General features: G+C 67.7%; 57 protein-coding genes (1 of these 57 cut by a window edge). 21 read left to right on the top strand and 36 right to left on the bottom strand.

All coding sequences use genetic code 11. The features are described from left to right. Together NS1_RS35735 and NS1_RS35730 are read left to right on the top strand one after the other, a co-directional pair. Nucleotides 1–880 carry the 3' portion of a CaiB/BaiF CoA transferase family protein gene (locus NS1_RS35735; protein ID WP_062991752.1) on the top strand. The gene continues 218 nt to the left of window position 1, outside the view, so only the last 880 of its 1,098 coding nucleotides appear in the window; its start codon lies beyond the left edge, outside the window; its stop codon occupies nt 878–880. Nucleotides 881–958: 78 nt separating this feature from the next. Continuing rightward, nucleotides 959–1,330: a hypothetical protein gene (locus NS1_RS35730; RefSeq protein WP_062991750.1), complete on the top strand. Its 372-nt coding sequence runs from the start codon at nt 959–961 to the stop codon at nt 1,328–1,330. On the opposite strand, the gene yczR is transcribed toward NS1_RS35730, so the two are convergent. After that, nucleotides 1,317–2,816, bottom strand: coding sequence for a MocR-like transcription factor YczR (gene yczR, locus NS1_RS35725; protein WP_062991748.1), 1,500 nt, complete (start codon nt 2,814–2,816; stop codon nt 1,317–1,319). The genes NS1_RS35730 and yczR overlap by 14 nt on opposite strands. Nucleotides 2,817–2,878: 62 nt before the next feature. Between yczR and NS1_RS35720 the strand changes: the two genes are divergently transcribed. From NS1_RS35720 to NS1_RS35710, 3 genes are all read left to right on the top strand, one after another. Continuing rightward, nucleotides 2,879–3,142, top strand: coding sequence for a hypothetical protein (locus NS1_RS35720; RefSeq protein WP_056823347.1), 264 nt, complete (start codon nt 2,879–2,881; stop codon nt 3,140–3,142). Between the two features lie 37 nt (nt 3,143–3,179). After that, on the top strand, nt 3,180–3,743 hold the full coding sequence (locus NS1_RS35715; protein ID WP_056824139.1) for a methylated-DNA--[protein]-cysteine S-methyltransferase: 564 nt from the start codon (nt 3,180–3,182) through the stop codon (nt 3,741–3,743). 174 nt (nt 3,744–3,917) lie between these two features. Then, nucleotides 3,918–4,736 (top strand): alpha/beta fold hydrolase, encoded by an 819-nt coding sequence (locus NS1_RS35710; protein ID WP_062991746.1) that lies wholly within the window; start codon nt 3,918–3,920, stop codon nt 4,734–4,736. On the opposite strand, the gene NS1_RS35705 is transcribed toward NS1_RS35710, so the two are convergent. The 3 genes from NS1_RS35705 to NS1_RS35695 all read right to left on the bottom strand — a co-directional run bounded on the left by NS1_RS35705 (nt 4,737) and on the right by NS1_RS35695 (nt 7,491). After that, a complete protein-coding gene (locus tag NS1_RS35705; protein WP_062991744.1) occupies nt 4,737–5,030 on the bottom strand; it encodes a hypothetical protein in 294 nt (97 codons plus the stop codon). It abuts the gene before it with no gap. Nucleotides 5,031–5,083: 53 nt separating this feature from the next. After that, entirely contained in the window at nt 5,084–5,965 is an 882-nt protein-coding gene (locus tag NS1_RS35700; protein WP_255284819.1) for a hypothetical protein, read from the bottom strand. Nucleotides 5,966–6,201: 236 nt separating this feature from the next. After that, on the bottom strand, nt 6,202–7,491 hold the full coding sequence (locus tag NS1_RS35695; RefSeq protein ID WP_062991741.1) for an adenylosuccinate synthase: 1,290 nt from the start codon (nt 7,489–7,491) through the stop codon (nt 6,202–6,204). Between the two features lie 265 nt (nt 7,492–7,756). Here NS1_RS35695 and NS1_RS35690 point away from each other — a divergent pair, with 265 nt between their 5' ends. From NS1_RS35690 to NS1_RS35680, 3 genes are read left to right on the top strand one after another with little or no spacing between them, the layout of a single operon-like run. After that, the gene (locus tag NS1_RS35690; protein WP_084504760.1) at nt 7,757–8,386 is read left to right on the top strand and encodes a hypothetical protein; all 630 of its coding nucleotides are present in this window, start codon (nt 7,757–7,759) and stop codon (nt 8,384–8,386) included. After that, nucleotides 8,383–9,171 carry a site-2 protease family protein gene (locus NS1_RS35685; RefSeq protein ID WP_062991737.1) on the top strand — a complete coding sequence of 263 codons (789 nt, stop codon included), beginning with the start codon at nt 8,383–8,385 and terminating at the stop codon, nt 9,169–9,171. Before NS1_RS35690 ends, NS1_RS35685 begins: the two co-directional genes overlap by 4 nt. Nucleotides 9,172–9,211: 40 nt before the next feature. After that, the gene (locus NS1_RS35680) at nt 9,212–10,066 is read left to right on the top strand and encodes a glycosyltransferase family 2 protein (protein WP_062991735.1); all 855 of its coding nucleotides are present in this window, start codon (nt 9,212–9,214) and stop codon (nt 10,064–10,066) included. A gap of 1 nt (nt 10,067) precedes the next feature. Here the strand turns inward: NS1_RS35680 and NS1_RS35675 are convergent, their stop codons facing one another. Continuing rightward, nucleotides 10,068–11,234: an FUSC family protein gene (locus NS1_RS35675; RefSeq protein ID WP_082844334.1), complete on the bottom strand. Its 1,167-nt coding sequence runs from the start codon at nt 11,232–11,234 to the stop codon at nt 10,068–10,070. 25 nt (nt 11,235–11,259) lie between these two features. Continuing rightward, nucleotides 11,260–11,694 carry a DUF3151 domain-containing protein gene (locus NS1_RS35670; protein ID WP_062991733.1) on the bottom strand — a complete coding sequence of 145 codons (435 nt, stop codon included), beginning with the start codon at nt 11,692–11,694 and terminating at the stop codon, nt 11,260–11,262. Between the two features lie 1,410 nt (nt 11,695–13,104). On the opposite strand from NS1_RS35670, the gene NS1_RS35660 reads away from it, so the two are divergent. Further along, a complete protein-coding gene (locus NS1_RS35660) occupies nt 13,105–14,592 on the top strand; it encodes an Rv0361 family membrane protein (protein WP_157125580.1) in 1,488 nt (495 codons plus the stop codon). Nucleotides 14,593–14,690: 98 nt separating this feature from the next. Next, a complete protein-coding gene (locus NS1_RS35655; RefSeq protein ID WP_062991727.1) occupies nt 14,691–15,749 on the top strand; it encodes a fused (3R)-hydroxyacyl-ACP dehydratase subunits HadA/HadB in 1,059 nt (352 codons plus the stop codon). Between the two features lie 34 nt (nt 15,750–15,783). On the opposite strand, the gene NS1_RS35650 is transcribed toward NS1_RS35655, so the two are convergent. Then, complete coding sequence (locus tag NS1_RS35650) at nt 15,784–16,461, bottom strand: alpha/beta fold hydrolase (protein ID WP_062991724.1); 678 nt, start codon at nt 16,459–16,461, stop codon at nt 15,784–15,786. Nucleotides 16,462–16,549: 88 nt separating this feature from the next. On the opposite strand from NS1_RS35650, the gene NS1_RS35645 reads away from it, so the two are divergent. Beyond that, nucleotides 16,550–17,368 (top strand): AraC family transcriptional regulator, encoded by an 819-nt coding sequence (locus NS1_RS35645; RefSeq protein ID WP_084504759.1) that lies wholly within the window; start codon nt 16,550–16,552, stop codon nt 17,366–17,368. A 13-nt stretch (nt 17,369–17,381) separates the two neighbouring features. Here NS1_RS35645 and NS1_RS35640 read toward each other — a convergent pair whose 3' ends face one another. Both NS1_RS35640 and fbaA read right to left on the bottom strand, forming a co-directional pair. Next, nucleotides 17,382–18,500 (bottom strand): BTAD domain-containing putative transcriptional regulator, encoded by a 1,119-nt coding sequence (locus NS1_RS35640; protein WP_062991722.1) that lies wholly within the window; start codon nt 18,498–18,500, stop codon nt 17,382–17,384. 30 nt (nt 18,501–18,530) lie between these two features. Beyond that, complete coding sequence (gene fbaA, locus NS1_RS35635) at nt 18,531–19,568, bottom strand: class II fructose-bisphosphate aldolase (protein WP_056823378.1); 1,038 nt, start codon at nt 19,566–19,568, stop codon at nt 18,531–18,533. A 212-nt stretch (nt 19,569–19,780) separates the two neighbouring features. On the opposite strand from fbaA, the gene NS1_RS35630 reads away from it, so the two are divergent. Next, on the top strand, nt 19,781–20,437 hold the full coding sequence (locus NS1_RS35630; RefSeq protein WP_056824144.1) for a DedA family protein: 657 nt from the start codon (nt 19,781–19,783) through the stop codon (nt 20,435–20,437). Nucleotides 20,438–20,469: 32 nt separating this feature from the next. Continuing rightward, nucleotides 20,470–21,135: a DedA family protein gene (locus tag NS1_RS35625; RefSeq protein WP_062991720.1), complete on the top strand. Its 666-nt coding sequence runs from the start codon at nt 20,470–20,472 to the stop codon at nt 21,133–21,135. A gap of 1 nt (nt 21,136) precedes the next feature. Here the strand turns inward: NS1_RS35625 and NS1_RS35620 are convergent, their stop codons facing one another. The 3 genes from NS1_RS35620 to NS1_RS35610 form a co-directional block, all read right to left on the bottom strand. Beyond that, entirely contained in the window at nt 21,137–22,264 is a 1,128-nt protein-coding gene (locus NS1_RS35620) for a glycoside hydrolase family 76 protein (RefSeq protein WP_062991762.1), read from the bottom strand. 95 nt (nt 22,265–22,359) lie between these two features. Continuing rightward, nucleotides 22,360–23,025, bottom strand: coding sequence for a TrmH family RNA methyltransferase (locus NS1_RS35615; protein ID WP_062991718.1), 666 nt, complete (start codon nt 23,023–23,025; stop codon nt 22,360–22,362). A 21-nt stretch (nt 23,026–23,046) separates the two neighbouring features. Next, on the bottom strand, nt 23,047–23,349 hold the full coding sequence (locus NS1_RS35610) for a hypothetical protein (protein WP_062991716.1): 303 nt from the start codon (nt 23,347–23,349) through the stop codon (nt 23,047–23,049). Between the two features lie 71 nt (nt 23,350–23,420). Here NS1_RS35610 and NS1_RS35605 point away from each other — a divergent pair, with 71 nt between their 5' ends. Beyond that, on the top strand, nt 23,421–23,867 hold the full coding sequence (locus tag NS1_RS35605; RefSeq protein ID WP_062991714.1) for a hypothetical protein: 447 nt from the start codon (nt 23,421–23,423) through the stop codon (nt 23,865–23,867). Here NS1_RS35605 and NS1_RS35600 read toward each other — a convergent pair. The 8 genes from NS1_RS35600 to clpB form a co-directional block, all read right to left on the bottom strand. After that, complete coding sequence (locus NS1_RS35600; RefSeq protein WP_062991712.1) at nt 23,851–24,864, bottom strand: alpha/beta fold hydrolase; 1,014 nt, start codon at nt 24,862–24,864, stop codon at nt 23,851–23,853. The two genes, NS1_RS35605 and NS1_RS35600, sit on opposite strands and share 17 nt — an antisense overlap. Nucleotides 24,865–24,960: 96 nt before the next feature. Further along, on the bottom strand, nt 24,961–25,647 hold the full coding sequence (locus NS1_RS35595; RefSeq protein WP_062991710.1) for a lysoplasmalogenase family protein: 687 nt from the start codon (nt 25,645–25,647) through the stop codon (nt 24,961–24,963). 1 nt (nt 25,648) lies between these two features. Then, on the bottom strand, nt 25,649–26,707 hold the full coding sequence (locus NS1_RS35590) for a beta-ketoacyl-ACP synthase 3 (protein WP_062991708.1): 1,059 nt from the start codon (nt 26,705–26,707) through the stop codon (nt 25,649–25,651). A 69-nt stretch (nt 26,708–26,776) separates the two neighbouring features. After that, nucleotides 26,777–27,340 carry an orotate phosphoribosyltransferase gene (gene pyrE / locus NS1_RS35585; RefSeq protein ID WP_056823404.1) on the bottom strand — a complete coding sequence of 188 codons (564 nt, stop codon included), beginning with the start codon at nt 27,338–27,340 and terminating at the stop codon, nt 26,777–26,779. A gap of 5 nt (nt 27,341–27,345) precedes the next feature. After that, nucleotides 27,346–28,152, bottom strand: a complete 807-nt coding sequence (locus tag NS1_RS35580) for an SDR family NAD(P)-dependent oxidoreductase (RefSeq protein ID WP_062991707.1) — start codon at nt 28,150–28,152, stop codon at nt 27,346–27,348. A 54-nt stretch (nt 28,153–28,206) separates the two neighbouring features. Further along, nucleotides 28,207–29,412 carry a TtfA family protein gene (locus tag NS1_RS40585; RefSeq protein ID WP_174562711.1) on the bottom strand — a complete coding sequence of 402 codons (1,206 nt, stop codon included), beginning with the start codon at nt 29,410–29,412 and terminating at the stop codon, nt 28,207–28,209. A gap of 68 nt (nt 29,413–29,480) precedes the next feature. Further along, nucleotides 29,481–30,296: a DUF5666 domain-containing protein gene (locus NS1_RS35570; RefSeq protein ID WP_056823416.1), complete on the bottom strand. Its 816-nt coding sequence runs from the start codon at nt 30,294–30,296 to the stop codon at nt 29,481–29,483. 63 nt (nt 30,297–30,359) lie between these two features. Next, entirely contained in the window at nt 30,360–32,936 is a 2,577-nt protein-coding gene (gene clpB, locus NS1_RS35565) for an ATP-dependent chaperone ClpB (RefSeq protein ID WP_062991703.1), read from the bottom strand. A gap of 212 nt (nt 32,937–33,148) precedes the next feature. Here clpB and NS1_RS35560 point away from each other — a divergent pair, with 212 nt between their 5' ends. Further along, nucleotides 33,149–34,138, top strand: a complete 990-nt coding sequence (locus NS1_RS35560; protein ID WP_062991701.1) for an NADP-dependent oxidoreductase — start codon at nt 33,149–33,151, stop codon at nt 34,136–34,138. A gap of 58 nt (nt 34,139–34,196) precedes the next feature. Here the strand turns inward: NS1_RS35560 and NS1_RS35555 are convergent, their stop codons facing one another. Genes NS1_RS35555 through NS1_RS35540 form a run of 4 tightly spaced genes read right to left on the bottom strand, consistent with a single transcriptional unit; the run spans nt 34,197 to nt 37,212 of the window. Beyond that, entirely contained in the window at nt 34,197–34,955 is a 759-nt protein-coding gene (locus NS1_RS35555; protein ID WP_062991699.1) for an ESX secretion-associated protein EspG, read from the bottom strand. 33 nt (nt 34,956–34,988) lie between these two features. Next, a complete protein-coding gene (locus NS1_RS35550) occupies nt 34,989–36,293 on the bottom strand; it encodes a hypothetical protein (protein WP_062991697.1) in 1,305 nt (434 codons plus the stop codon). A 1-nt stretch (nt 36,294) separates the two neighbouring features. After that, nucleotides 36,295–36,672 (bottom strand): hypothetical protein, encoded by a 378-nt coding sequence (locus NS1_RS35545; RefSeq protein WP_062991695.1) that lies wholly within the window; start codon nt 36,670–36,672, stop codon nt 36,295–36,297. Between the two features lie 15 nt (nt 36,673–36,687). Then, complete coding sequence (locus tag NS1_RS35540; protein ID WP_062991693.1) at nt 36,688–37,212, bottom strand: DUF3558 domain-containing protein; 525 nt, start codon at nt 37,210–37,212, stop codon at nt 36,688–36,690. Nucleotides 37,213–37,300: 88 nt separating this feature from the next. Here NS1_RS35540 and NS1_RS35535 point away from each other — a divergent pair, with 88 nt between their 5' ends. Continuing rightward, nucleotides 37,301–37,666, top strand: coding sequence for a hypothetical protein (locus NS1_RS35535; protein WP_062991691.1), 366 nt, complete (start codon nt 37,301–37,303; stop codon nt 37,664–37,666). Between the two features lie 7 nt (nt 37,667–37,673). Here NS1_RS35535 and NS1_RS35530 read toward each other — a convergent pair whose 3' ends face one another. Next, a complete protein-coding gene (locus tag NS1_RS35530; protein WP_062991689.1) occupies nt 37,674–38,303 on the bottom strand; it encodes a maleylpyruvate isomerase family mycothiol-dependent enzyme in 630 nt (209 codons plus the stop codon). 74 nt (nt 38,304–38,377) lie between these two features. On the opposite strand from NS1_RS35530, the gene NS1_RS35525 reads away from it, so the two are divergent. After that, on the top strand, nt 38,378–38,809 hold the full coding sequence (locus NS1_RS35525; protein ID WP_373864387.1) for a MarR family winged helix-turn-helix transcriptional regulator: 432 nt from the start codon (nt 38,378–38,380) through the stop codon (nt 38,807–38,809). 5 nt (nt 38,810–38,814) lie between these two features. On the opposite strand, the gene NS1_RS35520 is transcribed toward NS1_RS35525, so the two are convergent. Next, nucleotides 38,815–39,393, bottom strand: a complete 579-nt coding sequence (locus NS1_RS35520; RefSeq protein ID WP_084504761.1) for a DapH/DapD/GlmU-related protein — start codon at nt 39,391–39,393, stop codon at nt 38,815–38,817. 227 nt (nt 39,394–39,620) lie between these two features. Here NS1_RS35520 and NS1_RS35515 point away from each other — a divergent pair, with 227 nt between their 5' ends. Both NS1_RS35515 and NS1_RS35510 read left to right on the top strand, forming a co-directional pair. Continuing rightward, nucleotides 39,621–40,778: a globin domain-containing protein gene (locus NS1_RS35515; RefSeq protein ID WP_056823460.1), complete on the top strand. Its 1,158-nt coding sequence runs from the start codon at nt 39,621–39,623 to the stop codon at nt 40,776–40,778. A gap of 29 nt (nt 40,779–40,807) precedes the next feature. Beyond that, nucleotides 40,808–41,566: an FAD-binding oxidoreductase gene (locus NS1_RS35510; protein WP_062991687.1), complete on the top strand. Its 759-nt coding sequence runs from the start codon at nt 40,808–40,810 to the stop codon at nt 41,564–41,566. A gap of 36 nt (nt 41,567–41,602) precedes the next feature. Here NS1_RS35510 and NS1_RS35505 read toward each other — a convergent pair whose 3' ends face one another. The 6 genes from NS1_RS35505 to NS1_RS35480 form a co-directional block, all read right to left on the bottom strand. Further along, a complete protein-coding gene (locus NS1_RS35505) occupies nt 41,603–42,772 on the bottom strand; it encodes a globin domain-containing protein (protein WP_056823477.1) in 1,170 nt (389 codons plus the stop codon). Between the two features lie 616 nt (nt 42,773–43,388). After that, on the bottom strand, nt 43,389–43,736 hold the full coding sequence (locus NS1_RS35500) for a heat shock protein transcriptional repressor HspR (RefSeq protein ID WP_062991685.1): 348 nt from the start codon (nt 43,734–43,736) through the stop codon (nt 43,389–43,391). A 128-nt stretch (nt 43,737–43,864) separates the two neighbouring features. Beyond that, entirely contained in the window at nt 43,865–45,061 is a 1,197-nt protein-coding gene (gene dnaJ / locus NS1_RS35495) for a molecular chaperone DnaJ (protein ID WP_056823483.1), read from the bottom strand. A 24-nt stretch (nt 45,062–45,085) separates the two neighbouring features. Further along, nucleotides 45,086–45,613, bottom strand: coding sequence for a nucleotide exchange factor GrpE (gene grpE, locus NS1_RS35490; RefSeq protein ID WP_371852136.1), 528 nt, complete (start codon nt 45,611–45,613; stop codon nt 45,086–45,088). Nucleotides 45,614–45,654: 41 nt separating this feature from the next. Further along, nucleotides 45,655–47,520, bottom strand: a complete 1,866-nt coding sequence (dnaK, locus tag NS1_RS35485) for a molecular chaperone DnaK (RefSeq protein ID WP_056823486.1) — start codon at nt 47,518–47,520, stop codon at nt 45,655–45,657. Nucleotides 47,521–47,771: 251 nt separating this feature from the next. Continuing rightward, a complete protein-coding gene (locus NS1_RS35480) occupies nt 47,772–48,236 on the bottom strand; it encodes a MarR family winged helix-turn-helix transcriptional regulator (RefSeq protein WP_056823489.1) in 465 nt (154 codons plus the stop codon). 111 nt (nt 48,237–48,347) lie between these two features. Between NS1_RS35480 and NS1_RS35475 the strand changes: the two genes are divergently transcribed. Next, on the top strand, nt 48,348–50,039 hold the full coding sequence (locus tag NS1_RS35475) for an MFS transporter (protein WP_062991683.1): 1,692 nt from the start codon (nt 48,348–48,350) through the stop codon (nt 50,037–50,039). A gap of 20 nt (nt 50,040–50,059) precedes the next feature. Next, nucleotides 50,060–50,362, top strand: coding sequence for a hypothetical protein (locus NS1_RS35470; RefSeq protein WP_157125579.1), 303 nt, complete (start codon nt 50,060–50,062; stop codon nt 50,360–50,362). A 118-nt stretch (nt 50,363–50,480) separates the two neighbouring features. On the opposite strand, the gene NS1_RS40580 is transcribed toward NS1_RS35470, so the two are convergent. The 4 genes from NS1_RS40580 to NS1_RS41070 all read right to left on the bottom strand — a co-directional run. Further along, entirely contained in the window at nt 50,481–50,681 is a 201-nt protein-coding gene (locus tag NS1_RS40580) for a hypothetical protein (protein WP_131816846.1), read from the bottom strand. 73 nt (nt 50,682–50,754) lie between these two features. Beyond that, nucleotides 50,755–52,317, bottom strand: coding sequence for a dynamin family protein (locus NS1_RS35460; RefSeq protein ID WP_084504758.1), 1,563 nt, complete (start codon nt 52,315–52,317; stop codon nt 50,755–50,757). Further along, nucleotides 52,314–54,152 (bottom strand): dynamin family protein, encoded by a 1,839-nt coding sequence (locus NS1_RS35455; protein ID WP_062991677.1) that lies wholly within the window; start codon nt 54,150–54,152, stop codon nt 52,314–52,316. Before NS1_RS35455 ends, NS1_RS35460 begins: the two co-directional genes overlap by 4 nt. 17 nt (nt 54,153–54,169) lie before the next feature. Continuing rightward, nucleotides 54,170–56,173, bottom strand: a 2,004-nt coding sequence (locus NS1_RS41070; RefSeq protein ID WP_373864386.1) for a beta strand repeat-containing protein, incomplete at its 5' end; no start/stop codon positions are given.

The raw sequence follows: 56,173 nt of genomic DNA, 5'->3' as shown, positions 1-56,173 counted from the left end.
CGTCGCCAAGATCCTCGACCTGGTCGAGAAGGCCGACGTGCTGCTCGAGGGCTTCCGTCCCGGCGTCACCGAGCGCATGGGCCTCGGGCCCGATGATGTGCTGGCCCGCAACCCGCGCCTGGTGTACGGCCGGATGACCGGCTGGGGCCAGCACGGCCCGCTCGCCGATCGCGCGGGACACGACATCAACTACATCTCGCTCACCGGCGTGCTCAATGCCATCGGGCGCAAGGGCGAGCGGCCGGTACCGCCGCTGAACATGGTCGGTGACTTCGGCGGCGGCTCGATGTTCCTGGTGTTCGGCGTGCTCGCCGCGCTGGTGGAGCGGCAGAGTTCCGGCAAGGGCCAGGTGATCGACGCCGCGATGGTCGATGGGGCGCTTTCCCTTTCGCACATGATCTGGGGCATGCGCGGGGTCGGCCTGTGGTCCGACGAGCGCGGCACCAACCTGCTCGATACCGGCATGGCGTTCTACGACACCTACGAGACCTCCGACGGCAAGTACATGGCCGTCGGCGCGATCGAGCCGCAGTTCTACGCCGAGCTGCTGGCGGGGCTGGAGATCGATCCGGAAGGTCTGCCGATGCAGATCGACCCGAACGGTCAGGAGCAGCTGCGCAAGCTGTTCACCGACAAGTTCCTGACGAAGACCCGCGACGAGTGGGCCGCGATCTTCGACGGCACCGACGCCTGCACCACGCCCGTGCTGACCTTCACCGAGGCCACCGAGAACCCGCATATCGTGGCCCGTACCGGCCTGATCGAGATCGACGGTGTGGTGCAGCACGCGCCGGCGCCGCGGTTCTCGCGCACGCCGGGCGGCACGCCCACTCCCCCGCCGAATGTCGCGACACCGATCGAAACGGTCTGGGCTGACTGATTTGTCGGCCTGTCGTCGGTAAAGTTTTCCACTATCGACGACAGGCCGAGGATCCGAACCGATCGAACGCCACCGAAGGTGCTCGCCGCCCTCATCGCGGTCACCACCTTCGGCGCCGCGGTGCTGTGCTTCATCCTGGCCGAGGGATTGTTCGACACCCGTAGAGCGCAGATCGCCGAAACCCATTGCCACACCGAGGCGCCGGTGCCGGTGATGGTGACCGTGCTGAACGGTCTCGCGACCGGGCTACTGCTGGCCGCCGCGATCTCGCTGCTGTGCCTGCTGGTGCTGTTGTTCCGCTATCCGTCCGAACGCAGCGCCGTCGCGGTGCCGTTGACCGCGGTGGGTTCGGTGCTCGCGGTGCTGTTCATGTTCGGGGCGGGGTACGAGACCGTGCGCCCGGAGCCCGCGTCCACCGGGCACAACCCGTGCGCGTTCAGTAGCAGGTGAGCGGTTGGAGTGGGTCGGCGGCGCGCGGAGTGAGGGCGTCGTAGGCGGCGGCGATGGATTTGACGGCGATACGCAGGTCGGCCGCGGGATGGGTGTAGGGCAGTCGGACGAAACGTTCGAAGGCGCCTTGGACGCCGAAACGTGGTCCGGCGGCGAGTAGTACACCGTGGTTGGGGGCGGTGGCGGCCAGCGCGGTGGAGACCGGGCTCGGCAGCTGGGCCCACACCGACATACCGCCCGCGCCGACCGCGATGCGCCAGCCGGGGAGGTCTTCGGCGACAGCGTCGAGCAGAGCGGTGCGCTGGGTGCGCAGCTGTTCGCGGCGGCGCTCCAGGATCGGTTCGGCATTCTCGAGCAGGTGGACGGTGGCGAGCTGGTCCATCACCGGAGTGCCGAGGTCGACGGTGGAGCGGATGCCGAGCAGCTTGGCGATCAGGGGCTGATTGGTGCGGATCCAGCCGACGCGCAGGCCACCCCAGAACGACTTCGACGCCGAACCGATCGTGACGATCTCGGAGCCTTTCGCGAACGCGGCGACCGGCGGGGGCATCGTCGCGTCCGACAGGTTCAGTTCGCCCATCGACTCGTCGACGACGACGGTCATCCTGGTGTCACGAGCGATGGCGGCCAGTTCGGCGCGCCCTTCGGCGTTCAGCAGCAGACCGGTGGGGTTGTTGAAGTCGGGAACCAAATAGGCGAGGGTGGCCGCGGTCTGCCGCGCGGTGCTGCGCAGACCTTCGAGATCCCAACCGGCGTCGGGGAATTCGGGTCGGAGCGGGATCGGGATGGGGCGGGCGCCGACATCGCGAATGGCCTCGATGGCGTTCGGGTAGGACGGGTGCTCGATCAGCACTCGCGCGCCCGGCGAGGCGAGCACGTTGAGGAGCAGCCGAAGTCCGTGTTGCGCACCGAGAGTCACCAGGATCTGTTCCGGTTCCGTCGGCAGACCACGGGCGGTGTAGCGGCGGGCCAGCGCTTCGCGCAGCGCGAGAATGCCCACCGGGTCCATGCCGTGGGTGCCGAGGTAGGACGGAATCCCTTGCAGTGCGATGGAATACGCATCGTGCAGTTCAGGCGAAGCGGGCATCGCGGCGTAGGTCATGTCGATGGTCGGCAGTTCCGGCTGCGCCATCAGGGCCATGATGCCGCGGCTCGGCTTCGCGCCGTCGTGCTGGATCGCGGGCGGTAGCGCGACCGTGCTGCGCGAACCCTGGCGACTGATCAGGTAGCCGTGTTCACGCAGCAGCGAATACGTGGAGGTGATGGTGGTGCGGCTGACGCCGAGGGTGCCCGCCAGATCGCGCTCGCTGGGCAGCGCGACGCCGAGCGGGGCGCGACCGTCGTGGATCAGCAGCCGGATGGCCTCGGCCAAAGCCAGGTAGGCGGGCCGGTGCGGGCGACGTTCGGCATCGCCGTCGGTTTCCGGGTCACGCCACCGGCCGAGGTCGCGAGCCAAGCCTGCCGCGCCGATCACTCTTGTCGCCATAAAGTCCAGTATTCCCTAAGTGGATATTTCTAAGCAAGGCCAGTGGGTGAATTCTTACTGACATGACCACTTTCCTCGCCCTCGCCGTTGCCGTTGCCTTCGGGTTGGCGGTCTACCACTTCTCGCCCAAGAAGGGCGAGCTGCCATTCTGGCCATTCCAATATCTGCCGCATGACCGGGCTTTCGGCACCTACGACGAGCAACGGCTCTACCGGGATCTCGATGCGATGCGGGCGCACGAGGTCGACGACAAGGCAGTCCAGTTACCCGAAACTGGCCTTAACAATGGCTCGGCGGACACGCAGCCGGGGTCGCTCGCCGCGTGAGCGTGTCTTTGTCGGTGGGTCGGCGCACACTGTGATCATGAGTGACTCGACGCAGACCGAGACGGTGGTCTCGGCACTGTTCGACACCGCTATCGGGCTGTGCGCGATCGCCTGGCACGGTGATTCCGTTGTCCGGTTCCAGCTGCCGGAGGCCAGCGAGGAGGAGACCCTCGCGCGGATCACGCGGCCGTTCGACGGGTCCGTGGTGCCGGAGAGCGCGCCGGGGCCGGTGATCGTCGAGGCGATCGCGGGAATCCGCGCCCACCTCGACGGGGCGCTCGATTCGCTGCGCTGGATCGAGGTGGATCTGCGGGGTGTGCCGGAATTCCATCGCGCGGTGTACGCGGTGACGCGCGATATCGACCCAGGTCACACGCTCAGCTACGGCGATATCGCGAGCCGTATCGGCGCTCCAGGCTCCGCGCAAGCCGTCGGGCAAGCATTGGGACGCAATCCGGTGCCGCTCATCATTCCGTGCCACCGGGTGCTCGCGGCCGATCACGCGTTGCACGGGTTCTCGGCACCGGGCGGGATCGGCACCAAAGCGCGGCTGTTGGAGATCGAACGGACGCCGGGCTTCGGCGAGCCGATGTTGTTCTGATCGGCGTCCAGGTCGCTACCGATGAATTCTCTCGGCGGCCACCGTCTCAACGAGCAAGATCGAACTCGCCCGGCTCGGTGGTCAACTGCCGGGTCCGCGAAACCCGCGCGGACCTGCGGTCGAGGCGATCGCGTACCGTCGAGCGCGGCGGCCCGTTATCGAGAGGAATTCCCCATGCACACTGTGACGTCGGCCGACGGCACCACGATTGCCTACGACCGGATCGGCGAGGGGACGGCCGGGACCGTGATCCTGATCGGTGGAGCCTTCAGCTACCGCGAGTTCCCGACGATGGTCGAACTCGCGCAGGCGCTGGCCGACGATTACGGACTGACGGTGCTGAACTACGACCGGCGCGGGCGTGGCGACAGCACGGACTCTCCCGGTGTGTACGACGCGGCCAACGAGGTCGCCGATATCGCGGCGCTGGTCGAGGCCGAGGGCGGGAAGGCGGCGCTGTTCGGCTGGTCCTCCGGCGCCGCGCTCGCACTGCTGGCCGCGCAGTCGGTACCGGGCGTCACCGAGGTGGTGGCTTTCGAGCCCCCGTTCGTGGTCGACACGAAAGGCCATGTGCCGCCCAAAGATCTGGAAGTCAAGCTCCATCCGATGATCGCCGCGGGTGAGCGCGGGAAGACCGTGCGCTACTACATGACCAAGGCGATGGGGATGCCGTTGCTCATGGTGGCGGCGATGCGGGTGACACCGTTCTGGAAAACGCTTGCGGCAACCTCGAATTCGACAGCCCACGACTGGGCGGTGATGAAGCCGTACATGCAGGGCAAGAAGCTGGATCCGGCCGATTGGCAGGGTGTCGAGGTTCCGGTGCTCGTCCTCGCGGGCGAGCGCACTGCGCCACTGCTCATCAAGGGCTCGAAGGCCGCGGCCGCTGTGCTGCCGAAGGCGGAGTTCGCCGAGCTCCCCGGGGTGAGTCACAACCCGAAGGTCTCGGTTCTCGCCCCCGCTGTCGGCGAATTCCTCACCCGCACAAGGTGATCAGGGCGGCGGTGGGTGGTCGCGGAAGAACTGGCACGGCTCACCGGTGAGGTAACCGTCCATACAGGCGAAGTAGGCCTGAACGCAGCTGTTACTCGTACAACCGGCGCTGTAGAGCATCCCGCGAATGCGCTCGTTGCGCTGTTGCGAGGGGGCCAGCGTCTGCGCGGGCGGCAACACCGAAGTCACCGGGGCGGTACTGGGCGAGGGGGTGGGGGTGTCCGGCGCGGCGCATCCCGGTAGCACCGTCAGCGCGAGCAACGCCGCCGCGGCGAAAGCACCACGCATCGCCATCGTCCACCTCCCTCCGAAACCCGTCTCGACGCTACCCGGCGAACGTTCGACTGTCAGAGAGTGGCGCCGTAACCGCTGCCGAGCACGCCACCCGCGACCGCGCCCGCGACCGCTGCGGGAATGCCGACAACAGCGGCCCCGGCCGCGGCGCCCGCCGCCGCACCGATGGCCGCACCCACGCCGGTGCTCGCGGCGGCGATCGGGAACGCGGCGGCGAATCCGGCGCCGATCGCCGGCAAGGCCCCGACGCCCGCGGTGGGAAGCGACGCGGCTCCGGCGAGGATCGCGGTGGCGCCCGCGGTGCCCGCGGCACCGACCGCGAAGCCGACACCGGCACCGATACCCGCACCGATGAGGCCACCACCGACCGCGCCGACGACAGCGGCGGGAACACCCGCGATCGCGGCACCGGCCAGTGCGCCGCCGACGGTCGCCGCGGCGATCTTGTCCGAGCGGCTCGGATTGATGCCGACCGAGCGGCCTTGGGTGGCGATCGCGGCCTCGACTTCGGCGGCATTGCCGTTGACGCCGTCGAGGACGTGGTCGGGAACCTCGTCCGGGACCGGGCTGGTGAAATCGCCGATCCGCAGGGTGCGCTCGGGCGGGGCGATCGGCACGACGGGCTCGACCGGCTCGGGAAGGTGGAGTTCCTCGATGACGATCGGCGGGGCCGGGGTGGCGTACTCCGGCACCGGGCGCGATTCCGGGCGCTCGGGGGTCAGGTGGCCGAGTGAGTCCGGACCGTCGAACTTCGCCAGATCCGAGCGACCGCCATCGTCGGCGGGCGACTCGGTGGTGACACCCGGCTGCACCGGGACCTCGTTCACGCCCGGCTGCGGCACCGCTATAGCCACACCGGCACACGCCACGGCCAATGCCATCGGCAGCACCCCGACAACCGGACGAGCGATCAGCCGCACCGTCGAAGAGTTCACATTCACAGACCGACGGATCACGCCGACACCCACTCATCAGTTCAAGGAAAACGACACGTCCCCGCGCGTCGCCCCGCGACGATAGCGTTAGCCAGCGGGATGCCACAAATCGATAGCGAATGAACATGATTCGCGCGCATCGCCCTGAACAGGGGCGATATCCGGCGCCCCGCCCAAAACAAAGGTCCGGTGCCGTAAACCGGCACCGGACCCCTGGTTAGTTCTTCGGTCTCACATCACGCGAGCACGTCGTGGCGAACGATCGTCTGGTCGCGACCCGGACCCACTCCGATGCACGAGATCCGCGCACCCGACAGCTCTTCGAGCCGCAGCACATACGCCTGAGCGTTGGCGGGCAACTCCTCGAAGGTGCGGGCGTGGGAGATGTCCTCCCACCAACCCGGCAGCTCCTCGTAGATCGGCTTGGCGTGATGGAATCCGGTCTGCGTGGTGGGCATCTGCTCGACCCGCTTGCCGTCGACCTCGTAGGCCACGCAGATCGGCACCGTGTCCAGGCCGGACAGCACGTCCAGCTTGGTGAGGAAGTAGTCGGTCACGCCGTTGACGCGGGTGGCGTACCGGCTGATCACCGCGTCGAACCAACCACAGCGCCGCGCACGACCGGTGGTGACACCGACCTCGCCGCCGTTCTTGGCCAGGAACTCACCGAAGTTGTCGAACAGCTCGGTCGGGAACGGGCCGGAGCCGACGCGGGTGGTGTAGCACTTCAGGATGCCGAGCACCGTGTCGATCTTGTTCGGACCGATGCCCGAACCCACCGCGGCCCCACCCGCGGTCGGGTTGGACGAGGTGACGAACGGATAGGTGCCGTGGTCGACATCGAGCAGCGTGCCCTGCGAGCCTTCCAGCAGCACAGCGTCGCCGCGCTCGAGCGCCAGGTTCAGCTCGAGCCGGGTGTCGGAGATGCGGTGCTTGAACGATTCGGCCTGCTCGAGCACCTCGTCCACCACCTGCTGCGGATCGAGCGCGCGGCGGTTGTAGATCTTGACCAGCACCTGGTTCTTGAACTCCAGGGCGGCCTCGACCTTCTGGGTGAGGATCTTCTCGTCGAGCACATCCGCCACGCGGACACCGACGCGAGCGACCTTGTCCTGGTAGCAGGGGCCGATACCGCGACCGGTGGTGCCGATCTTGCGGTTGCCGAGGAAGCGTTCGGTGACCTTATCGATGGCCACGTGGTATGGCATGATCAGGTGCGCGTCAGCGGAGAGCAGCAGGCCGGAGGTATCGACTCCGCGCTCTTCCAGACCGGCGAGTTCGTCGAGCAGCACGCCGGGATCGACGACGACACCGTTACCGATGACGTTCTTGACACCAGGGGTGAGAATGCCGGACGGAATCAGGTGCAGCGCGAACTTGTCGCCATTGGGGAGAACTACCGTGTGACCGGCGTTGTTGCCGCCCTGGTATCGGACCACCCACTGCAACCGCTCACCGAGCAGGTCTGTAGCTTTGCCCTTACCCTCGTCGCCCCATTGGGCACCGATGAGGACGATTGCCGGCATTTCGGAGTCTCCTACAGATCGACGGCAGCGCACGCGGCACTGCAGCTACCTGCCGTAGACGCTGGCGCGTCTAACACTGAGGCGGCGGCCGGAGACACAGTCTAGCCGACGCCTGATCAGGTCCTGTCGACCTGCCCTGCGGAGCGCGCCGACCCCGCCCTACCGCACCTGCCCTGATCGGTTACGGTTACCAGTCGGCAGTGAGTTTGCGTGACCGAGGAGGGTGTACCGCAGTTTGAGTACCCACGTTCTCCGATGCGGTGAAATGCCGGTCCCGATCGCCCTCTCCTCGTTACCCAATACCCAGACCGGGCGGGTGCCCGATGTCGCGGTGATCGATGAGCTGCTGCCGGTGCTGGCCGCCGACAGCCTCCCGCGCCTGATCGTGCTCGGCGCCGATGCCTCGCTCGCCGCCGTGCTCACCCATTTGATGCGCACCGAGCGGTTGCACGTCGAAGTCGGTTTCGTGCCCGTCGATACCACCTACGCCTCGCGGGTCTATCAGACCGGAACCGGGAACGGCGCCGCCAAGCGAGCGGTGGAGGGCCGGGCGATCGAGACGCCGCTGATCCGCGACGACACCGGCACCGTGCTGGTCGGGCGCGCGAGCATCACCGGCGTCGACGGCGAGAAGCTCGAAGGCGAAGCCTATGTCGATGACACGCTGCTGTTCACCGGCAAGGTCACCACGATGCTGATCTCGCCGACGATGACCATGCCCGGCGTCCGCGCGCGAGTGCGTAAAGGTCTGCGTAAGCGCACCTGGGTTTCCGGTCGCGCCGCCCAACTCGGCACCCCGCGGGCCGTGGTCACCCGCGACGGGATCACCGCCGAACGCACCGTTCCCCGCTCGACGTTCTATCGATTCGAACAACCCTGGTTACTGGTGCGATGACTTATTCCTTCCCGTCGGAACGGCGGTCCGGGCACAGCGCGGTCCGGCCGAGCCCGGTTTTCCTGCTGATCGTGCTGGTCACCGTGGGCGGCGGTGCACTCGCCTGGGACGCCGACATCGACTCGGTGCGCGCCAAGGTCGGCGTGTTCCTGCTCGTGGTGTTCGGCTGGATCATCAGTTTGTGCCTGCACGAGTTCTCCCACGCGTACGTGGCGTGGCGAGCGGGCGATCACGAGGTGGAGGTGCGTGGGTATCTCACGCTGAATCCGCTGAAGTACAGCCACCCGGTGCTGTCGATCGGCCTGCCGCTGGTATTCATCGCGCTCGGCGGGATCGGTTTGCCCGGCGGCGCGGTGTATGTCGACACGACACGGTTCAAGACGAGTGTGCAGCGCCTGGTGAGTGCGGTCGGGCCGGCGTCGAACGCGCTGTGCGCGGTGGTGCTGCTGATCGTGATCCGGGCTTTCGGATCGGTCACCGAGCATGCCGCGTTCTGGTGCGGGCTCAGTTTTCTGGCGTTTTTGCAGATCACCGCGTTTCTGCTGAACGTTCTTCCGGTGCCGGGGCTGGACGGCTACGGGATCATCGAGCCGTCGCTGAGCTACCAGACACGGCGCTCACTCGATCAGTTCAAGCCGTACGGCATGTTGATCCTGTTCGCGGTCATCTTCTTCACGCCGCTCAACCAGGTGTTCTTCAACGGTGTTTACGCATTGTTCGAACTCTCGGGGGTACCTGAGGTGTGGGCTGCGTACGGCGGCCAATTGACCCGATTCTGGCGTTGATAGCCTCGGGTCAGAATCGACCCTGGAACGGAAATTGCGTATGAGCTCTACCGAATCGTCCGCTGTCCTGTCCGTCGTCATCCCGACACTCGACGAAGCAGCGGTTATCGCCGCATGCCTCGAGCGCCTCGTCAGCCAGGATGCGATCGATGAGATCGTGGTCGTCGACAACGGCAGCACCGACAACACCCGCGAGATCGTCGCCGAACTAGCCGCTCGACATCCCCAGATCGAACTGATCTCCGAGCCGCAGCCCGGCGTCGCGTTCGCTCGCAACACCGGTTTCGACAAGGCGCGCGGCGACATCCTCGGCCGCATCGACGCCGACACCCTCGTCTCCCCCGAGTGGGGCGCCACCGTGCGCGCCCACCTCGACTCCCACCCGGACACCACGGCGGTGACCGGCATCAGCACCTATCACGACTCCCCGATCGGCATCTTCCTCGCCGCCGCGATCGGCGGCCAGGAGCGGCTCGGGCTGATCAAGAGCCAGCCTGTCGGCAATGTGCACGGCGCCAATATGGCGATCCGGCGCTCGGCGTGGGAGCAGGTGCGTTCGGCCACCACCACCCGCCGTGACCTGCACGAAGACCTCGATCTGGCGCTGTGCCTCTCGAAGGCGAAGCTGCGCATCGACCAGCTGCCGACGTTGCGGGCCGAGATCTCCGCACGCCGCCGCAAGACCCCGCCGAGCGTGTGGTGGAAATACCAGCTGCGCGGCCTACAGACCATCGCCAACCAGGGCTACGCCGTCGTGCCGTTCCATCGCGCGGTGATCACCGGCGCCTGGATCATGCACACCTCGCAGTGGCCGATCTACCGGGCGTGGGATTTCGATCGCAAGCGTTTCTCGCTGCGTTCGGGACGCCCGCGCGTTTCCCCCGTCGGCGACTGAGTTACTCCTCGGGCGTCACATACGGATTCGGCACGGTGGGTGGGAGCAGGGCGATCGCCGAGATGCGCTGCATCCCACACACCACCATCAGATCCACCACGATCGAACGAAGCTGCGCGAACACCACGTGCGCCGACAATCCCGCCCCGACAACGAGTTCGGGGCGGGCGCCTTTGGCCACGCTGCGCACCGACTTGAGGGCTTCGGCCTGATCGGGTTGTTCGCCCGGGTCGGCCAGCATCATCTTGCGGACCACATCGGTGGCGTGGCCCAACTGGTCGAGAAGGTCGATCAAGCGCGGATCGAGGACCTCGTCGTCGCGGACGAGGGTGAGCGAACGGCGAAGCAGTACACGGGTATTGCGGACGGCGTTGTCGAGCGGGTCGGCCGCGTTGTGGATGCGTTCCAAGCGTTTTCGGGAATTCCAGTACAGCGGTGAGATGCGGCTGATCTCACGGCCGCCCGCGAGCGCGTCGCGGAGAGCGTCGATCTTGGGCTGGGTGTCGCGCACCGCCGACAGCGAGTCGGACACCTTCGTCGAGTTCTGTTCGAGCAGGCCCTCGGCGCAGGTGATCATCGATTTACTCATCACCGACAGCACGTCGGCGGCATGTTCGCGGGCGCGGCGCACCGGATGCAGCGGGATCAGCGCGACCATCAGCACGCCGACGAGTCCGCCGATCAAGGCGTCGATCATGCGGTTGGGGCCCGCGCCGGGCGCCTGATTCAAGGTCGAAACCAGCACGGCCGAACCAGCAGCCTGGATCGTCATGAGCGCGCCGCTGCCGAGAAAGACCGACACCGACATAGCGCCGCCGACCACCAGGGCCACCTGCCAGACACCGGTGCCTACCTGGGCGATGAACAGGTCACCGATGCCGATGCCCACCGCGACACCCACCACCAGCTCCACCGACCGGCGCACTCGCGCACCGAACGAGACGCCGATGGAGACCACCGCGGCGGTCGGCGCGAAGAACGGTTCGACGTGGCCGATGAGGTTGTGGGCGATGAACCAGGCCAGCGCGGCGCCGAGCGCGCACTGGATGATCGGGACCGCCGAGAGCCGCAGGCGCTCGATCGACGCCCGGTACCGGCCGACGGTGCTGACCTTGGCGGCCGCGACCACCGGAGTGGCGACGGCGACGAATGGCCTGTGTTCGCTCACCTACGACTCGGACCCGACCACTGACTCAGTCCAGGCCGAGTTCGCTCGCCGCGCGCGGATCGCAGTCTTCGAGCAGGTCGAGGCAGCGTGCGTACTCCTCGGTCTCGCCGATTGTCTTCGCTGCGCTCGCCAGCGCGCCGACGCTGCGCAGGAAGCCCTGGTTGGCTTCGTGGCTCCACGGGACGGGGCCGAAACCCTTCCAGCCGTTGCGACGCAGCAGGTCGAGGCCGCGGTGGTAGCCGGTGCGGGCGAAGGCGTACGCGGCGACGGTGTCGTGGTTCACCTCGCCACCGGCGCGCTTCAGAGCGGCCTCTGCCAGCTGGGCCCATGCGATCGATGCGGCCGGGTATTGCGCGACGACCTCGACGGGGTCGGTGCCCGCGGCAATGGCGTCTTCGGCGTCGGTCAGTTCGGGAAGGAGGACCGGCTGCGGTCCGAGCAGGTCACCGAAGGAGGTCATGGGTTCATTGTGCACCGGGGGTCCGACGGGCGCCGACCGGCCCGCCGCAGCGCTCCCCCACGCGCCGCATTCCCGCGATGCGCACCCGGCTCGGAGCCGTTTGCCGGGCGTAGCTACGGCCATGCGCGCGAGACTTGGGACCGCTTGGCGTCCGTGCCCATTAGGCTGAGCGCAGAGTGCAACGTTCGAGCCTGAGCGAGGGGTACAGAGGTGTCCGACCCGACCGACGAGAACAACCCGGCAGCAGAGTCTGCCGGTCCCGGCGCGCCCGGCCAGCGTGACGATTCGTCCGCGTCTCCTCCCGGCGCACCGGAGTCGGTCACCGAGCCGGACCGCGCGACGAAGCCGCCGGTGAGTGCGGACCAGACGGTGGTGATTCGGCGCGGGGATCTGCCGCGTCAGCCCGATGATGCCGCGCGCGTGCAGGACGCTCGTTCCGGTGGGACGCCGCCTGCCGCGGGGCAGGGCGATCAGCCCGGTGGTCCGCAGCGCTCGGGTGGCCCCGGTGCGGATGGACCTCGAGCAGGCGCACAGGGCAATGGGGGCGGATCTCCGCAGGGCGGACCTCGGGCTCCGCAGGGCAATCCCACCGGTGGACGGCCGGGCGGCGCCGCACCCGGCGTGGGGCAGGGCTCCGCGCGGCCGGGGAATACGCCTGGTGGACAACAGCCTTCGGGTCCGGGGGCGCAGCAGTCCCGGGGCCGGCCAGGGTTCACGCCGGGTGGTTCGCGACCGGGTAACGGGCCGAGCGCGGGACAGCCGGGCAATGTGCCCGGCGCGCAGCAATTTTCGGGTCGACCTGGCAACGCACCTGGTGCACAACAGCATCCGGGCCAGGGTGGCCCACGGCCCGGGGCTCCGGCCGGTGGGCCGGGCCCGGTGAACGGACCCCAAGCGGGACGCGGGCCGTCGCAGGGCGGTGGACGCGGGCCGAACGGTGGACCGGGGTCGCCGACCGGTGCACCACGAGTAGGAGGCGGCCCTGCCGGCGCGCCCGGTGCTCGGCAGCCAGGCGGGCCGGGTAACGCGGGACCGCGCCCTGCCGGACCGGGCGGCGCTCCGCGGGTGAGCGGACCCGGCGGACCGGCACCGGTCGGTCGGCAAGGGAACGCCCCTGCGGGGCGGCCGGGAGAGCAAGGACCGGAGCAGGATTCGGCCGGTGCCGGGTCGCCGTTGGCCGGACTGGCGAAGGGATTGCCCGGCAAGAATCAGGGCGGCATGCCGGACGCTCCGAGCTCCGCGCCTCGTGTCGAGCAGGACGCTGATCTCGCGGGCCCGGACGCACCGACGACCGCGATGTCGATTCCCGGTCGGAGTCCGGCGGCTGGACGTGGTTCGGCGGATGACCGCACGGTGAAAATGGGTGGCGACCAAGCGAAGTCGGCTCAAGCGGATGTACCGACGGCCGCGATGAGCCGGGCTGATCTCACCATCGACCCATCAGACGCGACGGACGACAATGCCTCCGCACCGAGCGACAAGTCCGAACTCGGCTCGGTTGCCGCGGCGGCGGGCGGCGCGGCCGCGGGTGCCGCGGTAGCGGCAGGGACCAGCGGATCCGACGAGGCATCGGAAGCCCGGGGCCCGAAGGCCGACGGCGACTCCAGCACCCGCGCGCAGGACGGCGGTGCATCCCCGAGCGCCACCGATAAGGCTGCGGCCGAGGCTGATTCGAAGGAGTCCGAGACCACTCGCAGTGCTGCCCCGGCGGCAGAGCCCGACGATGACCCGACTGCCGCTTCGACCGAAGGGCCCGAGGCCGATTCGTCCGAGACTGCAGCGGCGGCCTCGCGGGACGACAAGCCGGTCGACGTCGAGGCGACCGAGAAGTTCAGCACGAGCAAGCCGACGGGCAACGTCCCCTCATCCGAGGATCAGACCGTGGCGATGAAGGTGGCGTCTGCGGATTCGCCGACCACCGCCATGCCGGTACAGCGGGCGAAGACCGCCGGTCCGGGTGGGACCGATCGGGTGGTGCCGCCCGCCGGTGGACGACCCGCGATGACTCCGCCGCCGAATACGCCGCGTGGTCCGGCCGGACCACGGCAGGCCGGACAGCAGGGGCCCGGCCAGCTCGGACCCGCCGGTCCGGGCCAGTCCCCCGCCGGTCCGGGGCAACACGGGCCGGTGGGCCCTGGTCAGCAGGGACCGCCGCGCGGTCCGCAGCAAGGACCTGTCGGCCCCCGGCCCGGTGGACCGGGGCAACAGGGCCTCGGCCAGCAGGGTCCGACGGGCCCCGGTCCGCAGGGTTCGCGCGGTGCGGAACAGCTGGGGGTCGAAGAGACTCAGCCTTCACCGCCGCGCGGGCCGGGTGCGCCGCAGCGGACGGGTGGATCGGCGCCTTCGCCTGCCGACATTCAGCCCACTAGACCCGCGCAGCAGCTGGCGGAGGGGCAGCGGCAGGTCGCGCCGCCCCAGCGCATCGGGGCGCAGGGCGAGGCCCCGGGCGAACCCGGCGCGAAGCAGTCGAAGAAGTGGCTGCTGGCCGCCGGTGGTGCCGCGGTGCTGGTCGTCGCCTTGATCGCGACAGTCGTGGCATTGATGGGCGGCACGGACGATTCGCCCGAGGGTCAGGTGAAGGCCGTGATCGGGGACTACACCGACGCGCTGCGCAGCGGCGACCTGGAGGACCTGCGGGCGAGCACGTGCGGCGAGCTGCACACGTTCTATCAGGGCATCACCGCCGAACAGTTCAAGGGCGTGCACGAAGTCTCGACCGAGCGCGGTTCCATCCCGGTCGTCGACAGTGTGGACGCGGTACGGATCACCGGCGATACGGCGCTGGCTCAGGCCACGGTGTACACCTCGGCGGATCCGTCGAAGCGGACCGCGCGGACGTTCGACCTGCAGCGCACCGACGGTAGCTGGAAGGTGTGTGACCCCGCGGGTACCCCCTGATCATGCGTCGACCCGTCCTAGTGGGCACTTCTGCCTGCTATGACGGGTCACACATAACTGGTGATCCAGTCGGCTGAACAAGTAAAGTTTTCCGGATCATGAGCAGGGAACAGACAGTGGAGCAGCCGGACATCGATGCTGTGGTCCCGGATGCGACGCCGGTCGGTCAGCGCTTCGGGTTCCGCGATCACTACGAAGTCGGCCGCGAGAAGATCCGAGAATTCGCCAGGGCGGTGCAGAATCTGCACCCGGCCCATCAGCAGGAAGTCGACGCGCGCAAGCTCGGCTACGACGCCGTGATCGCCCCGCCGACCTTCGCGTCGGTGATCGGCATGACGGCCACCCGCGCCCTGCTCGACAGTGTGCTCAGCGAGTACGACCTGTCGCAGGTGCTGCAGACCGACCAGGTGTTCGAGCTGTTCCACCCGATGCTGGCCGGCGACCGGATCAGCACCGAGATCGAGATCGAGTCGATCCGCCAGTTCAGCGACAACGACTTCATCAACGTCGGCTTCACGCTGCGCAACCAGCACGGCCAGGTCGCCGTGCAGGGCACCACCATGATCGTGGCCCGCCGCGGCGTCGAGGTGGACCCCAATATCGTCGAGGCCGTCGAGAACATCAGCATGCACCCGCACCCCGACACCATCGGCGGCGACGGCACCGGTGACCCCCTGATCCGCCTCACCGGCCCCGCCCCCGCGCTCCCCCGGCGCGAAACCGTAGCGGTCAACACCACCCCCGAATTCGACACTCTGGCAAAGGGAACCGAACTTCCCCCCGCCACCGCCCGCCTGACCCGCGGCGACCTGGCCAACTACGCAGGCGTCTCCGGCGACCCCAACCCGATCCACTTCAGCGACCGCGCAGCCGAACTTGCGGGCCTGCCCACCGTGGTGGCCCACGGCCTACTCACCATGGGCCTGGCCGCGCAGTACCTGACCGATTGGCTCGGCGACCCCACCGCCATCGAGAAGCTGAGCGTCCGCTTCTCGGGATTCGTCCCGGTTCCCCCCGCCGAGGCAGGCGTCATCGAGTTCTCCGGAAAGATCAAGTCGGTAGACTCCGACCGCCGCGCGGCAACAGTCCTGCTGAGCGGAATCTCCGAGGGCCGCAAGCTCTTCGGCCGAGCAGCAGCCGAAATCCGCCTGACGTAACCAACCACCCGGCCCCGCTCCCACGACCGACTCTTCAGGTCAGCAGTAGGTCGGCGACAACATTTGGGGCCTCGCGCATCGCGTTGTGGCCGACTGGGATGTCGTGGACGTGCCAGCCGGGATCGGCTTCCAGCCGGGCGCGGAGCGCGGCGAAGGGAGTTTCGGCTTCCCACCCGGAGCAATAGAGGAAGTCGCGCCGGGGGATGCGATCGACGGCGCCGGTGAGTCGGATTCTCTGCACAAGGGAGGCTAGCGGGTGGGGGCGGCGACGAGGTTCGCCGCCGTGCGGGGCCCGAAACGGTGGGCGCACGGCGTACCCCGTGTCCACCGCGCCGTCTATGAACGACTGCCGGTAGGCCTCGGTGGTCGAGGACCAGCACGAGTCGCCGTCGCGCGGAACGTAGGCGTCGAGATGAACCAGACGAGAGATGCGGCCCGCCCCGCGGTCAGCCGCAGCTGAGATCACCATCCCGCCATAGCTGTGACCGACGAGCGTCGCGTCGGTGATCTGCTCGGTCTCCAGTAGGCGCACGACGTCATCGGCGTGTGTGTCGAGGTTGGTCCGTGCCACAGTCGCGTCATCATCGTCGGGCCGCAGTCCCGTCAGCGTCAGGGCGTGGACGGTGTGCCCGGCGGCCTCCAGCAGCGGGGTCACTGCCTCGAACGTCCAGGAGCCGTGCCACGCGCCGGGGACGAGGATGAACGTTGCCATGGCGAATCTCCCTTGATGGATCGCTTACCGAGGACTAGACCAGGTCACCACTTCGCAGACTGGCGTGCCACCGATAAACTGCCTCCTGATGCCCATTCCTCGCCAACCGCCCCACCCCACCGGCGTGACCTCGCTGGTGTGGCCGTCCGGCGGACGGCACCTGTGGCTGTCGGGCGGCTCCAGCTCCGTGCAGTCGCACGCACGCGGGCACCTGGTCTACGCAGCCACCGGTGTTTTGACCGTCCACTCCGACGAGGGCACCTCCATCGTCCCCGCCAACCGGATTGCGTGGACACCCGCTGGAATCACCCACCGGCACAGCGCCCACGGTGACACGGACATGCGGATCGTCTTCCTCCCGGCGTCCCTGGCCAGGCGCATACCGGACCGGCCGGTGGTGTTCTCGGCCACTGACCTCGCGCGTGAGCTCCTGCTCGCCCTGACCGGGCCGCACAACTACGACGACGCCGCGCCGAGCTATAGCCCTTCGGCGCGCACCCGCCTTCTTCGGGTCCTCGTCGATGAACTCAGAGAGACGCACGAGCAGCCCCTCTACCTGCCGGAACCACGGGACGACCGCCTGCGGGCCCTCGCGCGAAAACTGTCCGACGACCCGGCGGAGAGCAGCTCGATGGCCGAGCTCGGCAGGGCGATCGGTGCCAGCTCCCGCACCCTCAGTCGGCTGTTACGCAACGAGTTCGGCATGACCTTCTACGAGTGGCGTACTCAGCTACGCATCTACCACGCCCTCGTGCTTCTCGCCGACGGATACGACATCACTCGAACCGCCTACGCCTGCGGATGGGCCAACCCCAGCGGCTTCATCACCGCCTTCACGAACATCATCGGCAGCACTCCTGGCCGCTACCAAGCCAACCGTCAGAGCGCGGTGACCGACCTCGGGTAAACCCCTGCCGCCCCTACTTCACCGCGATAAACACCAAAACAGTTCCCCCGATACGGATTACATCCCCATCGGCCAACAACGCACCACTGTCAATAGGCACCTCATTGACATAGACCCCGTTGGCCGAGTGCAGATCCTTGATCAACAACCCAGCCCGGCTGGGCATGATGTGAGCGTGATACCGACTGGCCTTCGGATCATCGAGCACCAGCTCGTTGTCCGTCATCCGGCCGATCCGGATCCCCCCGTGCGGAATCGGCAGCGTACGCCCATCGGCGAATCGCAGATTGCCGTTCCGGATCGACTGCGGAACCTCGGTCACAGTCTCGGTCATCGCCGCGGCCACCTGATCAGAACGCCTGGAAGCCAACACATTCAACGGCTCCTGCCGCAGAACCTGCCGCTCCAGCTCGATCAACGCGGCTCCGGGATCGATGCCCAACTCCTCGGCGAGCACACCCCGCACCCGCCGGCAGGCCTCCAACGCATCGGCCTGCCGCCCGGATAGGTACAGCGCGGTGATCAGCTGGCCCCACAGCGGCTCGCGCAGCGGATGTTCGTTGGTCATCGACACCAGCTCGCCGATCACCGAAGAAGCGCGTCCGCAGGCGATTTCAGCGTCGACGCGGGCGGAGACGGCGAGCAGCCGCTCCTCGTTCATCGCGGTGGCGAAACCGTCGGCGAACTGCAATCCGACCAGATCGGCCAGCGCCCGCCCTGTCCATTCCCGCAGTGCCGCACCGAAAAGATTGGCGGCACCGGGGTGGTCGCCCACGTCCAAACACCGCGTACCGGCTTCGCGCGCGCTCTCGAACCGGCCGAGATCACAGGCGGTGTCGGGGATTTCGAGCCGATACCCAGCGCCCTCGGTCCGCAACACCTGTGCCGAATCGATCCCCGCGTTGCGCAGTGCCTTGCGAATATTCGACACGAACACCTGCAGGCTGGCGGCGTAGGAATCCGGCGGATCCTCGTTCCACACCATCTCGGCAAGCACAGCAGAAGACACCGCGCGCCGCCGATTGACGGTGAGCGCGGCAAGGAGAGCGCGCGGCTTGGGCCCGCCGACCGCTACCGGCTCGCCGCCGACGAGCAGTCGAACGGGCCCGAGCACACGGACATCAAGACTCATGAGCTCGGGCCCCGTTTGTTGGTGCGAAAATCAGGAACCGCTGACGGAGCGTCCGGCCGACTTCAGGTCGTTGCAGGCCTCGGTCACGCGCTCGGCCATGGAAGCCTCGGCCTTCTTCAGGTAGCTGCGCGGGTCGTAGACCTTCTTGTTGCCGACCTCACCGTCGATCTTCAGCACACCGTCGTAGTTGGCGAACATGTGACCGGCGACCGGGCGGGTGAAGGCGTACTGGGTGTCGGTGTCGACGTTCATCTTCACCACGCCGTAGCGCAGCGAGTCCTCGATCTCGGACTTCAGCGAGCCCGAACCACCGTGGAAGACGAAGTCGAACGGCTGCGCACCGGACTCGAGGCCCAGCTTCTCGGCGGCTACGCGCTGGCCCTCGGCCAGCACCTCGGGCTTGAGCACCACGTTGCCCGGCTTGTACACACCGTGCACGTTGCCGAAGGTGGCGGCCAGCAGGTACTGCCCGTTCTCGCCCGCACCGAGCGCCTCGATGGTCTTCTGGAAGTCCTCGGGCGAGGTGTAGAGCTTGTCGTTGATCTCGGCCTCGACGCCGTCTTCCTCGCCGCCGACGACACCGATCTCGACCTCGAGAATGATGTTGGCCGACTGACAGGCCTTCAGCAGTTCCTTGGCGATTTCGAGGTTCTCGTCGATCGGGATGGCCGAGCCGTCCCACATGTGCGACTGGAACAGCGGGTTCTGGCCGTTGTTCACGCGCTCCTGCGAGATCGCGATCAGCGGACGCACGTAGGTGTCCAGCTTGTCCTTGGGGCAGTGATCGGTGTGCAGCGCGATCGTCACGTCGTACTTCGCGGCGATGACGTGCGCGTACTCGGCCAGCGCCACCGCGCCGGTGACCATGTCCTTCACGCCGAGGCCCGAAGCGAATTCGGCGCCACCGGTGGAGAACTGGATGATGCCGTCACTGCCGGCGTCGGCGAAGCCCTTGATGGCGGCGTTGATCGTCTCCGACGAGGTGCAGTTGATAGCCGGGAATGCGAACGAGTGCGCCTTGGCCCGGCCGAGCATCTCGGCGTAGACCTCCGGGGTCGCGATAGGCACAGCAGTGACCTCCGTCTTGTGGGGAGCAAAAACCAATTCTGTCAGGCCACACCCTAAATTAGGAAGGCGAACGCGAGATCACCCGGTGGGCCGAGGTTCACCCGCAGGGCACTCGTGTCACAGATCGGACCGGTACTGTGGGGGCCGTGACTTTGCTGGCGGTATCCGATGCGGTGACGACCAACCTTGCGTTGACCCAGTTGCTGGACCCGATGTATCTACTCCAGGAGACCTGGCTCGCGAACGCGGTGCTGCCCGCCATCCTGGCGATTGTCTTCATCGAGACCGGTTTGCTGTTCCCGTTGCTGCCAGGTGACTCGCTGCTGTTCACCGGCGGCATGCTCGCCGCGCAACCGGGCTCGACCCTCTCGATCTGGGTCCTCGTACCGTTGGTGATTCTCACAGCCTTCCTCGGCGACCAGTGTGCGTATTGGATCGGCCGAAAGATCGGTCCGGCCATCTTCAACAAGGAAGACAGCCGCTTCTTCAAGAAGCACTACGTCACCGAGACGCACGAGTTCTTCGAGAAGCACGGCCCCAAGACCATCATCCTGGCCAGGTTCGTGCCGATCGTGCGCACGTTCATGCCGGTGCTGGCCGGTGTGTCGCAGATGAGCTACCGCAAGTACGTGGCGTTCGACATCGTCGGCGCGGTCCTGTGGGGTGGCGGCGTCACGATCCTGGGCTACTTCCTCGGCAATGTGCCGTTCATCCGCGACCACATCGAGGGAATCTTCCTGCTGATCGTGTTCGTCTCGATCCTGCCCGCGATCATCACGGTCGGTAAGAAGGTGCTCGAGCGCCGCAACGCACCGGCCGCGTCGGCCCAGAGCGGCGAGCTGGCTGCTTCGACGAACGAGACGCACTGATCCCTGTGACCGCAGTACCGTCGACCCTCGCTATGGGCAGCTTCGATCCGCTGATCTCGGCAGGCCCCGCTGTGGTCTGCGCGGTGGTGCTCGTTTTCGTCTTTCTCGAATGTGCGTTCATCATCGGGCTGTTCCTGCCCGGTGATTCGATGCTGATCACCGCGGGCATCGTGCTCGCCTCGCATGCCAATGGCGAAGCGCAGGTCTGGGCGTTGTCGGTGGGCACCATGCTCGCGGCGATCGCGGGTAATCAAGTGGGCTATGTCGTCGGGGCGCGTACCGGGCATCGCCTGGTGGCGCGTAAGAACGGCCGCTATATCAACACCAAGAATCTGGCCAAGGTCACCGGTCTGCTCGAACGGCACGGGTTCCTCGCGGTGCTGGTGGCCCGATGGATTCCGTGGGTGCGCACGCTGTGCCCGATGGTGGCGGGCGCGGCCGGGATGGATCACCGGCGCTACACCGTCGCCAGCACGCTCGGCGCGATAATCTGGGCGCCGGTGCTGTTGTTGATCGGGTATTACGCGGGCGAGTTCCTCGAGCAGGTGCCGTGGCTGATGCCCGTCGTGATCGGCACGCTGATCGTGGGTCTGATCATCGGCACCCTCCTCGGCATCCGGCACTATCGCCAGGAGATGGCGCGACCGGTCGACGATTACGACCTCGAGCCGAGCATCGCGGGCGACGCCGAGCGCTGAGCTACAGCCCGGCCGCGCTGACCTGGTAGGCCGCTTCCATCAGCATCCAGCCGGCCAGCTGCACGGACAAGTCGCGTTCCGGCACCGCCGAGGCCGTCACCGAACCGCCCGGGGTGAACTTGCCCGCGCCCGCCGTGCCGCCGGGTAGCCGAGCCGGTTTGCACCAGTCGTACCCGAACAGCGGCTCGCCCTCGACCTCGAGCCGATTGGCCCAGGCGGCGGTGGCCGAGGCTTTGACGATGGCAGCGGCGGTGCGCCGATCGGTTTCGGCCTGCTTGCCCTCGCCTGGCAACATCAGGGCGACCACGGCGAGGTAGCGCGCCAGCACGCCGTTGAACAGGCCGCCGTCACCGCCGCCGCCGCCGTTGATCACCAGGCGGGTGGTCATGTGTTCTTCCACCGCGGCCAGCAGTGAGCTGACCCGTTCGATGTGACGTTCGTCGTCGTCGGTGTGCACAGCCAGCTCGGCTTCCAGGCCGAGGACGACACCCTGGCAGTAGCTGAACACCGGACGTTCGATCTCACCGGAAGGTAGGTGGATGCCGTCGAGGATCAGGCCGGATTCGGAGTCGCGGAGGGTGGCGTCGATCCAGTCGGCCATCTCGCGGGCGCGCTCCACGCGACCGAGGCGCAAGAGGGCGATGCCTGCCGGGCCGTTGGCGGGGGCATTGAAGAAGTCCGATTTGATCCGCCACGGAATGCCGCCGCCGACCTCGGGTTCCCAGGCGCCGTAGAGCTTCTGTTCCAGGGCGAGCAGCCCGCTGCGGGCCGAGGTGAGTTCCTGGGTACGCTCGGCGCGTTCCAGTGCGATGGCCAGCCAGGCCATGTCGTCGTAGTAGCGGTTGGTCCAGCCGGTGAGGTTGCGCAGCCGGATGGCGCGGGCGATCGCGCCGATGCGCCTGCGCCGGGCGGGGGTGGGCACGCGATTGGCGGCGTCGACCGCCACATCGAGCAGGTGGGCCTGCCACCAGTAGTGCCAGCCCGCGAAGCCCCGTTCGCGGCGGGTCGCCGGCCAGCCGACAACACCCAATTCCGTTCCGGGACAACCCCATAGCATTCGCAGATGCCGCGAGATGATCGCGGACTCGGCCATATCGGCACGCTCGGACCACAGCGCCGGGGTGGGCATGGATCCGGCGCGATCAGTGGGCTGGGGGCGCCGGCCGCTGCGCGAGGTCATGGCTCCATGGTGCCAGGTGGTACCGACATTCCGTGCCCATTCCGTTACCAGGCCGCGGACAGGTCGGCGTGTTGACGGATCCAGGCGTGCATGGCGATGCCCGCGGCCACACCGGCGTTGATGCTGCGGGTGGATCCGAACTGGGCGATCGAAACAGTCAGGGCCGCTGCGTCTTTCGCGTCATCACTGACGCCGGGGCCCTCCTGGCCGAACAGCAGCAGGCAGTTGCGCGGCAGATCGGCTGTTTCCAGCGGGACCGCGCCGGGCACATTGTCGACGGCAACAACCGTCAGACCCTCGCGCGTGGCGAATTCACGCAGTTCAGCGAGGTCGCTGTGGTGGACGAGGTGCTGATAGCGATCGGTGACCATGGCGCCGCGGCGGTTCCAGCGCCGCCTGCCGACGATGTGTACCGCCGCCGCGGCGAAGGCGTTGGCGGTGCGCACGACGGTGCCGATATTGGCGTCGTGGCCGAAGTTCTCGATGGCCACGTGGAAAGGGAACCGGCGGGCATCGATGTCGGCGACGATCGCCTCGCGGGTCCAGTAGCGGTAGGCGTCGACGACATTGCGGCGGTCGCCTTCGGCCAGCAGGACGGGGTCATAGCGGGCGTCGGCAGGGGCGGGAGTGTCGTATTCCTGCTCCCACGGACCGAGGCCGTGCGGGTGCTCGCCCCACTCGGTCGGGCCCGCGACCTCTGGTTCATTCACCCGGCAATGCTAGGTGGGAGCTCAGTAGGTCGAAGAATCGGCCGTCATTACCAGCAGCAGCACCGAACCGGCCACGACGAGGATCGACACACCGAGGACGCAGCTGCCGACGATGCCCATGACGTAGCCGGCGTTGGCCTGTGAGCGGCCACCGATCTGCCCACCGGAGGCATCGATCTCGGCGACGACCTTGCGCCCCTTCACCCAGGCGAACGGGGCACACAGGCCGCACAGGGCCAGTCCGAGGATGCCGAGGATGAGGACCGTCGTCGACTCGGGGTGCTCCGGCGGGCGCGGGTAATAGCCCTGGGGCGGATAGCTCATGGACCAAGGGTAATCGCGGCGGCCGCAGGGCGCTTACCCTGGAAGAACACCGACTTCGGGTGGTGAGCGAGATGGATCATGAGCGGGTATCGCGGGCGCTGATCGGCGTCGTGGCGGGGTATCTGATCGCGCTCGCGGTGTGGCTGGCGTGGTTGGCTCCTCACGCACCGCCGGGGACCCTGCCGTATCAGGTGATGATCATGGTCGGGTTGTTCGGCTCGGCGTGCGGGATCGCGATGGCGTGGGCTTCGATGCCGACGCGGGCGGATCGGCAGCTGCGCAAGCACGGGCTGGAGGGGTGGGCGCGGATCGATGGGGTGCATCCGTTGAGTCGGACCGATCACGCGAGTGAACTGACCGAGTTCGATGTGGAGCTCACGGTGCCGGGGGCCGAGAGCTACCACGGGACGATCGTGGTGGATGTGATGCCGGTACACAAGGCGAGAATGGTTGTGGGAGAGACAGTTCCGATTCGGGTGGACCCGCAGGACCGCGATCGGATCATCCTGGTGCTGTGAGCGCGGGTGTGTCCGTGGGCGCGGGCTCGACCGACGGTGCGGGCTCGACCGACGGCACGGGCGCGTTCGACGGTGTGGGTGACGGGAGGCCGACGATCGGGCGGCCGCGGCGGAGAGTGCGCTGCCAGCGGAGGGGGTCGAAGACCGCGGGCTCGGTCTCCGCGATGAAGGAGAGGATCAGTTCGACGAAGCGGGTCGGGTCGAAGTGGTGGGGGAAATGGCCCGCGCCGACGAAGATTTCGATGCGACTGCCAGGGAAGGCGCGGTGGGCGCGATCGGCGTGACCCGACGGGATGACGGTGTCGCGGGTGCCGCCGACGACCAGCGTCGGGAGGTGGGCGGCGAGGTAGCCGCGGTCGAGCATGGTGATGGTCTGGCCGCGACGGTCGGCGGCGGCGCGAATGGTGCGCAGAAAGGCATTGCGGGCGCCGGCGTCGGAGAGGTGGCCGTAGAGGCTGAGCACGTATTCGGCGTCGGGGCCGAGGCCGAGTCCACCCGCCGCCGTCACCACCGGGATCGCGGCGCGCACGGCGGTGCGCACCGGCCAACTGGTGATCGCCTTCAGCGCTGGGCCCGCGCCCGCCAGCGTCGCGAGCCGAAAAGCGGGATGCACGCCCGCACCCATCCCCGCCGGGCACACCAGCGCGATCCGCTCCACCTTCTCGGGGAACTGATAGGCGAACTGCATGGCCACCCCGCCGCCGAGGGAGTGCCCGACGACAGTGATCCGCTCGATCCCGAGGATGCTGAGCAGATCGCGCATGCCGTTGGCATAGGCCGCCACGGCGTAGTCGCCACGCGGTTTATCCGAGTCACCGTGGCCGAGCAGGTCGGGCGCGATCACGGTGTAGTGCTCGGCCAGCGCGTCGAAAACCGGCGCCCAGGTCAGGGAGCTGTCGGTGATGCCGTGGATGAGCAGCAGCGGCGGACCGGTTCCGGCCATCCTGAACGCCCGGCGATACCCGTGCACCTCGATGAACTGCGCTTCCCCGCTCATCTAGGAAGCGTGCGCGCGAGGTGTTGCATCGCGACAACACAGAGGTAAGCGCCGTGTGACGGTGCCTGCTGTGCCACCTCCCATGTATCCGCGAAATCAGCGGTGCTGGGGCGGCGGCTCCGTGAGCAGGTATTGCGCGGCGGTGTAGGTGGCCAGAATGGCGCCCTCGGTGATCCGGCGGGTGCGATCGTCGCGGGCGAACAGGCGGCGCAGGACGATCAGTCCGTCCGAAATCGTGAACAGCAGGGCGCCGAGACCGTAGCCGCTGCGTGGGTCCGCGTTCGGAATGTTCAGGCCCGCGATGTTTTTCGCATCCGGGGCGAGAGCTGGATCCGAAGCGAGCGTCGCGGCCGTGCCCAACGTCGCACCGTAGGCGGTGAGCGGGACGACGAGGTTCGGGGCTTTGGCGCGCAGCAGGCCCGCAGCGCCGACCCAGGCCACCACTCGAGGTAGGGCGATCTCAGGGCGCGGGCGGGCGCCCCGTTTCCACCACAGCAGGGAGTAGCCGGTTTGCATGACCGCGAACGACGACGCGCCCGCGATGAGGCGGCGGTCGTCGTCGGGATCGAGGAGCAGCACGTCACCCACGGTGGCCGCGGCCAACGAGCCGAGCAGCAACCGACGCTCGGCCGGATCCAGCTCGACGCCGCTGGTCACCGTGTCGGCGGCGAGCAGCGGCATCAGCAGTGGCTTGGCGACCCATTGCAGGCGGTCGCGGCCGGTGACGGCACCGAACACGGTGACCGCCGCCGCCGCCAGGTAAGCGACGCGCAGCCTTCGCATGTCAGAAGCTCGGTTCCTTCGGGGCGGGCGGCAGGGTGACGACCTGGCCCGCGTAGCTCAGACCCGCGCCGAAGCCGAGCAGCAGCGCGAGCTGACCACCCTTCGCCTTGCCGGTGACCAGCATTTCCTCGATCGCCAGTGGCACCGAGGCGGCGGAGGTGTTGCCGGTGTTCTCGATGTCGTTGGCGATCGGGACACCCTCGGCCAGGCCGAGGTTCTTCTTCATCAGCTCGTTGATCCGGGCGTTGGCCTGGTGCGGGACGAACACCTCGATGTCCTCCTTGGCCACGCCGGAGGACTCGAGCGCCGCCGAGAGCGCGCGCGGCAGGGTGACCGCGGCCCAGCGGAAGACCTTCGGGCCCTCCATGCGCAGCGACATCCGGCCGACGGCCTCGACCGCCGGATCGGTGCCCTGCAGGGCCTGGGCCTTGTTCATGTACGCCAGGAAATCGACATCCTGGGCGATGGCTTCGGCGTTCTCGCCGTCGCTGCCCCAGACCGTCGGGGAGATGCCGTTGTCCTCGGCCGGGCCGACGACCACAGCGCCCGCGCCGTCACCGAAGATCATCGCGGTGCCGCGATCGGTGGGATCGAGGCCGACGGTCATCGTCTCGGCGCCGATCACCAGCACGTAGTCGACCGAACCGGCACGGATCACGTCGGCGGCGACGCCGAGCCCGTAGCAGAAGCCACCACAGCCGGACGTCAAGTCGAAGGCGGCGACGCCGTTGAGCCCGAGGTCGAAGGCCACCGAGGGGGCGCCGTGCGGGGTGAGCTTGAGCCAGCTCGAGGTGCACAGGATGACCGCGCCGATCTTGCTTCGATCGATCGGGGTGTTGTTCAGTGCGCGCTCACCCGCGGCCACGGAGATCGACCGGATCGTCTCGTCGCCACTGATCCAGCGCCGGTTGTGGATACCGGTGCGCTCGAAGATCCAGTCGGGCGTCGAGTCGAGGGTCTCGCACACTTCGGCGTTGGTGACGATGCGCTGCGGACGGTAGGCACCGATCCCGAGCATCGCAACGTTGTCGCGACCTTTGTTTACTGCAATGCTCACCACAGGTGACTCACACGTCCTTCAGACTTTCCGGACAGACCACGTCGTCGTCCGGGTTCGGCGTTGTTCAGGCTATCCCAGGGCAAGATCGTCGAGGCCGAGGATGGATCGATATTCCAACCCCTCCTCAGCGATCACCTGGTCAGCGCCGGTTTCCCGGTCGACGACGGTGGCAACGCCGACCACGATCGCGCCCGCGTCACGCAACGCGCGCACCGCGGTGAGCGGCGAATTGCCGGTGGTGGTGGTGTCCTCGACGACGAGCACACGCTTGCCGACGACGTTGGGACCCTCGATCTGGCGCTGCATGCCGTGCGCCTTGGCGGCCTTGCGGACCACGAAAGCGTCGATCGGACGGCCCGGCGCGTGCATCACGGCCATCGCGACCGGATCGGCGCCCATGGTGAGCCCGCCGACGGCGTCGAAGTCCCAGTCGGCGACGAGCTCGCGCAGCAGGGAGCCGATCAGCGGGGCCGCCTGGTGGTGCAGGGTCGCGCGGCGCAGGTCGACGTAGTAGTCGGCCTCCTTGCCCGAGGACAGCGTCACCTTGCCGTGCACGACCGCGAGCTCGCGCACGAGGGTGGCCAGCTGGTCGCGATCGGCCTTCGTGAGCGCCTGACGTGCTTGGTCGATCATCTAAGTCATGTCCTTCCGCGTGCGTTGAAGAGTCCGCGATTCATCCGGGTCACCAGGGTGCGCGGGACGAAGCCCGCAACCGCGGTGAGCACCTTGTACTGCACGCCGGGCACGCTGATCACCCGGCCGGAGTCCAGATCTTGCAGGCACCCGTCGACGACCTGATCGACGTCGAGCCACAGGCGTTTGGGCAGGGAACCCATCTCGATGCCTGCGCGCTCGTGGAACTCGGTGTGCACGAATCCGGGGCACAGCGCTTGGATGCGAACACCGGTGCCCACCAATCCACCCGCCAAACCCTCCGTGAAGGATACGACGTAGGCCTTGGAGGCCGAATAGGTCGACCCCCGTCCGGGGATCAGCCCGGCCACACTCGCCACATTCACGATCGAACCCGCGCCCGCCGCGACCATCGGCGGCAGGGCCGCCCTGGTGAGTTGCAGGACCGAGGTGACGTTGACGTCGAGCTGGGCTTGCAGCTCAGCGGGCTCGAGCGTCCAGAACTCACCCGAATGCGCGAAACCCGCGTTGTTGACGAGGAATTCGATGCCGCTCGCGGCGCGGGCGGCGACGCGGGCGCGGTCGTCGTCATCGGCCAGGTCGGCGACGAGGACCTCGGACGAGGTGGCGAAACGGCGGGCCAGCTCGTCGGCGAGTTCCCGTAGTCGTTGTTCGTTTCTGGCGACGAGAACCAGGTCGTAGCCGAGGGCCGCGAGGCGGTGGGCGAAGCCCTGCCCGATGCCGGACGTCGGTCCGGTGATCATCGCGACGGGGCGGTGTACGCCGGGCAGGCGCAGAGGACTATCGGTCATCGCAGATCGATTCCGGTCGAGGAGGGTGCCGCGACGACTACCGCGGCAGGCGGATCACTTCGGTACGGGGCCCTGGTACGGGCGGAAACCCGGGTGGAACGGCCCGCCCGGCCGACCCGGTTCAGCGTCGTCGAGTGGTGGCTCGGTGCGGGGACGCGGCTCGGGGACCACGGCCAGCGACGGGCGCTTGGGCGGTTCGCCGAGCGGACGGCGTCCAGGTGCGGGCTGGTCTTCGAATTCGGGGTCGTCGAGATCGGGGTCGTAATCGGCGGGCAGCGCGGGGGCACGTCCGCCGATCGGGGCGCGATCGTCGCGGGGTCGGCCGCCGGCGTAGGAGTCGTCGTCCGGACGGGCGGCAGCGCCGCGCGCGGGCTGGCGCTCGGCGTCGTCGATGCCGGCCGCGGCGCCACGACTGTCATAGGGCTTGTCGGTCTCGGGCAGGCGTGCCGCCGCGCCTCGGGTGGCGTAGGGCTCGTCGTCGGCCTCGAGTTCGTCGGGGCCGGGGAAGCGGGCGCGGCCACGCTCTTCGGCGTCGGCGAATTCGTCACGATCCGAAGCGAATTCGCGCTCGTCGTCGTCTTCGTCGTACTCGGGCCGGAAGCCCGGCGCCAGATTCGCGCTGGAGCGCGGACGGTTGAATTCGTTGGGCTCGGCCACCGGCGGCAGCACGTGCAGCAGGCCGGACAGACGAAGCACCACGTCGATCGCGGTCTCCCAGTCCTTGGATCCGCTGCCGACGGGCAGCATGCCGAGGGTCCAGTTGCCCTCACTCCACAGCATCTGCACGGTGTCGGACAGCGACTCGATGAAGCCCACCATCCGCTGATCTACCGCGTGGCGCGCGATCTCCGGATCGGTGGCGAACACGACCCGGTCGCCGATGGCGCCGAGCAGTTCCAGATCGTGGTCCTTCGGCGGCGCGGCGGTCTTGAGCCGCATGTCGACGTCGATCTCGGAGCCGATCTGGCGGCGCACGGCCACCAGGGTCGCCGCGTCCTCCAGGTCGAAGAGCACGAACTTCTCGCCCTTGCGAATACCGGAGACCACATCGACCGCCGAGAGGTAGCCGAGCTTGGCCAGCGCGCCACGACGCCACGTCGAGGCGAGGGCGGGCTCCACCGACACGTAGGTGTAGCCCTGGGACTTCGCCCACACCTGTCTCGCGTGTCCGGTGCGCTGCCGCTGGACCCGATCGAAATACAGCAGAACTACCGCACCCACGAGTGCGATCGCTGCTAACCCGAACCACATAGCCGTCATCGTCGCCTAGCCTATCCAGCCGTCGCCGTGATTGCCCGGTAGCACCGGGGATTCGACGCGCGGGTCGCTCATCGGGGGCCGCCCGGCAACGCCGTACTGATGATGATCTTGGCGTGGATCGACCCATCTGGGTTCTTGTCGCCCTGCACCATAACCATGTCGCCGACGGGAAGTTCGCTCGCCTTCGTACTGGTCAGCGAGATCACCTGGGTGGCATCGTCGATCAGCACCCGGACGTCGGATCCGCCGAGGGTGCTCATGGTGATCTCGGTGCCGGTATTGGCGGTGATGCTGCCCATGGTGGCGCCGAGATCTTCGCCGCCGCCGAGGCCGGGTAAACCGGGGAGTCCGCTCGTGCTCGGCGGCGCGCCCGGCGTGGTCTGTTTCAACGTCGGCGGGGCGAACGGTTGCGTGGACGTCGGTGCCGAAGCGGTGTTGTCGTTCGAGCCGTTGCCGCTCAGCACGAGCCCGGCCAGCACCCCACCGACCGCGATCAACGCCAGCACGCCCAAGCCGAGGGCGATCCACAAACCGGTGTGGCGTTTGGGCGGTTCTTCCTGGTCACCATCCTGCGGACGCGGTGGATAACCCGGTGGCGGCCCGGCGGGATAGCCCTGGTCGTACCCGGGCGGCGGCGCCTGGTAGCCCTGGTCGTAGCCGGGCGGCGCCTGCTGCGGCGGGGGTTGAGCCGCGGGGTAACCACTTTCGTAGGGACCCCATTGCGCGTCGTGCGGCGGCAACGCCTGCGTCGGGTTCGACGGTTGCCCCCACTCGTCGAACGAGTTGCCCTTGTACGGCGTGGTCGAGTCGGAGCCCGGCGAACCCAGCCGTTCGGTCGGCGAATCCTCCGGGCGTTGCCCCCACGGATCGTTCGGGTTCGTCATGGGCTCCAGGGTAGGACAGCCCGGCGCGTTTGGGAGGTCCCTACGCACCGGGCTGTGGACAAATCACGAGCTGTGGACAACTTCGCGTTCGACGACGAGCTTGTCGGTGGCGTCGTCCACACTCACTTTGACGGTGTCACCGTCGGCGACCGAACCGGAGAGGAGTTCCTTGGCCAGGCTGTCGCCGATGGCCTGTTGGATCAGCCTGCGCAGCGGTCGCGCGCCGTAGGCCGGGTCGTAGCCGCGCACTGCGAGCCACTGCTTGGCCTCCTCGGTGACATCGAGAGTCAACCTGCGCTGCGAGAGCCGTTTCTGCAGCTGACGCAGGTTGATGTCGACGATCGATTCCAGCTGCTTCGCGTCGAGCGCGTGGAACATCACCACATCGTCGAGCCGGTTGATGAACTCCGGCTTGAACGCGCGGCGTACCGCCTCCATCACCTGATCGCGGTCGCCGCCGGCGCCGAGATTGGAGGTGAGGATGAGGATCGTGTTGCGGAAGTCGACCGTGCGACCCTGGCTGTCGGTGAGCCTGCCTTCGTCGAGAACTTGCAGCAAAATGTCGAAGACGTCCGGGTGCGCCTTCTCGATCTCGTCGAACAGCACCACCGAGTACGGCCGCCTACGCACCGCTTCGGTGAGCTGGCCGCCCTGGTCGTAGCCGACGTATCCGGGCGGCGCGCCGACGAGGCGGGCCACCGAGTGCTTCTCGCTGTACTCGCTCATGTCGATACGCACCATGGCGCGCTCGTCGGCGAACAGGAAGTCCGCCAGCGATTTCGCCAGCTCGGTCTTGCCGACGCCGGTCGGTCCGACGAACAGGAACGAGCCCGTCGGCCGGTTCGGATCGGCGACACCGGCACGCGCCCTGCGCACCGCGTCGGAGACCGCCTGCACCGCCTCTTCCTGCCCGACGACGCGCCCCGCTACCTCGGTTTCCATCCGCAGCAGCTTGGCGGTCTCGCCTTCGAGCATCCGGCCGACCGGCACCCCGGTCCACGCCGAGACGACATCGGCGATGTCGTCGGGAGTCACCTCCTCGTTGAGCATCACCTCACCGTCGGACGCTCCGGCACTGGCCTTTTCGGCGTCGGCGAGCTCCTTCTCCAGGTCGGGAATGCGCTTGTACCGCAGCTCGGCGACCTTGCCGAGATCACCGTCGCGCTCTGCCCGCTCCGACTCCCCACGCAGCGCCTCCAGCTGCTCCTTGAGCCCACGCGCCGAATCGAGGGCGTTCTTCTCGTTCTGCCAGCGGGTGGTGAGCTGGCTGAGCTTCTCGCGGTCGTCGGCCAATTCCTGACGCAGCTTCTCCAGCCGCTGCTTCGACGCGGCGTCGGTCTCCTTCTCGAGCGCCACCTCTTCGATCTCGAGGCGCCGCACCGCCCGCTCGATCTCGTCGATCTCGACGGGACGCGAGTCGATTTCCATCCGCAGGCGCGACGCCGATTCGTCGATCAGGTCGATCGCCTTGTCGGGCAGGAATCGCGAGGTGATGTAGCGGTCCGACAGCGTCGCGGCCGCCACCAGCGCCGAATCGGTGATCCGAACGCCGTGGTGCACCTCGTAGCGTTCCTTGATGCCGCGCAGGATGCCGATCGTGTCGGCCACCGACGGCTCGCCGACCAGCACCTGCTGGAATCGCCGTTCGAGCGCCGCGTCCTTCTCGATGTACTTGCGGTACTCGTCGAGGGTGGTCGCGCCGACCAGGCGCAGCTCGCCGCGGGCCAGCAGAGGCTTGATCATGTTGCCCGCGTCCATCGCCGAGTCGCCGGTCCCGCCCGCGCCGACGATGGTGTGCAGCTCGTCGATGAAGGTGATGATCTCGCCCGCGCTGTTCTTGATGTCGTCGAGCACGGCCTTGAGCCGCTCCTCGAATTCACCGCGATACTTCGCGCCCGCCACCATCGCACCGAGGTCGAGGGAGACAACTTTCTTGTTGCGCAACGACTCCGGCACATCGCCTTCGATGATGCGTCGCGCCAGACCTTCGACGATGGCGGTCTTACCGACGCCGGGTTCACCGATGAGCACGGGGTTGTTCTTGGTGCGCCTGCTCAGCACCTGCACCACGCGCCGAATCTCGGTGTCGCGCCCGATCACCGGGTCGAGTTTGCCCGCGCGGGCCAGGTCGGTGAGATCTGTGGAGTACTTCTCCAGTGCCTGGTAGCTGGCTTCCGGATCGGCGCTGGTGACCCGGCCGCTGCCGCCGCGGACAGCGGTGAACGCGTCGCGCAGGGCCTCCGGGGTGGCGCCGTGCTTGCGCAACAGCTGAGCGACATCAGAAGCGCCTTCAGCCAACCCGACCAGCAGGTTCTCGGTGGAGACGAACTCGTCGCCGAGCTCGGTGGCGAGCTGCTGGGCGGCGGTCATCGCGGCCAGTACCTCACGGCCAAGCTGTGGTTTGGTGGTGGCGCCGGTGGCAGACGGCAGACGGTCGACGAGGGCACCTGCCTCACGTTCGACTGTCGCCGGATCGACTCCGATGGCCTTGAGCAACGGTGCGGCGATGCCGTCGGTTTGATCCAGCAACGCCACCAGCAAGTGTGCCGGACGGATCTCCGGATTGCCCGCCGCCGCGGCGGCCTGAAGGGCGGCGGTGAAGGCCGCCTGCGTCTTGGTGGTGGGATTGAACGAGTCCACGAATCTCCCTTGTGTGTGTCCGATATCGACTAGTTCAACGCTCACAAAGTTGAGTCTGTTCCGCTCAACTCTAAAAACTTTCAGTGGACTTCGGGTCCGCGCTTCACGCTACGCTGCGACACCACCGAAGACGACCAATCACTGCATGTCGGACGGCTATCCGCCTAGGATTGCGATGCCCGGCTCACCCCCGATGCGAGGAGTTCACCCCCATGCGCGCGATCGTGGTTCAGAAGTTCGGCGCCACACCCGAGCTCGCCGATGTACCGGTCCCCGCCGCGGGGCCCGGTGAGGTTCAAGTGGCGCTCGACGCGGCCGGGGTCAACCCGTTCGACCTGAAGATGGCCGACGGCATCCTGGAGGGCAAGATGCCCACCGACTTCCCGATGATCCTCGGCGTCGACGGCGCGGGCACCGTCTCGGCGATCGGCGCCGGCGTCACCAAGTTCGAGGTCGGCGACAAAGTGGTCGGCAAATTCCTGACCGCGCCTGCGGGACACGGCAGCTGGGCGCAGTACGCCACGGTCCCCGAGGACGCGACCCTTGTCCCGATTCCCGACGGCGTCACCACGGTGGCAGCGGCGGCGCTGCCGGTCGCCGGCGTGACAGCCCAGGACCTGGTCGACGCCGCGCATATCCAACCCGGCCAATCGGTGCTGATCGTCGGCGCGACGGGCGGTGTCGGGTCGTTTCTCGTTCAGCTGGCCAATATCGCGGGCGCCCATGTCATCGCGACCGCCCGAGGCGATGCCGCCGACCAGGTCGCGCGCCTCGGCGCCGCCGAAACCGTCGACTACACCCAGGCCCGCCCCGCCGACCCGAATTTCGTCGACCCGGACCCGGCCTCCCGCCAGGACTCGAACGTCACTGACGCCGTCCGCTTCACCCACCCCGACGGCATCGACGTCCTGTTCGACTTGATCAGCTCAGCAGGCGATTTCGCCTCCCACGCCACCCTCGTCCGCCGCGGCGGACACGCCTACTCGACGACCTGGGCGGCCGACGAAGCCGGCCTGCGCGACCGCGAGATCACCGGAGGGAACTTCGAATCCAAAGGCCGCTCACCGGAATTGAGCCGACTGCTGTCCCGGGTCGCCGCTGGTGATGTGGTCGTTCCGGTGCAGATAACGGTGCCGCTGGAGGCTGCTCCCGCCGTGCTCGGCCAGGGCAGCGCACGCGGAAAGACCGTCCTCGCCATCTGATTCGCGGCGCATCGCAGCTTGGGGCTGCCCCTCCGCGATGCCGGACGAGCGCTCACCGTCAGTTGGGGCGGTAGGTGCCGGTGCGGGCCTTGGTGGCTGTGGTGGTGAGGATGGTGGCGAGGGTGGTTTTGATTCGGGTGGGGGTGGTGGGTTTGGCTATGAAGGTGGTTTCGCCGTAGAAGACGTAGCGGCCGTCGCCGGGGATGTCGTGGAGTTGGAAGTCGTCTCGGCCCTCGGTGTGGCGGTTGTCGACGCTGCCGTGGGCGTAGACGCCGATGTGAGTGAGGGTGGTGGTGGGTTTCGCCAGGAAGGATTCGAGTTGTTCTCGGGGGGTGGGGTTCCAGCGGTCGCGGATGTCGGGGCGGGGGGCCGCGAGTTCTGCTGCGGTGACTCGGATTTCGCGGCCTTTGCCGGGGGCGACCTTGGGGAGGGTGGAGAGGACGGCGGCGGCCAAGGCATCCGGGTCGAACAGGTGGAGGGTGATGTCGCCGGGGTTGGTCTCGTCGCCGGGGGCTTGGACGGCGAGGGAGGCGTAGGTGTCGCGGGCGCCGCCGTGGGCTCGGATCGTTTTGACGCCCTTGGACGCGCCCGCGACTTCGACGCGGGCGTGCGGGGCGAGCAGGGCGGCCATGGCGCGGTCGAGATCGCTGTCGAATTCGGCCATCAGGTTCTCGGCGGCCTTGCTGCGCAGGCGCAGGACCTCGGCCTGGGTTTCGACGTCGGTGTGGCGGTGATGCAGGGGGTACGGGAGGACATCGCGGCCCGCGGCTTCCCACAGGGTGCGGAAATCTAACGCGGTAAAAAGCCAGGTACGCACGGGAGATCTACTCTGTTCCATCAGGATTGGCGACTAGTCGGCGCCGATGACGGGCGGGACCATCTTGGGCAGGGTGTCCAGACCGGTGAGTTCGTCACCGTGTTCCTGAGTGATGAGGTAGTCGGGGATGCCCTTGGTCGATTCGTCGTCCTTACCGCCGCCCTTGCCCGCGCCGGGGCTCATCATGCCGGGCGTGCCGGAACGGCTCGCTGTGCCGGTGCCGCGGCCTGCGGTGGTGCCGGCAGCCGTCGGATTTCCTGGTACCGCACCGCCGGGAGAGCCTGCGCCCGGTGTGCCCGCGCCCGGGGACCCGCCGCCGGGAGAGCCTGCGCCACTGGGTGATCCGGAAGGTGAGCCCGAGCCGGGGATAGTTGAGCTCGGGGTGGTCGAGGCGGGGGTCGTTGAACCTTGCTCCGTCGACTGAGGAGTGGTCGATTCGGGGGTGGTCGAATCGCTTGTCGAGTCGTCGGTGTCCTCGGTGTCGTCCGGGTCAGTGGCGGGAGTGGTCGACGCCGGTGTGGTGGTCGGAGTCGTCGTGGGCTGAGTGGTGGACTGGGTTGTCGAGCCCTGGGTAGTGGATTGTGTTGTGCTGCCCGTTATCTCAGGTTCGCCGCCGCCGTTTTCGATGGTCTTCGGGACGGGGATCACCGGGACCTTGGTGTCGGACTCGTAGACCACTGGGGCGTAGACGGTTTGGAGAATACGTACGGCTTCGATGCGCGCGTTCTCCTGCGCGACATCGTCATCGCGCCACCCCCGGCCGGTGAGCAGGGCGCCGACGTTGTCGAGGCCGCTGCGGTGCTCGGGCTCGTGTGGGACGAGACGTTTCGTAGGCTCCAGGCCGGTGCGGAGTTCGTCCAGTTTTGTGGCGGTGAGCGCGGCCGCGGTCGTGACCTTTTTGCCCGTGGCGTCATAAGCCGCGACGGTTTGCGCGGCTGCGTTCGCCGCGGAACCCGTCCAGACGTCCGGGGCCATGCCGCGGGCTATCTGCTTGCGGAACTCGTCGAGGGAAGTGCTGTTGCGAGCGGATATTTCGTTCCACGCGCCGATCAGACTGTTGACGGCGTCGAGGTCGATCTTGTCGACCTTGGCACGCAGTTCCGCGACAGTTCCCGGGAAACCATCGTTCCTCGCCACGGTGGCGGGGCGGTACTCACCGTCGAAGCCGAGGTCGCCCGCCTTCTTTCGGTTGCTGTCTCGCTGAGTGTTGTACTTGTTCTGGATATCCGCGATTTCGGAGCTGTCGAGTTCGCCGTCGTCGCCGGAGAACGGGGACATGACGAAGTCGCGGAGGTTGCCGAACAGGTCGATGCCGCTGATGCTCTGCATGCCGGTCATGTCAGCTCACCTGCTCGGTGATGTAGTCGAGGGCGTTGGCGTTCTCGATGTCTTTGCCCGCGATGCGTTTGAAGGAGATCGCGAAGACTTCGCGGAGCTCTTTCACGGCTTCGATGTCTTTCAGGATGACGTTATCGATCGAGTTCTCGTCGCCGGTCGCCTGCAAGAGGAATTTCTTCTCGAGGTCCTTGCCGATCTGGAAATCACCGAACCCGCTGACCGCCTGCGCTCGGCGGGTGGCGCCGCGGAGCGAATCGAGGTCCGCGATCCGCTTATCGCAGGCCTTGTACATGTGGTAGGCCGCATCCTCGCTGTTCAGATAGACCTCACCCGAGCGGACCTGCCCCAGCAGTTGCGTATACGGCGACGTTCCAGTCATTTTGTGCCTCCCCGGTCACTTCGGAAATGTCGGCGCGAGCGTCTCCCCAACCCGCGCCAGAGATACGCAAGGGTCAGTCAACCCGTCGAGGCTCGCGCGGTTCAGAACCTGTAGTTGGACCACGCCCTGACCCGCAGGGAACACCACGTCGCAATCGAGCTGCTTCGATGCGCCCTCAACCCGGAACTCCCGTCCGGGCCGCCCCGCGATCGTGACGTCACGAAAGTCGACGTTGCCTGGCTTCGTTTCGAACTCATCTGCGGTCTTAGCGGTCGAATAGACGGTGATGGCGAAGGTGCGCCCTTCCCATCCACAGATCTCCCACCCCGACTGCGGAACCCCCGCGACACCCTTCTCCTCCGTAGCCGGATCCACCCCCGCCGCCGTCAACGCAGCATCGGAAATCTCCGTGCACGGATTCCACAACACCGGCTTGGCCGTGGTCGTCGCCCCCTTCGACGTCGACTCCCCCGAGTCACACCCCACCAACCCGACAACCGCCAACCCGGCGATCACCAACGCCGTACCTGCGCGTTTCATCCCCACCCCTTCTGGCCGAGCACTGCCTTGACCAGGGACATTAGCACGGTCAACCGACCAGAGTCGGGGCCGCGTAGGTTGTCTGAGCATGAGCGAACTTCGACTTTCGGCGCCCTTCGACGGGCGTGATCCCGAGGGCAAACCGGTGGTGAACCGGTCGGCGGTGGACTCCGACATCCAAGATCGGGTGCTGTCCTATCTCGAGCACGCGCCGGTGATTCTGAGCGCCCGCAGCCACGACGCCGACGAGTTCGACCCCACCCAGCGCGACGTGCCGTTGAACTTCCACACCGACGGCGCGTTCGTCTGGCCGGGCGCTGTCCCCTACTACCTGCGCAAGTACGGGCTGCCGCCGGAGGCCGCGTTGGTCCAGCACATCGTGGGCAAGGGGTTCGACATAGGGGAGGTCGACGAAGAGGCGCGACAGGCGGCCATGCAGAAGGTCACCGGCTGACCCGGACTCAGCGCAAGCTGTGAGACAAGGCTTGCACGCCCGGGCCGTGCAGGTTCACCACGGCGACGGATCTGCCGGTCATCGCCAGCAGGAGGTCGAGGATGGGGCCGTGTACCGGAGTGCCCGCGCCCGTTGACCATTCGATGTCGTCGGCGGCGAGGTGCAGGCCGCGCAGGTGACGTTTCGCCCAGAAGGGCCAGCCCATCGTCCACACCCGTTGCGCGGCAACGGCGGCCGCGCGTGGGGTCACCTCGATGGTGCGGCCGAGTGGGCGGGCGATGTCCTGGGCGTGGACGATCACGTCGAAGAAGATGTTGCGGTAGTTGGTCACGGCGGGCAATCGGCGCGATGCCGCGTGCGCGCGGATCTCGCCGGCCAGATCGGGGCGATCCGAATAGCGGACCGCGGCATCGTGATTCATTCGATGGAAGCGGCCGCCCGCGCGGATTCCCATCCGGATCATCGCGGCCGGGCCGGGCGGCTGCGGCGCCATCGCCAGATGCGCGGCCACATCGCGCACCCGCCAGCCCGCGCACAGTGACGGCGAATCCCATTCGGGCGGGGTGAGGTCGTCGAGTAGGTCGGCGACGGCGCGGCGCTGCTGTTCGATGACCTGCCACTGCTGCTCGCGATCCATCGTCGACCTCCGAATAATAGTCAGTGTATCTGACCAATATAGTCAGATACACTGACTGAAACAAGGAGGAAAGCGTGGACGAGCTGAACCTGGGCGTACTCCTGTTCGTCCCGTACCGCGAGATGGAGCGCCGGGTCTTCGCGGCGCTCACCGCGGGCGGTCACGCCGAACTCACCCCGGCCAAGGCCCGCCTGGTCGCGCGGATCGGTACCGACGGTTCCCGCCTCACCGACCTCGCCGCTCAGGCCCAAGTCACCAAACAGACCGCGAGCACCCTCGCCGACCAGCTGGTCCGCGCCGGCTACCTCGAGCGGGTCCCCGATCCCACCGACGGCCGCGCCCGCCTTTTTCGCCTCACCCCCACCGGCCGGTCCGCCGCCGACCTCGCCAACCGCACCGCCGATGAGGTTCAGAGCGAATGGATCTCCCATCTGGGCAAACGAGCCGCTGCGGACCTCCGGAAGACGCTCACCGCTCTCCGCGAAGTCACCGACCCTTACGCGTAGACGCGCTACCAGCTTCGATGCACAGTCGCCTTGGACCCGGTTACCAAGCTGCTCGCCGGAACGTCATCGGCGACGACCGCGCCCGCGGCGATCACCGCGTCGCGGCCGATGCTGACGCCGGGCAGGATCATCGCGCCCGCGCCGATCCACACGTTGTCCGCCACGTCGATCGGCGCGCCGGTGAGGAATCGCCGCCGTTCCTCCGGATCGACGGGATGGCCCATGGTGATGAAGGTGGCCTTCGGGCCGACCATCACGCCCCGACCCAACCGGATTCCGGCGTAGTCGAGAAATGTGCAGCCCTGATTGATGAACACGCGCTCGGCCAGGTCCAGGTTCAGGCCGTGATCGGTATAGAAGGGCGGATAGATCGTGAGACCCGCGGGCAGCGGACGGCCGAGGATCTCCTCGAGCAGCGCCGCCTTCCCCGGCTCGTCGTCGAAGGGCACTGCATTGAGCCGGGACGTCAACGCGGTGACCTGCAGAACCCGCTCGTGCATCGCCGTGAACTCGGCCCCGAGAACCCGTTCACCCCTGGACAGAAGTTCGGGATCGTGAATCTCCATGAAGCTGTCGCTCGCCATCCCCCGATTCTCACGCACCCCGCGCGCACCACCCGCAAGATCACCGACGCGTATCGATGATGGGGAGATCGTGCTGATCGGAGACGTGGGGTTTACGATCCGTGCGGCTGGGAACGGGCGTGACGAGCATCCCTGCACCGAGACGACGGTTTCGGGGGATACTGGGGAGGGCGTCACCGACGGGTGAGCCACATTGTGGCAATTGCAGAGAAACGGAGCTTGACGACGTGGATGCGCGTTCGCTTGCGCTGGTCCGCGCCGATTTCCGCGGGGTGGCCGAGACACCCGGTGGGTCCGAGCGGCTGATCAGCGCTTTCTACGGCCACCTGTTCGCGCAGGACCCGAGGTTGCGTGAGCTGTTTCCGCCTGCCATGGACATGCAGGCCAAGCGGATCACGACGGCGGTGCAGTTCGTCCTCGACCATCTCGAGGACTTCGAACGCGCCCAACGCTTCCTCGAGCAACTTGCCCGCGACCATCGCAAATACGGGGTCGAGGCCGACCACTACGACCTGGCCGGACGCGCGCTGCTCGCCGCGCTGCGCACCTTCCACGGCAACCGCTGGACCAGAGAGCTCGACGAGGGCTGGCGTGACATCACGCTGCTGATCTCGGCGTCGATGGCGATCGGCGCCAACGAGGACACCTCGCAGCCGTACTGGGACGCGACCGTGGTGGGGCATCGGCGGGTGCTCGACGATCTGGCGATCGTGCGGTTACAGGCCGACGGGCCCATTCCGTTCAAGGCCGGACAGTTCGTGCCGGTCGCGGTGCCGCAGCGGCCGAATATGTGGCGATACTTCTCCCCCGCCATCCCCGCCAACCCGTATGGCGAGATCGAATTCCATGTGCGGCGGATCAGTGGCGGCTGGGTGAGTCCGGCGATCGTCAACGACACCAAGGTCGGGGACCGCTGGAAGATCGCCGGGCCGCTCGGCGGGCTGCACGTGGACCGGGAGTCGGGGCGCGATGTGCTGATGATCGGCTCCGGCACGGGGATCGCTCCGTTGCGAGCGCAGCTGATCGAGATGAGCCAGCGGGGGATCAATCCGCGCGTGCACTTCTTCATCGGCGGGCGCTATCCCGGCGACCTCTACGACGTGGACAACATGTGGCAGCTCTCGCAGTCCAATCCGTGGTTGACCGTGGTGCCGGTGTGCGAGGAACACACCAATCCCTGGTGGTATCCCCAGGATTCGGGCCAGACGCCGATGGGCATGCCGCGTCGGCTGGTCGGTAATCTGGGAGCGGTGGTGACCAGCTTCGGCGCGTGGTCGGACCGCCAGATCCAGATCGCGGGATCGCCGACGATGATCGCCAACACTCGCTACGCGCTCCAGCGGGCCGGTACACCGAGTGAGATCATCGCCGCCGATCCTGTCTGAACCCGTCCGCGACATCGCGAAAGAGGCTGATGAGCAACGCTTTTCCTGACCCCGCATGGACGGCTACCGTCGTCGGCCACCACCGGCTGCGCCACGACCTCGCCGTGATCCGGCTGATCGGCGATTTCGTGCCGTTCGAGCCGGGCGGTTCGGTAGAGGTCGAGGTGCCGCAGCATCCCGGGGTGCGACGGAGGTTCTCGCCCGCGCTGCCGCCCTCGCTGGACGGCAAGCTCGAGTTCCATGTGCGGACCGTGCCCGGTGGGTGGTGTTCGAGTTCTATCGTCGCCGACACCAAACCCGGTGATCAGTGGCGAATCAATGCTCCCCATGGGGTTTTCGCCGTCGATCCCGATGCTGTCGAGGTGGTGATGATCGCCGGCGGTACCGGGCTGGCGCCGATGCGCTCCCAGATCCTGGACCTGGCTCGCCGTGACACTCCGCCGCGCACCTACCTGTTCTTCGGTGGCCGCTCGCCTCGCGACCTCTACGCCAACGACATGCTGTTCCTGCTGTCGGGCGAATTGCCTTGGCTATCGGTCATTCCGGTTGTCGAAACCCCGGACGATCCCGCGGTGCACGATGAATGGCACGAGCAGACCCGCTCCGACGTGGGCTTCGGGCCGCAAGAAATGCTCCACGGCACCCTCGCCGACGTCGCCGCCGCCCACGGACCCTTCACCAAGAACCAAGTCCTGGTCTGTGGCTCACCCGCGATGGTGCGCACCACCGTCGACCGCCTGATCGAAACAGGCACTCCCCCGGCGAACATCATCTCCGAAGGCGCCTGACATCGCGGGGCCGGTTTCGCGACCGGCCCTCGGATCTCAGAACAAGGGGTCGTGGCGGATCGATTGGGCTTGGGTGCCTGCTGCCATGAGGCGGAACTTGGTGGTTTGGACCATTGATGGGGAGCCGACGATCTGGACGTCGCGGTCTGCCCAGGGTCCGTAGCTGGCCACCACCTTGCCGATTTGGCCGGTCATACGGGGCTCGAGGCCGGGGAGTTCGGGGTGGGGTTCGCCGGAATCGAAGTACCACCACGGGTTTTCGTCACTTTCGGTGACGGGAGTGACGGTGAGCCATTTGTTGGCGATGGCGAGTTGGCTCAGGACCTGGAGGTCATAGAGGTCGCAGGGGTGGTGGCCGCCGACGAACAGGTGGACCTTCGGGTTCACTCGGCGCTGAGCCATCGACATGATCTGCGCGCGCAGGGGGGCGATGCCGGTGCCGCAGCCGACCATGAGCATCTTGCGTTTGGTGTTGCGTGGCACGCCGAGGCCGCCGAGGGGGGAGCCGAGCGCCCACTGATCGCCGACGGCGGTGTGCGCGACCATGGCCGGGCTGACCCAGCCGCCGAGCACCCCGCGAATGTGGAACTCGATCTCGCCGTTGGGGTTGGCCGGGTTCGCGGGCGAGAGATAGCGCCACATCCGCGGCCGCGAGGGGATCTGCACGCTGAGATACTGACCGGCGGCGTACTGCATCGGCACGTCGAGCTGGACCCGAACGATCGAGAGATTGCGCAGCACCTCGCGATGTTCGACGACGGTGCCCGTCCAGGTAGCCGGGGTGGACTCCTTGTCGGCCGCGCTGATCATGGCGCCGCTGATGGTGGCCAGGCCCTCGTCCCACGCGGTGGCGACCTCATCGGTCCACATCTCCGCACCGGCGAACAGCCGCATGGCCGACTTCAGCGAGTTGGCCACGGCCACATAGTGAGCCGGTTGCACGCCGTACTTACGGTGGTCGCGCCCGAGCTGGGCCAGGAACGGCAGCAGCTTGTCGGGCTCCTCCAGGCGGTCGAGGGCGTAGGAGATCGCCGTGACCAGACGGTCGCGCTGGGAATCCATGGCAGCCGGGAAGTAGTCTCGGACACCGGGGTAGTCCGTGAAGAGGATCGAGTAGAACGACCTCGACAGCTTCTCGGGTCCACCTTCTTCCGCAGCAACCGCCTTGAACGTAGTACGGATCAAAGCGACAGTCCGCGAATCCATATGTGTCACAACCTCGTTTCGCCATCGAACGCTAGCCGCGCCGGCGAGTGACGGGCTGGGAGGACACTCGTCAGCAGCCGATGCGAGAAGTCTAGGCGAGGTTTGCCAGCTTAGGAATCGTACTCTTAAACATCACGCATGTAATTCATGAAATACCAGGCGGTTCCCAGCAGTTTCCCATGAAAAAATACCCAGGGCCCGTTAATTGAGGGTGAACACTTGCTCACGATTCCTCAAAGTACCCGGCATTCCACACAATTGGAGACCAACGTGCCTGGTAGAGCGACCCTTCCGCTACGACGACGGCATGTCGTAAGCCGACGCGCCGAGCCATGACACGCGGGGTAGGCACACCGGAGTGGCTGGTCGAGGACGGCGAATCGCCTTCCGATTGAGCCGAATTCAGCATCCCATCAGCAAACTTTTGGACGTCCACGGTGATAAATCCCCACCTCAGCGCGCCGCAACGCTACTTCCGATCAGCAGGATCATGAATAAGTGGGTTGCTGGAGAGTCACCAGCCGGTCGCCGGGGGTTGACCGGAGACCGGCGAGCCCCCGGCTCGCCTCCACCGCAGCGGAGGGGCGAACCGGAGGCTCGTCGGATCGAAGACGGCTCAGCGACGATGCCGTGGCTGCCACACCACGAGCGCGGTACTGCGCGCCGGCGGCGACAGATCGGGCCGGTAGCCCGCCCGCAACCGCTCCATCTCCGCGCTCATCTCCTCGACGCGCTGCTGCAACGCCTCCACCTGATTGGTGAGCTCGATGATGCGCTTGATGCCGGCGAGGTTGACGCCCTCGTCCTGCGACAGGCGCTGCACTTCGCGCAGCACCTCGACATCGCGGGCCGAATAACGGCGTCCGCCACCCGATGTCCGTTGCGGGGTGACCAAACCCAGCCGGTCGTAGGTACGCAACGTCTGCGCGTGCATCCCCGCCAGTTGAGCCGCCACCGAGATCATGAAGAACTCGGCACGCGAGGTCGCACCCGAAACAGACTTCGGATCCGGGCTATCCGCGCCTCTTCCTACGCCCTCCGTGGTCACGCTGCGCTACCTCCTCCGGACGCTGAGCTCGATGTGCGGGGGCATCAAGCACCCGCCCATCCCGCACGCGGTTCGAAGCCACTGGCCTTCTCCGCCTCCTGATACCGCTTGAGCGCATCGGTGGCGTCGGAGTCGAGCGATTGCGGTACCGCGACCTTCACCGTGACCAGCAGGTCACCGGCGCCGCCCGCCGCACCACGCTTGGGCACGCCACGACCACGAACTCGCAGGATACGCCCGTCGGCGGTGCCCGGGGGCACCTTCACGCCGACCCGGCCGTCGAGCGTCGGTACCGAAACTGTTGTCCCCAGTACCAATTCGCTGTAGCTCACCGGGAGCACCAGGGTGAGGTCGTCGCCCTGGCGGCCGAAGACCTTGTCCTGGCTGACATGCACGGTGACATACAGATCGCCCGAAGGCGCACCGCGCAGACCCGCCTCGCCCTGACCGGCCAGCCGAATCTTCTGACCATCGCTGACGCCCGGAGGAATCCGGACGGTGATGGTGCGGGTGCGGTTCTGGATACCGGTGCCCGAGCAGTCGGTGCACGGGTCGTCGATGATCGACCCGGTGCCGCGGCAGTCGTCGCAGGGCTCGCTGAAACCGAACGCGCCCTGATTACGGCTGACCACGCCCGCGCCGTTGCAGTGCGGGCACACGCGCGGGCTGGTGCCCGGCTTGGCGCCGCTGCCGTGGCAGGTGGTGCACGGCGAGGGACTGGTCATCCGCAGCGGAACGGTGACGCCCTGGGCGGCCTCGCGGAAACCCAGCGTCGTCTCGGTCTCCACATCGGAGCCGCGACGCGGACGAGCCGCCGCCCGGCCGCCGCCGCCACCCCGGTTGAACAGCCCGCCCAGCAGATCGCCGAGCCCGCCGTCGCCCGCGGCGCCGGTGCCACCGGCCTGACCGAAGATGTCGCCGATGTTGAAGTCCTGCGAGAAGCCGCCGCCGGCACCGGGATTGAACCCGCCGCCGCCGTAGGCTCGTCCGCCACCGCCGCCGCCGGCGAACATGCGCCGCGTCTCGTCGTACTCCTTGCGCTTGGCAGGATCCGACAGCACCGCGTTGGCTTCGCTCACGGTCTTGAACCGCTCCTCGGCCTTGGTGTCACCCGGGTTGGAATCCGGGTGCAGGTCGCGGGCGAGCTTGCGGTAGGCCTTCTTGATCTCGTCCTGCGAGGCGCCGGAGGAGACACCCAGCTCCTTGTAGAAGTCCTTTTCGATCCACTCCCGTTGGCTCACCGGGCGTCTCCTCCTTTCGCGTTCTTATTGACTGTCGCCGGCATCCGGATCCGATGCCCCCGCGGTCTCGGCATCGGTTACCCCGACCAGCGCGTGCCGAAGCACCCGGTCGCCGAACCGATAGCCCTTGCGCATGACGATGCCGATCACCGGGTCGGCGCCCGAACCCTCGTGCTGCACTGCCTCGTGCAGCGTGGGGTCGAACGGGTCACCGGTGGAACCGAATTCGACGAGACCTTGCTTGGTGAGCGCGGTCTCGAGCTTGTCGGCGACGGACTTCAGTGGGCCGGAATCGAGGTCGCCGTGCGCCCTCGCCCGATCCAGATCGTCCAGCACCGCGAGCAATTCGGTGACCACCGAGGCCTTGGCGGCATCGATGTTGGCCTGACGGTCGCGCTCGACGCGGCGGCGGTAGTTCGCGTATTCCGCGGTCAACCGCTGCAGGTCGGCGGTGCGCTCGGCCAGCTCGTCGTTCTCCGGCTCGACAACGTCGGCGTCGAGGGCGGAGTCCGCCGTGGCGGCCTCCGCGTTCTCGTCGGCGGTGTCTTCCAGAATGTCGTCGACCAACTCCTGCTCCGAGGAGTTCGCCTCGGTCACTTCTTGTCCGTGTCGACCGGCTCGTCCACGACCTCCGCGTCGACGACCTGATCGTCATCGGCCTGGCTTGGGCCCGCACCGTTGCCGGACTGCGCGTCGGCGGCGGCGGAGGCCTCGTAGATCGCCTGGCCGAGGGCCTGCGACTCGGTGGCCAGCTTCTCCACGGCCGACTTCACCGCGGAGATATCGGTGCCCTCGAGTGCCTGCTTGGCCTCGGCGACCGCGTTCTCCACCTTCGCCAGCTGATCGGCGGAGACCTGTGCGCCACCCTCGCTCAGCTTCTGCTCGTTGATGAACTTCTCGGTCTGGTGCACCAGCGACTCGGCCTGGTTGCGGGTCTCGGCCTCTTCACGGCGCGCCTTGTCGTCGGCGGCGTGCGCCTCGGCGTCGGCGACCATGCGGTCGATCTCTTCCTTGGACAGACCGGAGCCGTCCTGGATCTTGATCTTGTTTTCCTTGCCGGTGCCCTTGTCCTTCGCGGTGACGTGCACGATGCCGTTGGCGTCGATGTCGAAGGTGACCTCGATCTGCGGCACGCCGCGCGGGGCCGGGGGCAGGCCGGTGAGCTCGAAGGAGCCAAGCAGCTTGTTGTGCGAGGCGATCTCGCGCTCACCCTGGAACACCTGGATCTGCACCGACGGCTGGTTGTCGTCAGCGGTGGTGAAGGTTTCCGAGCGCTTGGTGGGGATGGTGGTGTTGCGCTCGATGAGCTTGGTCATCACGCCACCCTTGGTCTCGATGCCCAGCGACAGCGGGGTGACATCGAGCAGCAGGACGTCCTTGACCTCGCCCTTGAGCACGCCGGCCTGCAGGGCGGCGCCGACGGCGACGACCTCGTCCGGGTTCACGCCCTTGTTGGGCTCACGGCCGCCGGTCAGTTCCTTGACCAGGTCGGACACGGCGGGCATACGGGTGGAGCCACCGACGAGCACGACGTGGTCGATATCGGCCACGTTCAGGCCCGAGTCCTTGATCACGGACTGGAACGGCGCGCGGGTGCGATCCAGCAGATCAGAGGTGATCTTCTGGAACTCCGAGCGGGTGAGCTGCTCGTCCAGGAACAGCGGGTTCTTGTCCGCGTCGACGGTGATGTAGGGCAGGTTGATCGAGGTGCTCTGACCCGAGGACAGTTCGATCTTGGCCTTCTCGGCAGCCTCACGCAGACGCTGCATGGCCATCTTGTCCTTGGTCAGGTCGATGCCCGAGGACGCCTTGAACTTGTCGACCAGCCAGGAAACGACGCGCTCGTCCCAGTCGTCGCCACCGAGGTGGTTGTCACCGGAGGTCGCGCGGACCTCGACGACGCCCTCGCCGATTTCCAGCAGCGAGACGTCGAAGGTGCCGCCGCCGAGGTCGAAGACCAGGATGGTCTGCTCTTTGTCGCCCTTGTCCAGGCCGTAAGCGAGCGCGGCCGCGGTGGGCTCGTTGACGATGCGCAGCACGTTGAGACCGGCGATCTGGCCGGCTTCCTTGGTGGCCTGACGCTGGGCGTCTTCGAAGTAGGCCGGGACGGTGATCACGGCGTCGGTGATCTCCTCGCCCAGGTAGGCCTCGGCATCGCGCTTCAGCTTCATCAGCGTGCGCGCGGAGATCTCCTGCGGCGTGTACTTCTTGTCGTCGATCTCGACGTTCCAGTCGGTGCCGATGTGGCGCTTGACCGAGCGGATGGTGCGGTCGACGTTGGTGACCGCCTGGTTCTTCGCGGGCTGACCGACGAGAACCTCGCCGTTCTTCGCGAAGGCGACGATCGAGGGGGTGGTGCGCGAGCCTTCCGAGTTCGCGACGACGACCGGCTCGCCGCCTTCGAGCACGGCGACGACGGAGTTCGTGGTCCCGAGGTCGATTCCGACCGCACGAGCCATAGTGGTTTCCTCCTGTTTGACGTTCGGTTATTGCAACGCTGAGCGTAGTGGGCTCAATCCTGCCTTCGAGATCCACCGCGAGTCAACCCGAAGTTGAGTCAGGTTCGCTCAGGTTGTTGATCGGCACAACCAGTAGCTGCGGCGATTCATTCCCGCCACCCGAAAAAAACTTCCCGCCCCCCGGCCATTCTTGCCACGAGTGCGCTCAACTGCAGCCCCCGATGCTGGATCGTGACGGTCCGGAGACGGAGTTATCGGGTGAGGCCCGGGTGGATGCCGGGACGCAAGCCGTTGCCCTCGGCGGTTCGGCGCAGGAGATCGAGGAAGACGGCGCGATCCTCGGGAGGCAGCGGCGACAGGAGTTCGGCGTCCAACTCGGCCACCCGCTGCTCGGCTTCGACCAGGAGGGCATGGGCGGCGGGCAGGAGATGAAGGGCGTGGGCACGGCGGTCGCTCGGGTGGCGACGACGCTCCACGAGGTTGCGTTTCTCCAGGTCGTCCACCAGGCCGACCATCACATTGCGATGGATCTCCAGCGCCTCGCCGAGCTCCTGCTGAGTGCGGCCGTCATGGGCGCTCAGGAGTTTCAGCATGCCGAAGTGGCGCGGCTTGATACCGAGCGGCGCCAGCAGATCGCTGAAGCGGTAGGCGGTATGGAAGCCCAGTTGGCCGAGGAGGAATCCGGCGTGGGTCGACAGCTGCGTCGGGTCGGTCACACCCCTACGATACGCCGATTAACGCACCATTCATGATTGCCCTATTGATTGATAATCACTTGAGGTGCATAGTTTGAGAGGTCTCCACTCCCTACTCGAAGAGAGACCATCGTGACTACCTCCCCCACTCCCCCCGACGCCGATCCCCGGCGCTGGATCGCCTTCGCGGTGGTCCTGGCCGCCGGCTTCATGGATCTACTCGACGTGACCATCGTGAACGTGGCCGTGCCGAGTATTCGCAACGACCTGCACGCCGAGTACTCACAGCTCGAATGGATCATCGCGGCCTACGTTCTCGCCTTCGCCGCGGTGTTGATCACCGGTGGGCGACTCGGCGACATCTACGGCCGCAAACGCGTATTCCTCACCGGCATGGCCGGTTTCACGATCGCCTCGGCGGCCTGCGGGCTGGCCACCGATCCGGCCGTGCTCATCGGCTCCCGCTTCGCCCAAGGTGCGATGGGGGCGCTGATGGTGCCGCAGATTCTGGCCATCATCCAGACGACGTTCCCGAAGGAGGAGCGAGCCAAAGCGATTGCCATCTACAGCGGCGTCGGCGGGTCGGCCTCGGCGGTGGGTCTCGCGCTCGGCGGCGTCCTGGTGCAGGCCGACCTGTTCGGGTTGGCGTGGCGGCCGATCTTCTTGGTGAACATCCCGATCGGCATCGCGGGGTTCATCGCGGCGTGGTTCGTGATGAGTGATTCGAAGTCGGCTACGCCGCCTCGACTGGATCCGGTCGGGATGGTGCTGGCGGTTTCGTCCGTACTGCTGCTGGTCTACCCGTTGACCGAGGGACGTCGACTCGACTGGCCCGCGTGGGTTTTCGTCATGATCGCCGCGGCCCTCGCGATGTTCGTCGGGTTCCTGTTCTACGAGCGTGGGCTGGCTCGGGCAGGGCGTTCGCCGCTGGTCGACCTCGGGCTCTTCCGGTCTCGGCCGTTCGCGGTCGGGGTGGGAACCTGGTTGCTGTTCTGGATCGCCATGGGCGGGTTCTTCCTGGTGTGGACGTTGTTCATGCAGGGCGGGCTCGGGTGGTCGCCGTTGCGAGCCGGGCTCACATCGGCGCTGTTCGCGGTGGGAGCCGGTGTGGGAGCGGGGCTTTCGGTCGGAGTACTGGCGGCTCGGTACGGGCGGCGGGTGTTGATGATCGGGGCACTGGTGAACGCGGCGGGGTTCGCGCTGTACGGCGCGATGGGGGTGCGGTACGGAAGCGAATTCACTTCGTGGCAGATGGCATTGCCGTTGTTGCTCACCGGCGCGGGGTTCGGGATGGTGGTGGCGCCGACGCTGGATCTGCTGCTCGGGCAGGTACCGCAGCGCGAGGCCGGGTCGGCCTCCGGACTGCTGAACACGGGGCAGCAGTTGGGAACCGCGCTGGGCGTCGCATTGGTCGGCGTGCTGTTCTTCACCGTCCTGGACCGGGATTCCGATCTCGGGGTGGCTGCCGTGACACCCGATATCCGGGCGGAACTGGCGCTAGAGGGAGTGCCGACAGAGGTCCAGGATCAGATCGTGGCCGGGTTCGCGGCGTGCGTGCACGATCGGTCGGCGGAGGATGATCCGGCCGTGACCCCTGACAGTTGTCAGTCGAATCCTGTTGGCGAATCGGCGATCTCGCGGGTACTGGCCGAGGCGGGCACCGAGGCGAACGCGGTGAACTTCGCCGAGACGTTCCGGTACACGCTGTCCTACGGCGCCGGGATGCTGCTGTTGGTATGCCTCGGGTTCTTGGCACTGCCGAAGGAGGCCAAGCTGGAACAACGCGTGCTCGATGATGACGAGCCGGAAATCGTCACTGTATGAAACAGCAAGGACGGAAACTCATGTACACAGTTGATCTGCTTGCCGTCGGGCGCGGGCGCGAAGTCGTCGATGCCGCACTCGGCTATGTGGGCGAGCTCGGATTTCGCGTCCTCGGGTCGACCACCGACGACGAGGCACTCGCGATCCTCGGGCGTGAGCGGGTTCGCATGCTGGTGATCGGGGGTGGGGTCGAACCCGACTCCCGGGAGGTCTTGACGGCTGCGGCCCAGGAGCGCGGCGCCACGGTCGTCCAGGCGGAGCGGGCCGGGCGTGGGATCGAGCAGTACCTCGCGGAGGAGGTTGTGCCGAAGCTGGGTGAGTGATCAGCCCTACCGCACGCTCGACGAGCGCGTTGCCCCGAGAATTCGGGGCAACGATAGGGGTGCGAAACAGTTCGGTCCGGCACTAGTTTCGGGGTATGCGTGCATCGATGAGCAGAGTTCAGTGGAAGCGGGCGTTCGGCGGAGTGGCTGTGGTCGCCGCCTTGGCCGGGGGCGGGATGGTCTCGGCCGGGGGAAGCGCCGTGGCCGACAGCGGGGTCGCCATCGCCGATGATGGGTGCACGTTCTCCTCGGTCGGGGGGTCGTGCAGCGATCCGGGGCCGGTGGGGAATGCGTTGATCGCGGTTCGGGAGTTCGCCAAGAGCTTGGGGTACGGGACCGGAAGTTCTTCGGGGACTGCCTACTTCATCTGAGCGGCTCGTGATCCGCGGCGTTCACCGGGGAAGTTCGGCCAGGATTCCCTCGGCGCTGCGGGCCGCGGCTCGGCAGGCGGTGGCGGTGGCCTGGTCGGCGAGGGGGTGGGCCGCTCGGGCTCGCCAGGCACGAGCGGCGGCGAAAGCCGCGGCGTGCAGGGCGTCCGGGTCCGCCTCGGCCGACAGCCCGAGGCGGAGATGCGCCGCTACCCCGACGCCGCCGAGAATGCGGTGCAGGTCGGCGAGTACCGCTGGGGGCAAAGGTAATTCGTCGGTGCGCAGGCGGCCGAGCAGTCGGAGTTCGGTGAAACCGTGGACGTCGGCGAGCCGTGCGCGCACGCGCGGGCGCAGGTCGTCGGCCTCGGTGCCGGGGTAGGCGGCCAGGATCCGGTCCAGCGTGCTCAGCGCCGAATGCGCCTTCAGTTCGTCGGCGCGCTGGCCGAATTGGACCTCCAGCACCGAACGCAGTTCGTCGATGCCGCTGCGGGCCGCCAATTCCGCTGCCAGCGAGGAAGAATCGCGAACTCCGAGGCGAATCAGCATGGTGGCCATGCGAATACCGAACAGGCCGAAGCGATCCACCAGCTGCGCGCGGAGTTCGGGAGCCACCGGCAGCGCGATGTCGGCGCGGGCGAATCGGTCTGCCGAGAGCAACGCGATCCCGAGGTCTTCCGCCGGCACCGTGGACAACGCCTCGAACGCCGCGAACTCCGGCTGCCGCAGCGTCGAAGCGGCGAACGCCAGTAGGCCCGCCACCGGAATCACCGCCTGGCACAGGCCGGTTCGTTCCAGCTCACCGGCGAACCTGGCGGCCACATCGCGAGCCGAATGCAACGCGTCGATGCGGCCGGAACCGATCTCGTCGGCGCGCGACACCACCCCGATCACACCGAGCGGGCCCGCACCACCGGCGCCCGCCCCGATCTGCTCGAGGAAACTCACATCGGTGGCGTCGAGACGGCGCAGCAGATACACGACGGCATCGGCCCCCGGCACCGAGATCGGAGCGCCGACCGCTCGCGGATCACTCCCGGTATCAGTGGGAGTGAGCAATCGTGCGGTACGCAGCGACACCTCGCGCGAGAGCGACGACGTGCCGGGGGTGTCGATGATCGTGGTCTGTGACAGCGCGGCCGAGGGCCAGCCGACCTCGAGATGGTCCACCTCGCGGGGACCGCGCGCGTCCCAGTGCAGACCGTTCAGGTCGAAGGTCAGGCCGTGTGCGCCACTTCCACGGCGCACGATCACATTCGCGCGCGAGCCGTCGGCGGCGTGCGCGGTGACCGTGGGGGTCGCGCCGTCGCGATACCAGGTGACGACGCGGGTGCACTCGGTGGCATCGGTCGGGGCGACGGCCTGGCCCACCAGCGCGTTCAGCAACGTCGACTTGCCCGCCTTGATCGAACCGGCCAACGCGACGCGCAGCGGCTCACGCAATCGGTAGTCGCATTCGGCCAGCAGCGTGCGCGCGTACTCGTCGCGAGCGAATGCCCGCGCCGCCGCGCCGACCAACTCGTGCGCCTCGGTCAGGATCCTGGGTGTGGTCCGGTCGCCGGGCGCGGCGGTGTCGAAACGGTGGGTCACCCAGATACCGTACCGTCGGCCCGTCTCGGTTCGATCTGCATCGATTCCGCGTAACGCCGCAGCTCGGCGACCGCGTGCAGTTGGCGTTCCAGCACGACGGTGCGCTCGGCGCGGTGCGCGGCGGCCATCGCCGCCGCTTCCTGTGCTGCTCGCAGGGACGCGTCGATCGAGCGCAGACTGCGTTCGGCCACGCCGGCGAAGTGGTCGCGCAGCGCTCGGTGGATGCGGTGCAGCCGGTCTTTGGTGTCCTTGGCCGCCTGGAACGCCACGTCGTCGAGAAACCGGCGAACCTCCCCGTTGGCCTCGACGCGGCGCCGCGCCAGTCGGGCCGACTTGTCGTCGCGATAGGCCTTGCCGCCGACGATCAGACCCGCGCCGAGGGAGATCGGGTTGAGCATGGCCAGGCCGGCGAAGGTCGTGGCCAGACCGATCATCAGCACGCCGCCGTAGGAGCCGCGCATACCGACGAGCACCTTGCTCGTGAAGCCGATATCCGGTTCGAGATCGGCCAGGGAACCGGAGCTCACCAGGCCGCTCTCTTCATCCATCTCAGCGTGCACCTGCGGCAGCTCGACCGCGCCGACCTCCCTGAAGTGGTCGGCGATCCGTTCGGCGAGCAGTTCTGTTCTGTGATGGGTCAGTACCAGGTTGTCGCCGAGCGCGGTGTCCACGGAGCCGGTGAGCCATTCGGTGATCGCGCCCCAATGCCTGCCCGGATCGTTCTCGTCGATCCACTCCTGGCCGGTGCGGGCGATACCGCGCAGGCGGTCGCGCAGGTCGTGGTCGACATCGCCGACGAGGTCGGTGATGCCGTCGGCGAGGGTCTGCTGCCAGCTCGCGGTGCGCCGCTGCAGGTCCTCGGCCGCCGCACGCGCCGACTGCAGCTCGCTGACTGCCGCTGTGCCGCTTGCCGGATCGCGCAGCGCGACCAGTTCGCTGCCCAGCGCCAGCGCCAGATGTTCTGCCGCCGAAGACAATTCGCGAGCCACTGCCTGCCGCGAGATCGCCTGGTCGCGGGCGACGACCCGATCGCGCAGAAAACCGAACAGCACGCCGAATCCGGATTCCAGGCCGAGCTGCGCGTCCTGCAGACGCAGGGCGTGCGCGCGCAGCAGCGCCGACACCGGGATCAACGCGACCTCGGCTTGCGCGCGGGCGAGATGGGCGCGGTCGGCCTCGAGCACCTGACGCCAGTGCGGATACAGATCCGTCTTGGTGAGCAGGACGGCGACCGCGGGACACATTTCGCGGATCTGCCGGACGAAGGTGAGCTCGGGTTCGGTGAGCTCGGTGGAGGCGTCGGAGAGCACGAGCACCGCGTCGGCCGCCGCGGCGAGGCTGAGTACACCCGCGGCGCAGACACTTCCGTGTCCGCCTACGCCGGGGGTATCGATCAGGACGATGCCGTCGGCGAGCAGCTGAATCGGCAGCTCGGCCTCGATCCGGACGATCTGTCGGCCCTGCGCCAGCGGGCTGCGGGTATCGACGGCGCCGATCTCGTCGAACGGGATCTCCACTCGCGATTCGTCGGTTCCCGGCGCGGTGAGCACCAGGTACGCGCGCTGCTGCTCGCCGTAGGACAGCTGCAAGGGGAGCACGGTGGTCGCGTCGTCGCCGACCCGGCACACATCCATCCCGAGCAGCGCGTTCACGAACCGGCTCTTGCCCTGACCGAGCTGACCGGTGACGACGATCCGGTGCCGCGGGTCGCGCACCCGCTCGGCCACCTTCTCCAAGCGTGCGACCAGGTCGTCGCGGCCCGCGGCATGGGCCGCCGCGACGGTGTCGGACAACACCGTCGTCAGCGGCACCGCGTTCGGTGCGAGAACAGTCATCGCATCGCCCGTTTCGCTCAGTGGAACAGTCCGTCGGTGTGCACTTCAGGTCCGTGGTCGGTGACGGTGCTCGATTCACCGAACAGCGACGTCTCGGTCCCGCCGAGTTCGGAACCGTGCAGGCCGGAACCGAACGCGCTCGATACGTCGACCGCGGACCAGGTATCGGCCGCGGTGGTGACCGAGCCCTGCGTCGTCGCACCGACCGTGCCGGAAGCGTCGGCCTGGGTTGTCGAGGTCGCCGTGGTCTGGCCGGTGAGGCCGCCGACCGCGGCGGTGCTGCCCTGTGCCGCGCCGTCGACGGCGGAGGTGAAGCCGCCCGCGAGCTGGGTGCTGCTGGACAGTCCCGCGTCGCCGAAGCCGCCGAGGCCGGTCTCGAGGCCGGTTCCTATTTCGGCGCCGCCGGTCGCGGAACCTGTCAGCCCGATGCCGGTTTCCGCCGCACCGGTCAGCCCTGTGTGCGCACCGCCGACAGCGGAACCCGCGAGCCCGGCGCCTACGTCGGCGGCACCGTTCAGACCCGCCTGCGCACCACCGGTCGCCGATCCGGCCAGACCCACACCCGACTCGACGAGACCGCCGAGGCCGGCCTGCGCACCGCCGGTCGCGGAACCGGCCAGACCCACACCGGACTCGACGGCACCGTTCAAACCTGCCTGTGCACCCGAGGTGACAGCGCCGGACAAGTCGGTGCCGAGAGTCGTCGCGGTATCGAGACCGCCCTGCAGGCCGGTGGTCAGGCCGATGCCTGTCGTGGTGGACAGCGCTGATTCCAAGCCGGTCGTGACCTGCCCCGAGCCGCCGCCGAGGAGCGATCCGTCGATACCGAATCCGGTATCCGACTCACCACTCGCACCGCCGGTGATGCCGCCGATCAGTCCCGTGCCCGCCGATACGGCGCCACCGAGCCCGGTTTCCAGGCCGGTGCCGAACTCCGCGCCGACCACACCGTCGAGACCTGTGATCGCCGTGGTGGTCGCGGCGGCTCCGAGCCCGCCCGCAGCCTGCGCCCCCGCGTTGGCCACCGCACCGAGCCCGCCGTTGACTCCTGCCCCGAGCCCACCCACAGCGGTGCTCGCCCCGCTCAGACCGGCTTCGAGGCCACCGCCCAGACCGGTAGCGACATCGCCACCCGCGGTCACTGCCCCATTCACCGCACCGTCGAGACCGGCACCCACCGCGCCGTTCAGCGCACCGCCGAGACCGGCACCCGCACCGACCACGCCATCGAGACCGGCCGCGAGATCCGCACCAGCACCAGCCGCACCGGACACCACGCCACCCAGACCGACACCGGCGCCGGCCGCGCCGCCCAGCGCAGCGTTCAATCCGGTCTCCAGATCGGCGCCCGCGCCGACAGTGCCGGTCAGCGCACTGTCCAGCCCAACACCTGCACCCGCCGCACCGTTCACTACACCACCGAGGCCGGCGGCAACATCACCCCCGACGCCGACCACACTGCCGAGGCCGGCAGCCAGATCGCCACCTACGCCGACAGCACCGTTCAGGGCGCCACCGACGCCACCAGCCAGATCGCCACCCAGGCCGACCGCGCCATTCACAGCACCACCGAGACCAGCAGCCAAGTCGCCACCTGCACCGACAGCACCGTTCAGAGCTCCATTGAGACCGGCGGCCAGGTCAGCACCTGCACCGACCGCACCGTTCAAGGCACCACCGAAGCCAGCAGCAAGATCGCCACCCAGGCCGACCGCGCCATTCACAGCACCACCGAGACCAGCAGCCAGGTCAGCACCTGCACCGACCGCACCGTTCAAGGCACCACCGACGCCACCAGCAAGATCGCCACCCACACCGACCGCGCCGTTCAAAGCTCCGTTGAGGCCGGCGGTCACACCGGCGGCCAGGTCGGCGCCGAGGTCGGCGTTCACGTCCACGTTCGCGCCGGTGACAACGTTCAGGGCGACGTCGAGGCCGGCTCCCACCTGGGCGGCGGCGTCGGCGACTACCGCGGCCACGGCGCCGAGGCCCACGTCGAGGCCGAGGTCGAGTTCGGCGTC

The organism is Nocardia salmonicida NBRC 13393 (assembly GCF_001613085.1).
In the GTDB taxonomy this organism is placed as follows: domain Bacteria; phylum Actinomycetota; class Actinomycetes; order Mycobacteriales; family Mycobacteriaceae; genus Nocardia; species Nocardia salmonicida.
The sequence above is the reverse complement of the archived record's forward strand: the minus strand, read 5'-3'. Positions and strand labels throughout refer to the sequence as shown.

What these genes read in the sequence shown, in the direction of transcription:
- NS1_RS35560 (WP_062991701.1), top strand. Translation starts at nt 33,149, where the DNA reads ATGCGCGCGATCGTGGTTCAGAAGTTCGGCGCCACACCCGAGCTCGCC.
- NS1_RS35655 (WP_062991727.1), top strand. Translation starts at nt 14,691, where the DNA reads ATGAGCAGGGAACAGACAGTGGAGCAGCCGGACATCGATGCTGTGGTC.
- NS1_RS35640 (WP_062991722.1), bottom strand. Translation starts at nt 18,500, where the DNA reads ATGAGTCTTGATGTCCGTGTGCTCGGGCCCGTTCGACTGCTCGTCGGC.
- NS1_RS35660 (WP_157125580.1), top strand. Translation starts at nt 13,105, where the DNA reads ATGAGCCGGGCTGATCTCACCATCGACCCATCAGACGCGACGGACGAC.
- NS1_RS35540 (WP_062991693.1), bottom strand. Translation starts at nt 37,212, where the DNA reads ATGAAACGCGCAGGTACGGCGTTGGTGATCGCCGGGTTGGCGGTTGTC.
- NS1_RS35595 (WP_062991710.1), bottom strand. Translation starts at nt 25,647, where the DNA reads ATGCGAAGGCTGCGCGTCGCTTACCTGGCGGCGGCGGCGGTCACCGTG.
- NS1_RS35680 (WP_062991735.1), top strand. Translation starts at nt 9,212, where the DNA reads ATGAGCTCTACCGAATCGTCCGCTGTCCTGTCCGTCGTCATCCCGACA.
- NS1_RS35500 (WP_062991685.1), bottom strand. Translation starts at nt 43,736, where the DNA reads ATGATCTCGGTGGCGGCTCAACTGGCGGGGATGCACGCGCAGACGTTG.
- NS1_RS35720 (WP_056823347.1), top strand. Translation starts at nt 2,879, where the DNA reads ATGACCACTTTCCTCGCCCTCGCCGTTGCCGTTGCCTTCGGGTTGGCG.
- NS1_RS35535 (WP_062991691.1), top strand. Translation starts at nt 37,301, where the DNA reads ATGAGCGAACTTCGACTTTCGGCGCCCTTCGACGGGCGTGATCCCGAG.
- NS1_RS40585 (WP_174562711.1), bottom strand. Translation starts at nt 29,412, where the DNA reads ATGACGGCTATGTGGTTCGGGTTAGCAGCGATCGCACTCGTGGGTGCG.
- NS1_RS35530 (WP_062991689.1), bottom strand. Translation starts at nt 38,303, where the DNA reads ATGGATCGCGAGCAGCAGTGGCAGGTCATCGAACAGCAGCGCCGCGCC.
- NS1_RS35550 (WP_062991697.1), bottom strand. Translation starts at nt 36,293, where the DNA reads ATGACCGGCATGCAGAGCATCAGCGGCATCGACCTGTTCGGCAACCTC.
- NS1_RS35470 (WP_157125579.1), top strand. Translation starts at nt 50,060, where the DNA reads ATGTACACAGTTGATCTGCTTGCCGTCGGGCGCGGGCGCGAAGTCGTC.
- NS1_RS35710 (WP_062991746.1), top strand. Translation starts at nt 3,918, where the DNA reads ATGCACACTGTGACGTCGGCCGACGGCACCACGATTGCCTACGACCGG.
- NS1_RS35580 (WP_062991707.1), bottom strand. Translation starts at nt 28,152, where the DNA reads ATGACCGATAGTCCTCTGCGCCTGCCCGGCGTACACCGCCCCGTCGCG.
- NS1_RS35690 (WP_084504760.1), top strand. Translation starts at nt 7,757, where the DNA reads ATGCCGGTCCCGATCGCCCTCTCCTCGTTACCCAATACCCAGACCGGG.
- NS1_RS35605 (WP_062991714.1), top strand. Translation starts at nt 23,421, where the DNA reads ATGGATCATGAGCGGGTATCGCGGGCGCTGATCGGCGTCGTGGCGGGG.
- NS1_RS35505 (WP_056823477.1), bottom strand. Translation starts at nt 42,772, where the DNA reads ATGGATTCGCGGACTGTCGCTTTGATCCGTACTACGTTCAAGGCGGTT.
- NS1_RS35685 (WP_062991737.1), top strand. Translation starts at nt 8,383, where the DNA reads ATGACTTATTCCTTCCCGTCGGAACGGCGGTCCGGGCACAGCGCGGTC.
- pyrE (WP_056823404.1), bottom strand. Translation starts at nt 27,340, where the DNA reads ATGATCGACCAAGCACGTCAGGCGCTCACGAAGGCCGATCGCGACCAG.
- NS1_RS35455 (WP_062991677.1), bottom strand. Translation starts at nt 54,152, where the DNA reads ATGACTGTTCTCGCACCGAACGCGGTGCCGCTGACGACGGTGTTGTCC.
- NS1_RS35570 (WP_056823416.1), bottom strand. Translation starts at nt 30,296, where the DNA reads ATGACGAACCCGAACGATCCGTGGGGGCAACGCCCGGAGGATTCGCCG.
- NS1_RS35510 (WP_062991687.1), top strand. Translation starts at nt 40,808, where the DNA reads ATGAGCAACGCTTTTCCTGACCCCGCATGGACGGCTACCGTCGTCGGC.
- NS1_RS35630 (WP_056824144.1), top strand. Translation starts at nt 19,781, where the DNA reads ATGTATCTACTCCAGGAGACCTGGCTCGCGAACGCGGTGCTGCCCGCC.
- NS1_RS35520 (WP_084504761.1), bottom strand. Translation starts at nt 39,393, where the DNA reads ATGGCGAGCGACAGCTTCATGGAGATTCACGATCCCGAACTTCTGTCC.
- dnaK (WP_056823486.1), bottom strand. Translation starts at nt 47,520, where the DNA reads ATGGCTCGTGCGGTCGGAATCGACCTCGGGACCACGAACTCCGTCGTC.
- NS1_RS35610 (WP_062991716.1), bottom strand. Translation starts at nt 23,349, where the DNA reads ATGAGCTATCCGCCCCAGGGCTATTACCCGCGCCCGCCGGAGCACCCC.
- NS1_RS35600 (WP_062991712.1), bottom strand. Translation starts at nt 24,864, where the DNA reads ATGAGCGGGGAAGCGCAGTTCATCGAGGTGCACGGGTATCGCCGGGCG.
- NS1_RS35670 (WP_062991733.1), bottom strand. Translation starts at nt 11,694, where the DNA reads ATGACCTCCTTCGGTGACCTGCTCGGACCGCAGCCGGTCCTCCTTCCC.
- NS1_RS35545 (WP_062991695.1), bottom strand. Translation starts at nt 36,672, where the DNA reads ATGACTGGAACGTCGCCGTATACGCAACTGCTGGGGCAGGTCCGCTCG.
- NS1_RS35650 (WP_062991724.1), bottom strand. Translation starts at nt 16,461, where the DNA reads ATGGCAACGTTCATCCTCGTCCCCGGCGCGTGGCACGGCTCCTGGACG.
- NS1_RS35715 (WP_056824139.1), top strand. Translation starts at nt 3,180, where the DNA reads ATGAGTGACTCGACGCAGACCGAGACGGTGGTCTCGGCACTGTTCGAC.
- NS1_RS35705 (WP_062991744.1), bottom strand. Translation starts at nt 5,030, where the DNA reads ATGGCGATGCGTGGTGCTTTCGCCGCGGCGGCGTTGCTCGCGCTGACG.
- NS1_RS35645 (WP_084504759.1), top strand. Translation starts at nt 16,550, where the DNA reads ATGCCCATTCCTCGCCAACCGCCCCACCCCACCGGCGTGACCTCGCTG.
- yczR (WP_062991748.1), bottom strand. Translation starts at nt 2,816, where the DNA reads ATGGCGACAAGAGTGATCGGCGCGGCAGGCTTGGCTCGCGACCTCGGC.
- NS1_RS35620 (WP_062991762.1), bottom strand. Translation starts at nt 22,264, where the DNA reads ATGCCCACCCCGGCGCTGTGGTCCGAGCGTGCCGATATGGCCGAGTCC.
- NS1_RS35625 (WP_062991720.1), top strand. Translation starts at nt 20,470, where the DNA reads ATGGGCAGCTTCGATCCGCTGATCTCGGCAGGCCCCGCTGTGGTCTGC.
- NS1_RS35695 (WP_062991741.1), bottom strand. Translation starts at nt 7,491, where the DNA reads ATGCCGGCAATCGTCCTCATCGGTGCCCAATGGGGCGACGAGGGTAAG.